Below are 52,992 nucleotides of genomic sequence, written 5' to 3'. Positions count from 1 at the left end.
TCACCGACGTCGTGCCCGGCCTGGAGGTCATCGGCCCGGTCCCGCCGTTCGACGAGCGGATGCGCGCCATCCACGAGCGCGCCGCCGCGCGGCGCCGAGCTTAGAGCGTCAGCACGAGATCGTCGCCTCCGCCACCGGTATCCGCGCCACGATCAGCCATCCGTCGCCCTCGCGCTGCAGGCGGACGCCGATGGGCCCGGTCACGATCTCGAGCGGCGGCTGGGTCTGCTCCTGCACGACGACGCCCCAGGGCCGCTGGTCGACGCAGGCCTCGGCGCTGGCGTCGTCGCCGTCGACGCTGACCTGCACCTCGCCGATCTCCGGCTCGCCGATGCGGCGCTGCTGCTCGTCGATCATGTTCGTCACCCGGGCCAGCTGCGCTTCCACCACGTCACCGGTGGCGATGCCGTCGAACAACGCGGGATCGGGGTCGGGGCCGTTCTCCGAGTCGATCAGCGCGTCCCAGTAGGCGGCGTAGACGTCGCGGATCGCCGCGGCGTCCTGCTCGTCGGCGCTGGGCGGGGTGGTGGTGGCTGTCGTGGCCGTGGTGGCCGGTGGCGGGGTGGTCGCGAGACCGGCGGGCTCGTCGTCACCCGAACAGCCGCACAGACCGACCGCCAAAGCGATAGCCAGCACGACGCCGATCCTCGAATGCGACAACGCACTTGCCTCTCGTATCGCTCGTTGACGGGCCCGTTTCCGGGCCGCAGCCTACGGCGCGGCGTTCGCATCAGCAAACGCCGCCGAAGGACGTACGGACTGCGGCCCGGAAACATGGAACCGCCGGCCGCGCCTCGAGGCAGGCGGCCGGCGGCTCCCGTCAGGGGGTTGCCCTGTGGATCAGATGTCGAAGTACAGCTCGAACTCGTGCGGGTGCGGGCGCAGCCGGATCGGGTCGATCTCGTTGGTGCGCTTCCAGTCGATCCAGGTCTCGACCAGGTCGTCGGTGAAGACACCGCCTTCGAGCAGGTAGTCGTGGTCGGTCTCGAGGGCGTCGAGGGCCTCGCCGAGGGACGACGGGACCGTCGCGATGTTGGCGTGCTCCTCGGGCGGCAGCTCGTACAGGTCCTTGTCGACCGGCTCCGGCGGCTCGACCTTGTTGCGGATGCCGTCGACGCCGGCCATGAGCATGGCGGAGAAGGCCAGGTACGGGTTGCTGGACGGGTCCGGGACGCGGAACTCGATGCGCTTGGCCTTCGGCGACGTGCCGGTGACGGGGATGCGGACGGCCGCCGACCGGTTGCGCTGCGAGTAGACCAGGTTGACCGGCGCCTCGAAGCCGGGCACCAGGCGGTGGTACGAGTTCACCGTCGGGTTCGTCCACGCCAGCAGGGAGTCGGCGTGCTTGATGAGGCCGCCGATGTACCAGCGGGCGGTGTCGGACAGGCCGCCGTAGCCGAGCTCGTCGTAGAACAGCGGGTCGCCGTTCTTCCACAGCGACTGGTGGCAGTGCATGCCCGAGCCGTTGTCGCCGAACAGTGGCTTCGGCATGAAGGTGGCCGTCTTGCCGGCCTCCCAGGCGACGTTCTTGATGATGTACTTGAACAGCATCAGCCGGTCGCCGGCGTGCTTGAGCGTGTCGAACCGGTAGTTGATCTCGGCCTGCCCGGCGGTGCCGACCTCGTGGTGGGCCCGCTCGACCGGGATGCCCACGGCGGTCAGCGCCTGGACCATGGTGTCGCGCAGGTCGGCGTAGTGGTCGACCGGCGGGACGGGGAAGTAGCCACCCTTGTACCGCGTCTTGTAGCCGCGGTTGCCACCCTCCTCGACGCGGCCGGTGTTCCAGGCGCCCTCGATCGAGTCGATGTGGTAGTAGCCCTCGTTCTGCTTGGTCTCGAAGCGGACGTCGTCGAAGACGTAGAACTCCGCCTCGGGGCCGAAGTAGACGGTGTCGGCGATGCCGGAGGAGGCGAGGTACGCCTCGGCCTTGGTCGCGATGTTGCGCGGGTCGCGGCTGTACGGCTCACCGGTGAACGGGTCGACGATGGAGAAGTTCAGCGCGAGGGTCTTCGCCTTGCGGAACGGGTCGACGAACGCCGTCGCGGGGTCCGCGATCAGCTTCATGTCGGACTCGTGGATCGCCTGGAAGCCGCGGATCGAGGAGCCGTCGAACATCAGGCCCTCGGCGATCGCGTCGGCGTCGAACGCCGTTGCCGGCACGTTGAAGTGCTGCATGACGCCTGGCAGGTCGCAGAAGCGGACGTCGATGAACTCGACGCCCTCGTCCTTGACGAACTTCAGCAGTTCGTCCGGGTTGGTGAACATCCGCATCTCCTTCGCGCCTGAGCGGCGCACACTCCGCATCCGACGAACGGTCGGCGTTGACCGTATTACCCTCGTGGCCTGGACGCTAGATTCCCGGGATTTCCCGGCGGTGTCCCAAGTGTTTCACCAGTGTTACGTGCGACGTGAGAGGGTGGGCGGAGCCGATCTCCGGCCACCCCCTAGGCTCACAGGGTGAGCTCCGACCTCCAGCTGCCCGACCACGGACCCGGCTCGGCGGCTGGCTGGGGGCGCCGGTTCCTCGCGCTGCTGCTGGACTGGCTGGCCGGCAACCTCGTCGCGTTCATCGTCACCGGCGGCGACTCCGGCATCTGGGACGCCCAGAGCGACGTGTTCTGGCTGCCGCTGATCTGCTGGTACGTGCTGGTCGTCGCGTCGACGACGCTGGCCGGCGGCAGCCTGGGCCAGCTGATGCTCGGGCTGCGCGTCGCCCACCTGGGCGGACGGCGGCTCGGCCCGGTCATCGCGGCGGTGCGGACGCTGATGATCGCGCTGATCATCCCGCCGCTGGTGTTCACCAGCGAGGGCCGCGGCCTGCACGACCTCGCGTCGAACACCGTCGTCGTCAACGCGCGCTGAGCAGCGTGGGGTCGGTGACCCGCCCGACGAACAGCGGGGTGGCGGTCTCGACGTCGTGCAGCACGAAGACGAAGGGGCGGTCGACGGTCAGCTCGACCGGGCCATCGACCGGCGCGGACCCGGGCCCCATCTCGACGGAGGTCGCGGCCGCCGCCTCGGTGCCCTCCTCGTCGACGGTGATGGTGGCCTCGTGCCGGATCTCGCTCACGGTCAGCGGAACGACATCGGGGTCCGTGCTCATGGGGGCGAAGTCGGTGGTCAGCGGGTCGAAGGGCGCGGTAACTCCGAGGCCGGCCAAGGTCTCGGAGAGGGTCGTCGCGGTGCGCAGGTCGAACATCGGCAGCTGGAGATCGACCTGGGCGGTCTGCGTGGCGCCGAGCACCGTGCCGAGGAGCTCGCCGTCGAGGCGGCCCTCGACGGCCGCGAACGCGCCGGCGTCGGGCACCAGCAGCGTCATCGCCAGCTCGCGACCGGCGTACGGGATGGTCACTGACTGCCACCCGTCGCCGGCCTGGTAGGGGAACGTCGTCGCCAGCCTCATCGCCGGGGCCTGCACCACCTGCCCGCCGGCCGTGGTGAAGTCGCGCTGACCCGCGTCGTGGAATGCGGTGTCCCACGGCGCCTTCGCATAGAGCGCGTTGACGAGCACCAGCTTCGTGGCGTCGCTGAGCGCGTCGGGCGGGATCAGCTCGCCGATCTTGTCCTCGGTGTTGTCGGCCACCCAGCCGTTGATCGAGCCGCGTGCGGCCTCGGGGTCGGCGAAGTCGACCTGGCGCACGCCGGCGTCGTAGTAGCGCGCCAGCGTGTCCAGGAACGGCTCCTCCCACCGCGCGCCGTCCTGCGCCCAGAGCGAGTTGGCCGACGACAGCGCCACCTCGGCGGTCTCGCCGCCGGCGTTCTCGCGTTGGCCCGAGCGGGCGGCCAGGGCCTGCTCGAGCGAGTTCAACGCCTCGTGGAGCTCGTCCGGGCCGGTCGTGCCGAGGAGCGCGTCGAGCTGGTCGGCCGACGCCACGGTCGCGCCCGCGCGCAGCATGCCCAGAGCGACGACGATGCTCGTCGGCGAGTAGACGAGGTTGCCGTCGTCGGCGCCGGCCAGGGGTGTGTACAGGTTCGCGGCCAGGGTGCGGACGACCCCGCCGGCGGCCTGGGCGTCAGCGGCGGTCGCCTCCTCGCGGGCAGCCTCCGAACGGGCTACGTCCAGTTCGTCGCCGCCGCACGCCGAGGCCGCGACGACGACAGCGGCCGCGAGCAGCGCTCGTAGGGGCAGGCCGGTCCGCGATCGTCGACGCATGCTGATGAGACGCGCGGCGCCGCGACCCGGTTCGGACTCAGCGTCCGGGCAGCTGCGTCCCGCGCGGGATCCGGGCGCCCTTCGGCAGCGGACCTTTCGGGATGCCGATCGGCGTCGAGCCCAGCGCGCGCAGCCGCGCGCGCAGCTCCGTCACCTCGCCGGGCCGGAGGTTCTTCGGCAGCTTGTTGAGGTGCCGGGTCAGCCGGGGCAGCGACACCTGGCCCTCTTCGCGGCCGACGATGACCTCGATGATCGGCGTCTCGGGCGAGACGCGGGCGTGCCGCTTGCGCTCGTTCGCGAGCAACTGGGCGACGCGGCCGGCGACGGCGCCCTCGCCGATCAGCACGATGCCGGGCCGGCCGACGGCGCGGTGGACGACGTCCTGGTAGCGGTTGGCGCCCACCATCGGGGTGGTGTCCCAGCCACGGCGCAGCGTGCCGAGCGCGGCCGCGGCGGCGCCCGGCTGGCCCTCGATCTGCGAGTACGCGGCCCGCTCGGCCCGCCGCCCGAACACGATGGCGGCGGCCAGCAGCGCGATCGGCAGGCCGACGATGATCCACAGCCACAGCGGCCCGACGAAGATGCCGACGATGACCGACAGGGCGATGACGCCCAGGATGATGCCGAGCGTGATCCAGCCGACCCAGCGGTCGGACCGGCGGGCCATCTTGTAGGTCTGCCGGATCTGCGCAATCCGCCCGGTCTTCTCGGGCGTTCCCTGGTCGTCGTCGCGTGCCATGGGGAGAAGGTTACTTCTTCCCCGTCAATGCGCCGCGCGGGCCTCCATGGCCTGCCGGTACAGCCGCCCGGCGCGGTAGGACGAGCGCACCAGCGGGCCGGACATGACGCCGGCGAAGCCGAGCTGTTCGGCCTCGGCCTGCAGCTCGATGAACTCCTCGGGCTTGACCCACCGCTCGATCGGGTGGTGGCGCACCGACGGGCGCAGGTACTGGGTGATCGTGATCAGGTCGCAGCCGGCGCCGTGCAGGTCGGCCAGGGCCTGGGAGATCTCCTCGCGGGTCTCGCCCATGCCCAGGATGAGGTTGGACTTGGTGATCATGCCGGCGGCGCGGGCCAGCGAGATCACGTCGAGGGAACGCTCGTACCGGAACGCCGGGCGGATGCGCTTGAAGATGCGCGGCACGGTCTCCACGTTGTGCGCGAACACCTGCGGCGCGGCGTCGAACACCTGCTGCAGCAGGTCGGCCTTGCCGGAGAAGTCCGGCGTGAGGATCTCCACGCCGGTGTTCGGGTTGAACTTGTGGATCTCGCGGATGGTCTGCGCGTAGAGCCAGGCGCCCTCGTCGGGCAGGTCGTCGCGGGTGACGCCGGTGACGGTGGCGTAGCGCAGCCCCATCGCCTGGACGGACTCGGCGACCCGGCGCGGCTCGTCACGGTCGAGGTCCTCGGGCTTGCCGGTGTCGATGAGGCAGAAGTCGCACCGCCGGGTGCAGTGGTCGCCGCCGATGAGGAACGTCGCCTCGCGATCCTCCCAGCACTCGAAGATGTTGGGACAGCCCGCCTCCTGGCACACCGTGTGCAGGCCCTCGCGTTTCACCAGCGACTGCAGCTCGCGGTACTCCGGGCCCATGGTCGCCTTCGTCTTGATCCAGGAAGGCTTCTTCTCGATCGGCGTCTCGGCGTTGCGCACCTCGAGGCGCAGCAGCCGACGTCCCTCCGGCGCGACAGTCACCCCTCCACCCTACGTCTGCGGCTGCAGGGCGAGCAGGTCGTCGAGGTGACGTTCGACATACGGCAGCGCCTCGGCGACGGTGACCCGGCGACCCAGCTCGGCGGACAGCGTCGTCGTGCCGGCGTCGCTGATCCCGCAGGCGATGATGCGGTCGTACCAGCCGAGATCGTTGTCGCAGTTCAGGGCGAAGCCGTGCATGGTGACGCCCTGGGCGACGCGCAGCCCGACGGCGCCCAGCTTGCGGTCCTGCCCGCCGTCGCCGGGCTGGATCCACACGCCGCTGCGGCCGTCGACCCGGACCGCGGGGACGCCGAAGTCGTGGCAGACGTCGAGCATCAGCTGCTCGACCCGGCGGACGTAGCCGATGACGTCGTACGGCTCCGGCAGTTGCAGGATCGGGTAGCCGGTGAGCTGCCCGGGGCCGTGCCAGGTGATCTTGCCGCCGCGGTCGACGTCGATGACCGGCGCGCCGGCATCCAGCAGCGGCCGCTCCTCGGGCGTGGTGCGCTTGCCCGCGGTGTAGACCGCCTCGTGTTCCAGCAGGACGACCGTGTCCTCGATCTCGCCGGCCACCCGCGCGGCGTGCAGCCGCCGCTGCTCGTCCCACGCCTCCTGATACGGCACGAACCCGTCATGCCGGATGATCCGTAGCTCGCCCACGAACGTCGAGCCTACGCCCGCCGGGAAGTCCTGCGGCAACCGCGCGGTTGGCACCTGTCGTGGCGACATTCAACGGCGTACCGCTGTCCGTACTCGACCTGGCCCCCGTCGTGACGGGGTCGACGCCCTCGACGGCGCTGGCGAACACGCTGGAGCTGGCCCGGCTCGCCGACGACCTGGGCTATCGCCGCTACTGGCTGGCCGAGCACCACAACATGCCGGGCATCGCCAGCTCGTCGCCGCCGATCCTCATCGGGGCGGTGGCCGCGGCGACGTCGTCGATCCGGGTCGGGTCCGGCGGGGTGATGCTGCCCAACCACATGCCGCTCGTGGTCGCCGAGCAGTTCGGCACGCTCGAGGCGCTGCACCCGGGCCGGATCGACCTCGGCATCGGCCGGGCGCCGGGCACCGACGGGCTGACGGCGCACGCGCTGCGCGGCAGCAGCGACCCGCGGCTGGTCGAGGAGTTCCCGCAGCACCTGGCCCACGTCCGGGCGTTCCTGTCCGGCGAGTGGCCCGACGACCACCCGTACGCCGCGATCACCGCGACGCCGGGCCGCGGCGCCGACGTGCCGGTCTGGCTGCTCGGGTCCAGCGACTACAGCGCCCGGGCGGCCGCCGCGCTGGGGCTGCCGTTCTCGTTCGCCCACCACTTCAGCTCGGCCAATACCGTCCCGGCCCTGAAGCTCTACCGCGACGGGTACCAGCCGTCGGCCGCGCATCCGGCGCCGTATGCGATGGTCGCGGTCAGCGTCGTGCTGGCCGGCGACGACGAGCGCGCGCGGTGGCTGGCCGGGCCGATGCAGTTGTCGATGCTGCGGCTGCGACGTGGGCAGCCGGGCCCGCTGCCGACGCCGGAGGAGGCCGCGGCGCACGAGTTCGCCCCGGCCGAGCTGGAGCTGCTGGCGCCGTTCCTCAGCGGCCAGATCACCGGCGGCCCGGACACCGTCCGCCGCGAGCTCGAGGCGCTGCTGGAGCGCACCGCGGCCGACGAGCTGATGGTCGTGACGACGGTGACGCCGCACGCCGAGCGGCTGCGCTCGTACGAGCTGCTGGCGCGGCTGCTGCCTTAGGGAGCGGGTTCGGCGTCGAGGACGGTCTCCTTGGCCTCGCCGCCGGCCGCCTCGACGAGATAGCCCTGGGCGCCGTCGCGCTCGGCGTGGACGGTGGGCGGCTCGGCGCCGCGGTACAGCAGGCCGGCGCCGTCGTCGGTGGCGTACGAGGCGGGCAGCGTGCCGTCGGCGACCATCCGGTGCAGCAGCGGGCGGCGCTGGTCCTCGGAGTCGTAGTGCACGCCGTTGCCGTACGGCAGCAGCCCCAGCCCGTTCGAGATGGCGCGCAGCTCCGGGCCGAACGAGTCGGTCGGACCGCCGGTGTGCCAGCAGATCGATCCGGCCGACACGCCGGCAAGGACGACGCCGGCGTCCCACGCCTCGCGCATGACGTCGTCGAGGCCGTGCAGCCGCCACATCGCCAGCAGACCGGCGACCGAGCCGCCGCCGACCCACAGCACGTCCTGTGCCAGCACGTGCTTGCGCAGGTCGTCGACGTTCGGCATGGGAAACAGGCTCAGGTGCGACACGTCGACCGACCAGCCCGCGAACGCCGCGTAGATGAGCTGGACGTAGCTCACGCTGTCGCCGGAGGCGGTCGGGACGAAGCACAGCTTCGGCCGGTCCGCGCCGGTCAGCCGCAGCGCGAGCTTCGCCAGCCCGGCCGGGCGGAGCACGCCGCGCGCGTCGTAGGAGAACCCGCCGCTGGTGGCGAGGATCGTCGGCGTGCGGGTCATCGGGCCTCCTGGTCGTGGAACGCGGCGCGACGCCGACGGTAGCCGACGACCGCCACGCCGGCGGCGACGGCCATGACCACCACCGCCGCGGCCGCCAGCGGGGCCGCCGAGGCCACCGTCACAGCGCCCCACAGCACGCCCAGCCCGCCGACGGTCCAGATGACCGCCCAGAGCGCCGATCCGACGAGCATCGCGGCCAGGTAGCGGCCGAACGGCATGCGGGTGGCGCCGGCGACGGCGTTGACGGCGGTCTGCACGCCGATGGTGAGGAAGGAGAGCGTGACGGCGGCCGGGCCGTAGTGGGCGACGAAGCGCTCGGCGCGGTCCAGCCGCTCGCGGCCGATCCGGTCGCCCCAGCGCGACCGCGCGATGCTCGTCCCCGCGGCCCGGCCCAGCCAGTACGTCGCCTGAGCTCGGGCGACGACGATGCCGAACATGACGGCGATGCCCAGCCAGAGCGGCAGGCCGAACGGGCTGTCGGGGGCTGCGAGCGGCGTGACCCCGTCCATGTCCCTGATCGTAACCAGCCTTGTGACACGGCCGACCGGAGGTGTGACGCAAGGTTGTGACACGGCCGATGCGGCATCTGGGAGGAAGGTTTGCCTGGGTGTAATGGCGCGGATCCGGGGCCGCGGCCTGAGGTGTGACGCAAGGTTGTGACACGGCCGATGCGGCATCTGGGAGGAGGGTTTGCCTGGGTGTAATGGCGCGGATCCGGGGCCACGGCCTGAGGTGCGACGCGAGTTGTGACACGGCCGATGCGGCATCTGGGAGGAAGGTTTGCCTGGGTGTAATGGCGCGGATCCGGGGCCACGGCCTGAGGTGCGACGCGAGTTGTGACACGGCCGATGCGGCATCTGGGAGGAAGGTTTGCAACGATAAGCGGATGCAGGGTCTCGAGACTCCCGCGGGTTACACCATCACCCGACGGCTCGGCTCCGACGCGTCGGCCATGTACCTCGCGCGAGAGGACGCGACCGGTGCGTCAGTCACCCTGCGGTTTCTCGGCCAGATCGGCCCGCAGGTGCGCGACCGGCTGCGCATGGCGGCGCAGGCGCTGCGCGGCATCGACCACCCGCACGTCATCGAGTTCTACGACGTCGTCGATGGGCCGGGCGGGCCGGTCGTGGTGCTGGGCGCGGCCGAGGGCGGCAGCCTGGCCGGGATCATCGGCGCCCGCGGCGTGCTGCCGGCCGGCGAGGTCGTCACCGCGTGCGCGCCGGTCGCGGAGGGGCTCACCGAGCTGCACCGCCGCGGCATCGTGCACGGCGACCTCACGCTCGACGACATCGTCTTCAGCCTCGACGGCCGGCCCATGGTGGCCGGCGCCGGGCTGATCCAGGCCGGCGTCCCGCTGCGGGTCGGCCAGCGCGCCCGCCCGGTGCCGCCGGAGGTCCAGGCCGGATCGCCGCCCGGCCCGCCGGCCGACGTGTACGGGCTGGTCACGGCCGCCGTCGTGGCGCTGACGGGGTACCTGCCGTCGGCCCGGCTGGCGCTGCCCGCCGTCCCGCCGGCCACGCAGGCGTTGCTGGCCAGCGCGCTGGACCCGGTGCCGAACCGGCGTCCGCCGGTCAGCAGCATCGGCAACGTGTTCTTCGCGGTGGCCGACCCGGCGCCCGTCGAGCTGGTCCTCGAGGAGAACCACGCGACCACCGGGACGATGCGCCCGATCGTCGACGCACCCGTCATGGGCGCCGAGGACGACGTGGCCGCGTTCATGCGCCGCTCGACGTCCACCGGCCGCCGGGCCCGCCGTCGCGCCGAGGCAGGCGACGCGCGCGAGACCGCGCCGCCGGCACCCGCGGCCGGCGCCGTGGGCGGCCTGGCCGCGCCCGCGGCCGGCGGCGCCACCGTTCCCGGCGGGGCCGGCGTGAGCCCGACGGCACCGACCGGCCCGATCCGCACCCCGCGGCGGGGCCGTCGTGGCCGCGGCGAGGAGTCGCCCGCCGAGCCGCCGCCCGGCCGCGGGCTCGACGACGGCGTGAACGTGCCGGTGCCCGACGGGGTGCTGCCCGACGAGCGCCGGTCGCGCCGCACGCCGGGTGAGGTGCTCGCCGCCGCGCCGCGCACGCCGTCGGCCAAGGAGTCGCGCCGTGGCCGCGGCGCGCCGCCCGGCGACGACGAGCCCGGCGGCGCCCGTCGCAAGGACCGCATGTGGATCGTCAGCGCGCTGGTGGCCTTGCTGGTGGTCGCGGGCGTGGCGATCGTCGGCTGGCGGATCTTCGGCGACGACACCCCGACGGCGGGACCCGGCAGCGGCGCCAGCCCCGGCGACTCCGAGTCCGCGCCCGACCTGTGCGGCGGGCCGCAGCCGGCGCCCACCGCGCCGCCGCCCACCGTCACCGACTGGACCCAGGAGGTGCAGCGGCTCTACACGCTGCGCGCCCAGGCGTTCGAGGAGGGCGACGCCGAGCTGCTGTGCCAGGTGCACGCGCCGACCAACGCCATCCTCGACGACGACGCCGAGCTGCTCCAGGAGTACGCCGACGCCGGTGTGCACACCGAGGGCCTGTCGTTCGAGGTGGTCAACGCCGAGCTGGTGTCTCAGGAGGGCGGCCGGGCGACGGTGTCGATCACCCAGCGGATCCCCGACTACACGCTCGTCAACGACGACGGCGAGGTCGAGCAGGAGATCGAGGGCACCGAGGAGCAGACCTGGCAGGCCGACCTCGTCGCCGTCGCCAACCCCGACGGCACCAGCTCCTGGCGGTTCGGCTAAAGAGCGGCCCGGATGATCGCCCGCGCGTCCGGGTGGTCGAACTCGAAGCCGGCCTCGGCCAGCCGGGCGGGCACGATCCGCAGGCTGCCGAGCAGCTCCTCCGACGCCTGCCCGACGGCGAGCTGGAGCGCGAACCCCGGCACCGGCAGCAGCCGCGGCCGGTGCAGCTCCGCGGCCAGCACCCGGCTGAACTCGCCGTTGGAGACCGGTTCGGGCGAGGTGACGTTGTAGGGGCCGACGCTGCCGTGCTGCTCGATGAGGAACCGCAGCGCCCGGACCGTGTCGTGCAGCGAGATGACGCTCCAGAACTGCTCACCGTTGCCGAAGTGCCCGCCGAGCCCCAGCCGGAACAGCGGCAGCAGCGGCTTCAGCGCGCCGCCGTCCGGCCCGATCACGAAGCCGAAGCGGGTGTGGCAGACGGCGATGTCGGCGGCCTTCGCGGGGGCGGCGGCCTGTTCCCAGTCCTGGCACAGCCCGGCGAGGAAGCCGTCGCCGGGGCCGGACTCCTCGTCCAGCAGCTCGCGGCCGCGGTCGGGGCCGTAGTAGCCCATCGCCGACGCGCAGACGAACACGCGCGGCCGGGCGGCTAGCCCGGTCAGTGCGGACGCGAGCACCGTCGTCGAGCGGATCCGGCTCTGGTGCAGCTGCCGCTTGAACTTGCGGGTCCAGCGGTGCGCGCCGACGCTGACGCCGCCCAGGTGCACGACGGCCTCGACGCCGGCGAGGCGGGCGAGCGGGACCACGCCCTGCTCGGGGTCCCACTGCGCCTCGTTCGCGGCGGCCGGCCGGTGCCGGACCAGCCGCACGACGTCGTGGCCGGCGGCCGTCAGCCCGGCGACCAGCGCTGTGCCGACGAACCCGCTGGAGCCGGAGACCGCGACCAGCACCGGGTCAGAGACCCAGGTCGGCCTCGAACCGCCCGCCCTCGAGCCGCTTCTTCACCGTGGTGAGGAACCGGGCCGCGTCGGCGCCGTCCACCAGCCGGTGGTCGTAGCTGAGCGCGAAGTACACCATGTGCCGCACGGCGATGGTCTCGCCCAGGTTCGGGTCGTCGATGACCATCGGCCGCTTGACGACCGCGCCGGTGCCCAGGATCGCGACCTGCGGCTGGAAGAAGATCGGCGTGTCGAACAGCGCGCCCCGGCTGCCGGTGTTGGTCAGCGTGAACGTGCCGCCGGTGATCTCGTCCGGCGTCAGCTTGCCGGTGCGCGCCTTCTCGGCCACCTCGGCGATCTTGCGGGCCAGCCCGGCGATGTTGAGGTCGCCGGCGTCCTTGACCACCGGCACCAGCAGCCCGGCCTCGGTGTCGACGGCGATGACGAGGTTCTCGCGGTCGTGGTAGGTGACCTCGCCCTTCTCGACGTCGATCGACGCGTTGATCTTCGGGTGCTGCTTGAGCGCCTCGACCGCGGCCTTGGCGAAGAACGGCAGGAACGACAGCTTCACGCCCTCGCGCTGGGCGAAGTCGGCCTTCACCCGGTCGCGGAGGCGTGCCAGCGTCGTGATGTCGATCTCGACGACGCTGGTGAGCTGGGCGGTCTCCTGCAGCGACTCGTGCACGCGCTTGGCGATGACCTTGCGCATGCGGGTCAGCTTCTCGGTGGTACCCCGCAGCGGCGATGGCTCGGCCGACTCGGGCGCCTCGGCCTTCGCGGCGGCGGCCGGAGCGGGCTGGGCCGACGGGACCGGCTGCGCGGCGGCGGCCTTCGCGGCCTCGGCGGCGGCGAGGACGTCCTGCTTGCGGACCCGGCCGCCGATGCCGGTGCCCTCGACGGAGCTCAGGTCGACGCCGTGCTCGGCGGCGAGCTTGCGGACCAGCGGGGTGACGTACGGCGTCCCGTTGCCCGACGGCGCGGCGGCCGGAGCCTGGGCCGGAGCGGGCGCCGGCGGGGCCTGGGTGGCGGTCGCCTGCGGACCCGCGGTCTGCGGCGCCTGCGGGACGGGGTCAGGGGCGGGCGCCGGCGGCGTCGCGGCCGGGGCCTCCTGCGCGGGCGCCTCCTGGGCCGGCGCCTGCTGCTGCGCCGGCGCGGCGCCCTCGGCGCCGACCAGCGCGAGCACCGCGCCGACCTCGACGGTCTCGTCCTCGGCGACCTTGATCTCCAGCAGCGTGCCGGCGACCGGCGACGGGATCTCGGTGTCGACCTTGTCGGTGGAGATCTCCAGCAGCGGCTCGTCGACGGCGACCGTGTCACCCGGCTGCTTGAGCCAGCGGGTGACCGTGCCCTCGGTGACGCTCTCGCCCAGCGCGGGCAGCGTGACCTCGGTGCTCTCACCGCTCGCGCCGTTGCTCGACGCGGCCGCGGCCGCGGGCGCCGGCTCCGGCTCCTCGGCGGCCGGCGCGGGCTCCTCGGCGGGCGCCGGCTCCTCGGCCGGAGCCTCTTCCGCGGCCGGAGCCTCCGGCTCGGCCGGCGCAGCCTCGTCGGCGGCAGCCTCCTCGGCCGGGGCCGCCTGGCCGCCGTCGCCCGCGGACTCGCCCGCCTCGCCGACGATCGCCAGCTCGGCGCCGACCTCGACGGTCTCGTCCTCGGCGACCTTGATCTCCAGCAGCGTGCCGGCGACCGGCGACGGGATCTCGGTGTCGACCTTGTCGGTGGAGATCTCCAGGAGCGGCTCGTCGACGGCGACCGTGTCACCCGGCTGCTTGAGCCAGCGGGTCACTGTGCCCTCGGTGACGCTCTCGCCGAGTGCGGGCAAGGTGACGGAGGTTGCCATCGTCTGTCCTCTCGAGTGCTACGTACGGTCCGTCGCTACAAGGCCGAGGCAAGCTTATGCCCCGGCAGGTCAGCCGTGGACGTGCAACGGCTTGCCCGCCAGCGCCAGGTGCGCCTCGCCCAGCGCCTCGCTCTGCGTGGGGTGCGGGTGGATGAGCTGGGCCACCTCGTCGGGCAGCGCCTCCCAGTTGTAGATCAGCTGCGCCTCGGCGATCAGCTCGCCGACCCGCGCGCCCACCAGGTGCACGCCGATGACCGGGCCGTCCTTCTCGCGCACGAGCTTGGCGAAGCCCTGCGTCCTGAGGATCTGGCTCTTGCCGTTGCCGGCCAGGTTGTACTCCAGCGACTCGACCTTGTCCTCGCCCAGCCGCTCCTTGGCCTGCGCCTCGGTGAGCCCGACGGAGGCGACCTCGGGGTCGCAGTAGGTGACGCGGGGGATGCCGGCGTCCTCGACGGGGACCGGGTTGAGCCCGGCGATCTGCTCGGCGACGAAGATGCCGTGCGCGAAGCCGCGGTGCGCCAGCTGCAGGCCGGGGACGATGTCGCCGACGGCGTAGACGTTCGGCACCGACGTGCGCAGCCGCTCGTCGGTGGTGACGAAGCCGCGGTCCAGCGTGACGCCGTTCTCCTCGTAGCCCAGGCCCTCGGTGACCGGGCCGCGTCCGACCGCGACCAGCAGCACCTCGGCGTCGATGGTCTCGCCGTTCTCCAGCGACACGGTGACGCCGCCGTCGCGCTTCTCGACGCCGGCGAACCGCACGCCGGTCTTGAAGCCGATGCCGCGCTTGCGGAACGTCCGCTCGACCACCTTCGACGACGCCTCGTCCTCGGCCGGCACCAGCCGGGGCAGCGCCTCGACGATGGTGACGTCGGCGCCGAACGAGCGCCACACGCTGGCGAACTCGACGCCGATGACGCCACCGCCCAGCACGACCGCCGACGCGGGCACGCGGTCCAGCGTCAGCGCCTCGTAGCTGCTGATCACGTGCGTGCCGTCGATCTCCAGGCCCGGCAGCGAGCGGGACCGGGACCCCGTCGCCAGGACGATGTTGCGGCCCTCGTAGCGGGTGCCGCCGACCTCGACGGCGTTCGGCGCGACGAGCTTGCCCTCGCCCTCGATCAGCGTGACCTTGTTGGCCTTGACCAGGCCCTGCAGGCCCTTGTACAGCCGGGCGACGATGCCGTCCTTGTAGGAGTTCACGCCGGCCATGTCGATGCCCTCGAAGGAGGTCTTGACGCCGAACTGCTCGCTCTCGCGCGACTGGTCGGCGACCTCGGCGGCGTGCAGCAGCGCCTTGGTCGGGATGCAGCCGTAGTGCAGGCAGGTGCCGCCGACCTTGTCCTTCTCGATCAGCGCGACGCTCATCCCCAGCTCGGCAGCGCGGAACGCCGCGGCATAGCCGCCACTCCCGCCGCCCAGGATGATGACGTCGAAACCGGCGGTGTCGGCCACGATGGTGCTCCTCGATGTCGTCGTTGTCTCGAGACGTCCAACAGCATCCTTCCATTCGCTGTTCCGACACCATTCACCGGACCGGGACGTTGCACTGTGAGCAGGTAGTGTCAGGTTTCCACCAGGCGAGAACGGACTCGGAGGTCACGACGATGGGGTTGTTCCGGCGACGGCGGAAGAGCGCCGACGGCAGCTTGGACCGCGCTGCCGACTCCGCCGACGTCAAGCACCTCGAGGAGTTCGCCCGGTCCCGCCGCGGCGTCGAGGCGTTCGTCGAGCCGCCGACGACCATGACCGCCACCACCGTCGTCTTCGTCGCCCACGACGGGGAGTGGACCCGGCGCCGGGTCCGCGACGCCGCCGCGGCGCACGCGCTGGCCCGCAAGCTGGGCATCCCGGCCTACGACGCGCAGGTGGTCGGCTATCCGCAGCGCATGCGCGACTGGAACCGCAAGAACGGCGGCCGCGGCGCCTGAGCGCTGCGACCGCCGTCCCGGAGCCGGACCGTCAGATGCGGCCGTCGGCGACATCCTCCACGAGCTGGACCAGCGTGCGGACGGCGGCGCCGGTGCCGCCCTTCGGGGTGTAGCCGAACGCCTTGTCGCTGAACGCCGGCCCGGCGATGTCGAGGTGCGCCCAGCCGATGCCGTCGGCGACGAACTCCTGCAGGAACAGCCCGGCCTGCAGCGCGCCGCCCCAGCGGTCGCCGATGTTGGCGATGTCGGCGACGGGGGAGTCCAGCTTCTCGCGCAGCTCGACCGGCAGCGGCAGCGGCCACATCGCCTCGCCCGTCCGCCCGGCGGCGTCCTGCACGGCCGCGCCCAGTTCCTCGTCGTTGGCCATGACGCCGGAGACCCGCTTGCCCAGGGCGACGATGGCGGCGCCGGTCAGCGTCGCGACGTCGACGATGAGGTCGGGCTCGTCCTCGCCGGCCCGCACGATGCCGTCGGCCAGCACCAGCCGGCCCTCGGCGTCGGTGTTGAGCACCTCGACGGTCTTGCCGCCGTAGATCGTGATGACGTCGGACGGGCGCTGCGCGCTGCCCGACGGCATGTTCTCGGCCATCGCGGCGTAGACGGTGACGGCGACCTTCGTGCCGAGCTGGGCGATCGCGTGCACGGCGGCGACGACGGCCGCGGCGCCGCTCATGTCGCTCTTCATCTCCGGCATGCTGTCGGCCGGCTTGAGCGACAGGCCGCCGGAGTCGAACGTGATGCCCTTGCCGACGAACGCGACGTGCTTCTTCGCCCGCGACGGACGGTAGGCGACGCGGACCAGCCGGGGCGGGTTGGCCGAGCCCTGGCCCACGCCGATCAGGCCGCCGTAGCCGCCCTTGGCCAGCGCCTTCTCGTCCAGCACCTCGACGTCGAGCTTGGCGCTCTTGGCCAGCTTCGTCGCGGCCTCGGCGAACGTCGCGGGGGTGAGGTCGCGCGGCGGCATGTTCACCCAGTCGCGGGCCCGGTTGACGGCGGCGGCGACGGTCTCGGCGCGGGCCACGGCGTCCTTGACGCCCTTGGCCTTCACACCGGGACCGATCAGCGTCACCGAACCGACCGGCGTCGTCGGGTCGCCGCTCTTGTACTGGTCGAACGTGTAGGCGCCGAGCTGCAGGCCCTCGACGACGGCGGCCGCGTCCTGCTCGTCCAGGATCGGCAGCGCGACGGCGGCCGACGGCTGGCCGGCCAGCGCGCGGGCAGCGGCTCCGGCGGCCCGGCGCAGCGACTCGTGTCGAGCAGGCGTGCCGGCCTCGGCCAGCGGCCCCGTCCCGACGGCGACCAGCAGCCCGGCCTTCGCCGCACCCATCGCCGGCAGCTTCGTGACCTCGTCGGCCTTCCCCGTGGCGCCGAGCTGGCCGAGCACCTTGGCCAGCGAGCCCTTGAGCGCCTTGTCGAGGGATTCGCTGCCCGGCAGCAGGACGACGTCGTCGTCGCCCGGGGCCACCCCGACGACGACGGCGTCGACCTTGAGGCCGTTCGGGGCGGCAGAGGACAGGGCGATGCTGGTCACGGTTCTCCTGACGTCGCTCGTTCAGTCGATTCCGCCCGATGCTACCGCCGGGTCACGGCGGGCCCGGCGCTCGCCCGTCCCGCGGCGCGAACACCGTCAGCGCCTCGGCGTCGGAGTGGACGGTGCGCGCATACTCGTCCGCCCAGGCGCCAGCGCCGGGGTAGTCGCTGGCCGCGACGACGGCGTCGGCCAGCGCGTCCGGGTCGGCGGCGGTGCGCCGCAGCGTCACCGCGCCGTCGCGCAGCACCGCCCAGTGCGGGCCGGCCTGCCCGTACGGCATGCCGACGCTGCCCGGGTTCACGACCAGCCGGCGGTCGACGAGGCGGAGGAACGGCATGTGCGTGTGCCCGCACACGATCGTGCGGACGTCCGCCGGGACGGTGGACAGCACCTCGGCCCAGCGCGTCAGCGAGCTGTCCACCAGCACGACCTCGTCGTCGTCGCGCGGCGTGCCGTGGCAGAAGAGCACCGGCCCGAACCCGTCGACGTCGAGCGTGACCGGGTGCGGCAGGCTCGCCAGCAGCTCGACCTGATCCGGCCGCAGCTGCCGCCCGGCCCAGTCCGATACGTCGATGCCCGACGTCCCGCCTCGGGCGACGGCGACCAGCTCGCGGTCGGCGTTCCCGCGCACCCAGACCACGCGTTCGCCGAGCGACACGAGCCGGTCCAGCGTCTGGACCGGCATGGGCCCGGCGGCGATGTCGCCGGTCAGCACGATCCGCTCGGCCGCGCGCACGTCCGGCTCGGCCAGCACCGCGTCGAGCGCGGGCAGCGCCCCGTGCACGTCGGACAGGACGGCGACCGAGGCGACCATGCCCCGAGAATAGGCCGATGGACCCACGGCCCTTCGCCGGCGCGGAGCTCGCCTGGTTGGTGTTGCCCCCGGCGGGGACGAGCAGCTGGCCGAACTGGTCGTCCGCGAGCAGGCGGAGTTCGCCGCCGAGCTGGGCGCGCGGGTGCGGGTGCGCCGCTCCGGCTCCGACGGCGGGCCGCGGCTGTTCCTCGACCCGCCCGGTGCGCCGCATCCGGAACTGGCCGCCTGGCGCCGGCAGACCGAGCGCCGGCCGGGCCCGCCGTCGAGCTGGCCGGCGACGTCGTCGTGGTGACGGCGGGCGATGACCCGGGGACCGCGCTGAGCCTGCTGCGCACGGCCGTCCGCACCGGCGTGGCCGGCGTGCTGACGCCGCGCCCCGCCGCGACGACTGCCGAGGCCGCGGACCGGCTGGCGGCCGAGATCGGATGGACGTATCCGGCGTTCGCGCTGCGCGGCCTGGACTGGCCGGCGATCTCTGCTCGCCACCGTGAGCCGGCGGACCTCGCTGACCTGCAGCGATGGGTGGCGGAGCTGCGCGGCCCGCACACGTCGGTGCGGGCCGCGGGGCCACGGCGGGTGCTCCCGTACACGGCGCTGGCCGGCGCCGACGGCGTCAGGCTCGCGCACGTGCCGCGGTGGAGCGCCGGCTGGGCGGCCGGCGCCGTCCCGGCGATCTCCTGGTCGACGTCGGTGGCGCACCGGTCGACGCGGCGCGGCTGCTGGCCACGACCGGCGCCGAGGCGCGGACCCTGGCGCGGTTCGCCGGCCGCAGGGCGCTCACCGTGCCCGGCGCGACCGCTGCCCACGTCACCGTCCGGCGCGGGAGTGGCGGGGACCTGGCCTGGCTCGACGGCGTCGAGGCGGCGCCGGTGAGCTGGTCGCGGCTGCCGTCCGGCACCGGCTACCTGCGGACCCGTGCCTGGTCCGACCCGGACGCCCTGGACGCCGCACTCGCCGAGCTGGGCGCGTCCGACCGGCTGATCGTCGACGTCCGCGGCAACAGCGGCGGCGGCAGCGGCCGGCCGCGCACCGTCGCCCTCCAGCGTGGCGTCGTGCTCAGCGTGAGCACGGCGCTCACCTACGAGCCGGACGGCCGGTGCGTCGAAGGCGCCGGGCTCGCCGTCGGCCGCGTCCTGCCACCGGACCTCCTGGCCACCGGCGCCGCCGTCGGCGCCGCCGACACCGGCTGGTGAGTCCCGTTAGGGTGTGGCCGTGACCATGGATGACCTCGCCAGGACCTCGCTGTACGACCGCCACGTGGCGCTGGGCGCCAAGTTCGCCGAGTTCGGCGGCTGGTCGATGCCGCTGCAGTACTCCGGCATCGTCGACGAGCACACCGCGGTGCGCGAGCGGGTCGGCCTGTTCGACGTCAGCCACCTGGGCAAGGCGTCGGTCACCGGGCCGGGGGCGCGCGCGTTCGTCGACTCCTGCCTGACGAACGCGCTGGAGAAGATCGCGCCCGGCCAGGCCCAGTACACGCTGTGCTGCGACGAGTCCGGGGGAGTGGTCGACGACCTGATCGTCTACCTGCGTGCCGACGACGACCTGCTGCTGGTGCCGAACGCGGCCAACAACGCCGAGGTGGTGCGCCGGCTCGCCGCGGCCGCGCCGGACGGCGTCGAGGTGCGCGACCGGCACCGCGACTTCGCCGTCCTCGCCGTCCAGGGCCCCAACAGCGACGAGGTGCTGACGGCGCTCGGCCTGCCGACCGACCATCCCTACATGTCCTTCACCGAGACGACGCACGACGGCGTCCCGCTCACCGTCTGCCGCACCGGCTACACCGGCGAGCGCGGCTACGAGCTGCTGGTGCCCTGGGCCGACGCCGGCGCCGTGTGGGACGCGCTGCTCGCGGCCGGCGAGCCGTACGGCATCGCGCCGGCCGGCCTGGGCGCCCGCGACACGCTGCGCACCGAGATGGGATACCCGCTGCACGGCCAGGACCTGTCGCTGGACATCTCGCCGGTGCAGGCGCGGGCGGGCTGGGCGGTCGGCTGGTCGAAGCCGGCGTTCTGGGGCCGCGACGCCCTGCTGGCCGAGAAGGCCGCCGGCCCCGCCCGCCGGCTCGTCGGTCTGAAGGCGTCGGGGCGCGGGATTCCGCGGCCGGGCATGACGGTCACGGCCGGCGGCGCCCCGGTCGGCATGGTGACGTCGGGGACGTTCTCGCCGACCCTGAAGCAGGGCATCGGCCTCGCCCTCCTCCCGCCGGACGTCGCCGAAGGCGCCGAGGTCCACGTCGACGTCCGCGGCCGCTCCGAGGCGTTCGAGGTCGTCAAACCCCCGTTCGTCCAGCCCTCGACGAAAGAGAGCTGAGCGCCAAGAGGGCCCCAGCGGGCCTACTCGGCGACGTCCAGCCGACGCGGCGCGGACCGCAACCGCGGCGACGACCAAGCGACGATCGCCGCGACGACGAGCGAGAGCTGGCAGATCAGGATCACCCGGTCGGTGTCCAGCGCCCCGGCCAGGGCGCCGGCGGCGACGGCGCCGAGGGGGTAGCCGACGCCGAACGTCGCCATGCGGCCGGCCGTCATGACGCGGCTCATCAGCGGCTCGGGGGTGACCTGCTGGCGCAGCGTGACCGAGATCGTGGCGATGACCAGGTACATCAAGGACCAGCCGGCGATCGCCAGCGCGCCGGTCAGCCAGCTCTGGGCCAGCGCGACGGTGATCCCGGCGGCGGCGGCGAACGGCAGCACGATCAACGCGGACCGGGCGCCGCCGAAGCGGTGCATCAGGCGTGGCATGAGGATGCTGCCGACGACGGCGCCGATGCCCCAGGCGCCGAACAGCATGCCCAGGCGCCAGTCGCCCTCCTGGACGCCGAGGGTGCGGTCGGCCCAGACGACGAGGATCGCCATTAGGGAGCCGGCGCTGAACGCGACCAGCACGCCGATGACGATCATGACGCGGATGATCTCGTGCCGGAGGATGAACCGGGTGCCCTCGGCGACGGCGGACAGCCGCAGCGTGCTCTCCCGGTCGCGGTCGCGGACGCCGGTGAGCGGCCGGACGATGCCGCGGATCAGCAGCGCCGACGCGACGAACGTCAGCACGTCGATGGCGATGATCGACGCGGGGGAGATGACGACGATGAGCGCGCCGGCGATCATCGGCACGACCGTCTCGGCGACCGTGCTGCCGCCCGCGACCAGCGCGTTCGCCGCCGGTAGCCGTTCCCGGCCGACGAGGCTGGGCAGCGCGCCCTGGTTGGCGGCGTCGAAGAAGACGTAGATGGTCCGCACGACGAAGGCGGCGATCAGCACGTGCCCGGCGGTGAGAGCGTCGAACCAGAACGCGATCGGGACGGTGGCCAGCGAGAGCGCGGCCAGCAGGTCGGCGCCGACCATCATCCGGCGCCGGTCGACGTGGTCGGCGAGCGCGCCGGCCCACAGGCCGAACACGAGGTAGGGCACCGCCTCGGCGACGATCACCAGCGACGTCCACGTCGCGGACCCGGTGATGCCGTAGATCAGCACCGGCATGGCGATGAACGTCACCGCCGAGCCGGTCAACGAGACGATCCGCGCCGCCACGTACCGGAAGATGTCCGGGTCGTTGAGGAGACGCTGGCGCCGTGCGGGCGCTGAACTACCCACGTCGATGAACTCCCGCCCCCCGCGAACTGAACTTTACGCGGAAGGCAACAGCATGACGGGTGTCTTGTCAAGGCGCCTCGGGGGCGGGTCGCGGTGCCCGTCAGAAAGGTACCGGCGGGTAGAAACCAGGGCGCGTCGTTGCCGTCCCCTGCGCGGCAACGACGCGCCCCTGTACCCGTCAAGACAGAGGAGGCGGCGGGTCATGACGCGCTCCGGCGGAGAAATCTGATGTGACGTGAGTTACACGGTGGGCCGGACGCGGGGGCGGTGGGCCGGCGCCGTACTGTCGGGGCAGTGACCGGTGTGGAGCGGAGGCGCGAGATGAGCTGGACGTGGCGGTTCCTGGCACCGGACGGTGCCCCGGCGCCCGGCGTCGACGACGGTACCGGGCGGCCGGAGGCCGGGTTCCCGACCCAGTCCGACGCCGAGAGCTGGCTGGGCGAGCACTGGCGCGACCTCGTCGAAGCCGGCGTCGACTCGGTCGTGCTGGTCGAGGACGGCCGCGAGGTCTACGGCCCGATGAGCCTGGCCCCGCCGGACTGACCGGCGCCTGGCGGCCGGCCAGTGCCTTGTCGGGAGCGGGCGGCCGGACCGGCCACGGCTGGCTCCCCGGGTCGGGTCGCGCCGAGCGGGTCGCGCGCCGGGTCGGGTCGCGTCGAGCGGGTCCTGCGCCGGGTCGGGTCGCGTCGAGCGGGTCCTGCGCCGGGTCGGGTCGCGTCGAGCGGGTCCTGCGCCGGGTCGGGTCGCGCCGAGCGGGCCCCGGGCCGGGTCGGGTCGCGTCGAGCGGGCCCCGGGCCGGGTCGGGTCGCGCCGAGCGGGCCCCGGGCCAGGTCGCGCCGACGTTGTCGGTGCCCGCCCGTAGGGTGGGCACCCTCCCTAGAGGGGCGGGACATGCCTACCACGCGCGGCGGCGCGCGACGGCACGACCGGCGGCGATGCGAGTGCGGCGACGCGAGTCCGGCGGCGATGCGAGTGCGGCGACGCGAGTCCGGCGGCGATGCGAGTGCGGCGACGCGAGTCCGGCGGCGCGCGACGGCACGACCGGCGAGGGCCCAACGAGCGGCGGCAGGCCCGGTCCACCCGGTCCGGTGTGGTCCGGTCCCGCCGCCCGTCGTCGTCAGTACTTCGGTGAGCGCTTGGCCGTCTCGGCCGGGTCGCGCACGACGACGTCGCCGAGCACGTCGTCGATCGCCTTGAGCAGGTCCGCCTCCAGCGTGACGCCGGCGGCGGCGACGTTCTCGACCACCTGCTCCGGCCGCGACGCGCCGACGATGGCGGCCGCGACGTTGTCGTTCTGCAGCACCCACGCGACCGCCAGCTGGGCCAGCGTCAGCCCGGCCTGATCGGCCAGCGGCCGCAGGTTCTGCACCCGCGTGAGCACGTCGTCGGTCAGCAGCCGCTGGCCGATGTCGGAGCCGCCGCTGGTCATCGCGCCGCGCGAACCCGACGGCGGCGCCTGCCCCGGCTGGTACTTGCCCGTGAGCACACCCTGGGCGATGGGGGAGAAGACGACCTGCGAGACGCCGACGTCCTCCGAGGCCGGGACCACCTCGGACTCGATCACTCGCCACAGCATCGAGTACTCGGGCTGGTTGGAGACGAACGGGATGCGCAGCTCGCGGGCCAGCGCGTGGCCCTGGCGGAGCTGGTCGGCCGTCCACTCCGAGACGCCGATGTAGAGGGCCTTGCCGGCGCGGACGACGTCGGCGAAGGCCTCCATCGTCTCCTCCAGCGGCGTGCTGGCGTCGTAGCGGTGCGCCTGGTAGAGGTCGACGTAGTCGACGCCGAGCCGGCGCAGCGAGGCGTCGATCGCCTCGTGGATGTGCTTGCGGGACAGGCCACGGTCGTTCGGGCCGTTGTGTCCGGCCGGCCAGAAGACCTTGGTGAAGATCTCCAGCGACTCGCGCCGGACGCCGGCCAGTGCGTGGCCGAGCACCTCCTCGGCGCGACCGCCGGCGTAGACGTCGGCGGTGTCGAACGTCGTGATGCCGGCGTCGAGGGCGGCGCGCACGCACGCGATGGCGGTGTCGTCCTGCACCTGGGAGCCGTGGGTGATCCAGTTGCCGTAGGCGATCTCACTGATCTTCAGGCCGGACCGGCCGAGGCTGCGAAATTCCATGCGTGCGAATCTATCGGCTCACGCGCCGGCTGACAGATCCAGGTCCTTGGTGAAGAACCGGCTGAGCTCCTCCTGGCTGTAGTAGCCGTACGGCTCGGTCGGCACGTATCCGCTGGACTGGTACAGCGCCATCGCCTCGGGCTGCTTCAGCCCGGTCTCCAGCACGACCCGGGTGTATCCGGCCCGTACCGCCTGCGCCTCCAGCTCGGCCAGCAGCCGGCGGGCGTGGCCGCCGCCGCGGTGCTCGTGTGCGACGTACATGCGCTTGATCTCGGCGACGCCGTCGTCATGCCGGCGGAAGCCGCCGGTGGCCACGGGCTCGTTGCCGACGAACCCGACGAGGAACAGGCCCTCGGGCGGGGTGAACTGCTCGGGGTGGATCGGACCCTCATCGGGATCGCCGTAGCGCTCGGCGTACTCCAGCTGCAGCTCGCTCTCCAGCGCCCGCACGACGGGGTCGGAGTAGCGCAGCGCGCGGATGAACAGGCCGGTGTCGTCGCGGTCGGCCGTTGGCGCCGTGCTCACACGAGCGCCCCGGGCTTGACCTGAGGCTTGGGGAGACGGAGCCGGCGCAACTGGGTGGCGCGGGTGATGGCGTACAGCACGTGTCCCTTCCCGGGGTCGTCGGGGAAGCGCTTGCGGACCTCACGCTTCACCCGCATGCCGAGGATCGTCAAGTCCACGATGAGCAGGATCATGACGCCGACCCAGATGATCGTCGACGCGAACTGGATGACGGGGACGCCGATCAGGCTGGTCAGCAGGATGATCAGGATGATCGGCAGGAAGAACTCGGCCACCGTGCGCCGGGAGTCGACGTAGTTGCGGACGAACCGCCGCACGTCGCCCTGGTCGCGGGCGAGGTAGTGCTTCTCGTCGCCGGTGTTCATCGCCTGGCGCGTCTTGGCCCGCTCTTCGCGCATCCGCTCGCGGTCGCGGCGCATCGCCTCGCGGCGGTTCAGCGCCGGCCGGACCCGCTGCTTGCGGGCCTTCTCGGCCTCCGAACGCTTCGGCGTGGGGCGGCCCTTGCCGGCCGGCTGGGCGACGTCGTCCGCGGCGGCTTCGACGGGAGCGGCGGCGGGCTCGGGAGAAGTTCGGCGACGGAACACGTCTACCAGGGTAGGACAGTATTCACACCGGCCCTGCCACGCCGCCGCCGTACGCCGTAGGGTTGGGTGGAAACACTGTGTGTCGCAGTGCTCACCAGCTCGAGAAAGGGATACCTGGCCTCATGGGGATCCTCCAGCGAATGTCCATGATCTTCCGGGCGAAGGCCGAGAAGGCGCTCGACCGCGCCGAGGACCCCCGGGAGACGCTCGATTACTCGTACAAGAAGCAGCTCGAACTGCTTCAGAAGGTGCGCCGCGGCGTGGCCGACGTCGCCACCAGCCGCAAGCGCATCGAGGTGCAGATGACGCAGCTGCAGGGGCAGTCCGGCAAGCTGCAGGAGCAGGCGCAGAAGGCGCTGTCGCTCGGCCGTGAGGACCTCGCCCGCGAGGCGCTGACCCGCCGGTCCGGTCTGCAGAACCAGATCACCGACCTGGAGACCCAGCACCAGTCGCTGCAGGGCGAGGAGGAGAAGCTGACGCTCGCCGCCCAGCGGCTGCAGGCGAAGGTCGAGTCCTTCCGCACCAAGAAGGACACGATCAAGGCCAGCTACACCGCGGCCGAGGCGCAGACGCGCATCGGCGAGGCGTTCAGCGGCATCTCCGAGGAGATGAGCGACGTCGGCCTGGCCGTCCAGCGCGCCGAGGACAAGACCGCGAACATGCAGGCGCGCGCGGGCGCCATCGACGAGCTTCTGGCGTCGGGCGCCCTCGACGACCCGACCGGCACGTCGAAGGACGACATCAGTCTCGAGCTGGACCGGCTGGCCTCGACCAGCGACGTCGAGCTCGAGCTGGCCCGCATGAAGGGCGAGCTGACCGGTGGCGCCGAGCCGCCGAAGCAGCTCGAGGGGAACGGCGCGGCGCCGGCGGCCGAGGCGGCGGAGCCGCAGCGGCAGCGCGAGGAGGGCCAGCTGTGATCATCCGGATCATGGGTGAGGGCCAGTTCGAGGTCGACGAGACCCATCTCGACGAGCTCAACCGGCTCGACGACGCGCTCGGCGAGGCCATCGACAGCGGCGACGACGACGCGTTCCGCGCGGCATTGAAGGCGCTGCTCGACGAGGTCCGCCGGGCGGGCACCGCGGTCGCCGACGACGTCCTGGTCGACAGCGACCTGGTGCTCCCGTACGACGAGGCGCACATCGACGAGGTGCGCGAGCTCCTCACCGACGAGGGCCTGGTCCCCTCGGAGCCGCCGGTCAAGTGACCCGGCGCCGCCAGGTGGGTCGGCACGGACCTGCCTCGGCGGCGGCGGGGAACGAACGGGCACCCGTGGCGCGTTCTCCCTAGTGAATGCGGTGCAGGTACTCCCCGCCGCAGGAGGAAAGGAAACACAGCGTTGGCGCGCTCGAGGTTCGCCCCGGACCGTGGACTCTCGGCCCGGATGGGCCTGACCATGGTCGTCCTTGCCCTGCTCTACGTGGTGCTGATCGGCGCCATCTCCTACGGCACCAGCAGCCTCTGGCTGGGTGTCATCATCGGCCTCGGCGTGTTCTGGGGCCAGTGGTACTTCTCCGACAAGCTGGCGCTGGCCGGCATGGGCGCCCGTGAGGTCTCGCCGCAGGAGGCGCCCGAGCTGCACGCCATGATCGACCGGCTGTGCGCGCTGGCGGACATGCCCAAGCCGCGGGTCGCGATCTCCGACACCGACATCCCCAACGCCTTCGCCGCCGGCCGCAGCCCCGAGCGGGCCGTCGTCGCCGTCACCACCGGCCTGCTGCGCCGGCTGGACGAGCGCGAGGTCGAGGCCGTCCTCTCCCACGAGCTGTCGCACGTGGCGCACCGCGACGTGCTGGTCATGACGATCGCCTCGGTGGTCGGCGTGCTGGCCGGCTTCATGACCCGCATGCTGCTGTGGTCCGGGCTGAGCCGGAACAATAACAACAACAACGCCGCGATCATGGTGCTCCTCGTCACGGTCGTCGCGGCTGTGGTCTACGGCGTCAGCTTCCTGCTCACCCGGCTGCTCTCGCGCTACCGCGAGCTGGCCGCCGACCGTGCGGGCGCGATCCTCACCGGCCAGCCGTCGGCCCTGGCCAGCGCGCTGACCAAGATCTCCGGCGACATGGGTCGAATCCCCAAGAAGGACCTGCGCGCGGCCGAGCCGTACAACGCGTTCTTCTTCGTCCCGGCGCTGACCGGCAAGCTCGACATCGCCTCGCTCTTCGCCTCGCACCCGCCGCTGGAGAAGCGGCTCGATCAGCTCAGCCGCATCTCCGTCGAGCTGGGCCGGGAGTGACTTCGTGGGGATCCTCGACGCCATCTTCGGGCGTTCCAAGCAGGTCCAGCCGAATCTCGACGCACTGTTCGCGCTGCCCACGGCGGCGCTGACGCTGGAGGCGTCCGCGCAGATGCACCCCAGCGGGGTGGGCGCGGTGTGCTTCCGGCAGGTCGAGGGCGCGCCGTTCGCCCGGCTCAAGGCCGACGTGACGACGCTGCTCGGCGGCTCGGAGCCGGAGCAGGTGAACGACGACTTCGGCTATACCTGGCTGGTGGTCAAGCGGCAGCCGGAGCAGATGTCGGAGCTGTGCACCGACCTGCACGCGGTCAACTCCACCCTCGAGGAGGCCGGGTTCGGGCCGTCGCTGCTGTGCACCACCATCGGCCTGCGCTCCGACGACGGCCGCGGCCTGGCGCTGGTCTACCTCTACAAGCGCGGCACGTTCTACCCGTTCGCCCCGGTCGACGCGCGCCGGCAGGATCGCGACAACGCACTGGAGCTGCAGGTGCGCGCCCTCGTCGGCGGCGACCTCCCGATCGAGCCCGACGTCGCCCGCTGGTTCCCCGTCTGGGGCGCCCCCGGCGTCTGACCTTGGGGAATCGGTTCTTCTGCTGCTTCCGTGGGTGGCAGTGCTCACCGGCGAACATGAAGGCCGGCGGACGGGGCGGCCGGCGCAGGTACCCGCGACGACCGCCGATGCCCGCGAAACCGCCGGATGCAGACCGGCGCCGGCCCGGAACCGTCGCTGTGGCGTGCATCCGCCGGTTTCGCGGGCTCGACTGGTTCCTTCCCGTGATCATCAACCGCGGGCGACGTCATGGTGTCGTCTGTGTGTTCCGGGGACGTCGCCACCGGTTGATGATCACGGCAGAGCAGAGCCCACAGCAGGAGCGCTGGGAATGATCACGTTGAGCAGGCGTGCTCCCGTTTCCCCAGGCATGCATGCCTCGTGAAGCGGGCGCAGGCCAACTCAACGTGATCAGCCCAGCGGGGTAGGCCCGGCTCAGTGGTGCTGGCCGCTCCGCCCGAGGGTCTGCTCGCGAGTCGCGCCGGGCCGGGTCCACTGCGGCGCGGGCCGGCTGTCCGGACCCCACCCGGCGGCGCCGCTGGCGTCGGTGCGCCAGTACCAGCACGCCTGGTGTCCCTCGGGCCGGCCCGCGGGCTGGTCCTCCCACGCCTCGCCGCGGCCGTAGGGCGTGAGGTCGAGCAGGCCGAACGTCCCGTTCGCCGTCTCGGTGCCGCGATCGGTGGTGGAGTAGGTGAGGAACGTGCGGTCTCCGTCGCGCAGGAAACACGTGAACGATCCCATCGAGTCGCCGACCGGCGCGGCGACGTCGCGCACCGAGTACCAGGGCTGCGTGTAGCCCATGAACTCGACGTAGGCGGCCACCTCGTCCCACCGGCCCGTGGTGAGGATGGCGAACGAGACGCCGCGGGCGTTGAGGTAGACCGCGTCCTTCAGGTTCCAGGCCGCGTAGGTGCAGCCCTCGCACTGCCCCTGGTGCGGCGCGCCGTCCCACCACATGTGCTTGTAGACGACGAGCTCGTCGCGGCCCTGGAACAGGTCCAGGAACGGCACCGGGCCGTCTGGCCCGACGACCTCGGTGGCGCCGTCGAACTCCACCATCGGCAGCCGGCGGCGGGCCGCGGCGATGGCGTCACCCTCGCGGGTGTGCGCCTTCTCCCGCACCAGCAGCTCGTCGCGGGCGGCCTGCCAGGTGGCGAGGTCGGCCACGGGCGGGAGGCCGGGGCGGATGGCGGAGCCGGCGGGCGTGCTCATGGTGTCCTCCGTGGGTCGCGGGCAGTCACCAGTACCGACCCGCGACCCGGCGAGAACTCATCGCCGGCGGAGCGGTCAGTCCTTGACGGCGCCGCTGCCGGGGAGCGCGAGCATGCGGTCCAGCGCGACCCGGGCCCAGTGGGCGGTGTCGGCGTCGACCTCGATGCGGTTGACGACGCGGCCCTCGACCAGGCTCTCCAGCGTCCACACCAGGTGCGGCAGGTCGATCCGGTTCATCGTCGCGCAGAAGCAGACCGTCTTCTCCAGGAACACGACGGTCTTGTCCGGGTGCTCGGCGGCCAGCCGCTTCACCAGGTTGAGCTCGGTGCCGACGGCCCAGGCCGAGCCGGCCGGCGCCTCGGCGATGGCCTTGATGATGTACTCCGTCGACCCGACGTAGTCGGCGCCGGTGACGACCTCGTGCTGGCACTCCGGGTGCACGAGCACGTTGACGCCGGGGATGCGGGCGCGGACGTCGGCGACGGACTCGGCGGTGAACCGGCCGTGGACCGAGCAGTGCCCCTTCCACAGCAGCATGGTCGCCGCGCGCAGCTCCTCGTCGGTGACGCCGAAGCCGGGCTTGTGCGGGTCGATCACCACGCAGTCGTCCAGCGACAGGCCCAGCTGCAGGACCGCGGTGTTGCGGCCCAGGTGCTGGTCGGGGAGGAACAGCACCTTCTCTCCGTGCTCGAACGCCCACTCCAGTGCCTGCTTGGCGTTGCTGGACGTGCAGACGGCGCCGCCGTTGCGGCCGCAGAACGCCTTGATGTCGGCCGACGAGTTCATGTACGTGATCGGGACGGTGGAGGCGGCGACGCCGGCCTCCTCCAGCCGCGCCCAGGCGTCCTCGACCTGCAGCAGCCGGGCCATGTCGGCCATCGAGCAGCCGGCGGCGAGGTCGGGCAGGACGACCTGCTGGTGGTCGCCGGTCAGGATGTCGGCCGACTCGGCCATGAAGTGCACGCCGCAGAAGACGATGAACTCCGCCTCCGGACGGGCGGCGGCGTCACGGGCCAGCTTGAACGAATCGCCGGTGACGTCGGCGAACTGGATGACCTCGTCGCGCTGGTAGTGGTGCCCCAGGACGAACGCGCGGTCGCCCAGCGCCGCGCGGGCGCGCCGGGCGCGCTCGACCAGGTCCGGGTCGCTGGCGGCGGGCAGGTCGCCGGGACACTCGACGCCGCGCTCGCTAGCGGGGTCGGCACCGCGCCCGAGCAGCAGCAGCGGGACGGGGTTCGACGGGGTCTGGGTCACGGTCACGGCTGGTCAGCCCTTTCTCGCGCTCGGCGCTGGTGACAACACGCGCCGTACTCACAATCGTCCCACGCCGTTAACCGAATCCGCTGGACGGAACGTACGGCGCGGGCGGCCGCAGCTGCCGTAACGCCAGGTAGCCGTCCTGGTCGAGGCGCAGACCAGCGGCGAGACCGACGTCGATGGCCCACTCCTGGTCCGATGTGAGATTCCGCACGTCGGCGGACGATCCGGGCGCCGTCCGGGCCAGCGCCGCCCACAGCAGCCGCTGCGCCACCGCCCGGTTCGTCGCCGCCAGCCGCTGCACGCCCCGCTCGGTGGCGAACGCGTACCCGCTGCCGGTCAGCAGGTCGCAGACCAGCAGCGCGCTGTGCCGCATGACGAACGCGTGGTCGGACCGGTGGGTGGCCCCGCGCACGCGGCGGTCCACCGAGTCGACGAGGTCCAGGTCGGCCGCGGTGCCGCCGCGCACCCCGTCGACCGTGGGCAGCGCGGACCGGTCCACCACGCCGCTCAGCCGCATGGTCGGGTGCAGTGTGAACCCGGCCCGCCGGTAGAGCCGCAGCGCCTGCGGGTCCGGCCCTGACGTCAGCAGGCCGCGCAGGCAGCCGGCGCCGTAGCCGACGGCGGCGTCCAGCAGCGCCGCGCCGATGCCGCCGTCCTGGTGATCGGGGCGGACGGCGAAGCTGGACAGCACCCACAGCAGGTCACGGCGCAGCGCGATCGCGACGCCGACCACCGCGCCGGCGTCGTCGGCCACCCAGCAGCCGCCGGGGTCGGTCGTCAGCAGGTGCCCGGCCCGCTCGGCCCAGCCGTCGCCGGCCGCCGCCAGCGGCCGCGCCGCCTCGACGTCCTCGGGACGCATCGGCCGGATCCGCATGCCCCCACATCACCAGGTCCGGCGCCGCGGCGCCAGCTCGTCTACCCGTCGAAGACGACGTCGCCGCGGACGTAGGTGCGGCGAACGCCCAGGTCGGAGTCGAGCACGACGATGTCGGCGACCCGGCCGGGCGTGAGCCGGCCCCGGTCGGTCAGCCCGAGCGACGCGGCCGGCACCGCGGCGGCCATCCGCAGCGCGTCGGCGACCGCGACACCCGCCTGCGCGACGAGGACCCGCAGCGCCTCGCCCAGCCGGCTGACGCTGCCGGCCAGCGCGCCGTCGAGGGTCCGTGACTCGGTCGCGCCGACCTCGACCTCGACGCCGTCCCAGCGCCGGTGCCGCCCCGGCGTCAGCCCGGAGGTGTCGCACCCGTTGCTGACCAGCAGGATCCGCTCCCAGCCGGCGACGTCGAAGGCGAACCGGAGCATCTCCGGCGCGACGTGGACGCCGTCGGCGACCAGCTCGCAGCGCACCCGCGGGTCGGTGAGCAGTGCCGGCACCGCGCCCGGCTCGCGATGGTGCATCGGCGCCAGATACTCGAACAGGTGCGCCGCGCGGTCCAGCCCGCGCCCGATCGCGGCCTTGGCCTGCTGGAACGAGGCGGCGGAGTGGCCGAGCGACGGGTGGACGCCGGCGGCGGCGAAGCGGGCGACCGCGTCCATCCCGCCGGGCAGCTCCGGCGCGAGCGTGACCACCCGGATCGCGCCGTCGCCGGCCGCCAGCAGCGCGTCGACGGCCTGCGCCGACGGCGTTCGCAGGTGCTCGGGGGAGTGCACGCCGTGGTGCGCCGGGTTGAGGAACGGCCCCTCGACGTGGACGCCCAGCAGCTCGACACCCCGGCCGCCGGCCAGCCGGCCGCGCAGCCCGGCCAGCCCCTGCAGCGTCCGCTCCAGTCGCTCCGGCGCCGCGCTGACGGTCGTGGCCAGGCACGACGTGACGCCGCCGGCGGCCAGCCACCCGGAGATGCGGGCGCCCGCGTCGGCGTCGGCGGTCATGAAGTTCGCGCCCAGGCCGCCGTGGACGTGGGTGTCGACGAAGCCCGGCGCGACGATCCGGCCGGTGACGTCGTGCACGACGTCGACCCGGATGGCGTCGGCGGGACCGGTGCCGGCCGGCACCTCGCCGGCCGCGACGGTCTGGACGACGCCGCCGCCGAAGACCACGGTGCCGGGCGCGAGCCGGCCGTCGGACCAGAGCAGCGTCCCGCCGACCAGCGCCGTGCGGATCGGGGGACCGGACACCCGCCCGTGCGGGTGAGGATAGTCGCCTGCGCCGGCCCCGTCCGTCATCACGCACCACCAAGCGGCGCGGTGAACCAGGCAGCGCCGTCGTCGTCCGCCCCTGGCTGCACCAGCGCGATCTGGGAGTCGTAGCCGCTGGTCATATCGCTGCACGGAAGATACCCGACGCGGCGGCCGGTCTAACCGGCCGGGGCCCGGGTATCCGGACCGAATCCCGTGATACGGCACACTCGGGGCATGCGGATCCTGGTGGCACCGGACAAGTTCGCCGGCACTCTCACCGCGGTCGAGGCCGCCGACGCCATCGCCGAGGGCTGGCGTCGCAGCGCGCCCGACGACGAGGTCGTCACCGTGCCGATGGCCGACGGCGGGCCGGGCTTCGTCGACGTCCTGCACTCCAGCCTCGGCGGCGAGCTGCTCGCGGCGACCGTCGCCGGGCCGCTCGGCGAGCCGGTCCCGGCGACGTTGCTGCTGGCCGGCGACGCGGCGTACATCGAGTCGGCGCAGGCCTGCGGGCTGGCGCTGCTGCCGGTGGGCGACGGCCGGCTCCCCGCGACCGGCACGGCCGCGCGGGCGTCCACGTACGGCGTCGGCGAGCTGATCGCGCACGCCGTCGAGGCCGGGGCCCGGCGGATCGTCGTCGGGCTGGGCGGGTCCGGGACGAACGACGGCGGCGCCGGACTGCTCGCGGCGCTCGGCGCGGAGGCGACACCCGGCGACGCGTTGCGCGGCGGACCGGACGGGCTGGCCGCGCTGACGGCGCTCGACCTGGCGCCGGCGCGGAAACGGCTGGCCGGCGTCGAGCTGGTCGCCGCGTCCGACGTCGACAACCCGCTGCTCGGGCTGCGTGGCGCGACCAACGTGTTCGGTCCGCAGAAGGGCCTGGTCAGCGACGCCGACCGGCTGGCGGCCGACGGTGCGCTGACGACGTTCGCCGAGCTGGCCGACCGTCGCGTCGCCGACCACCGCGGTGCGGGTGCGGCGGGTGGGCTGGGCTACGGGTTGCTGCTGCTCGGCGCCGTCCGCGAGCCCGGCTTCGACACCGTCGCCGCCGCCGTCGGGCTGTCCGACCTGGTCGCCGGCGCCGACCTCGTCATCACCGGCGAGGGCAAGCTGGACTGGCAGTCGATGAGCGGCAAGGTCGTGTCCGGACTGGCCGGGCTGGCCGGGCCGGCGCTGCGCCCGTGCGTCGCGTTCGCCGGCGCCGTGCAGGTCGGCAACCGTGAGCTGCGGGCCAACGGCATCGAGGCCGCGTACGCGATGGTCGACATGGTGGGCGCCGAGGAGTCGTTCGGCCGGCCGCGGGAGAGCCTGGCCGCCGTCGCCGAACGGGTGGCGAAGACCTGGAGCCGGTGAAGGAATGTCAATCCGGTGGGTCACGTTGTAGCGTGGAGACGTAGTCCACTCGGAGCGGGAGAACGAGATGACGGTTCAGGAACAGGTCACCGACGGTGTCGTGCTGACGGATGGCGCGGCCTCGAAAGTGAAGGCGCTGCTCGACCAGGAGGGCCGCGACGACCTGGCGCTGCGCATCGCCGTTCAGCCCGGTGGCTGTTCGGGGCTGCGCTACCAGCTGTTCTTCGACGAGCGGTCGCTCGACGGAGACGCTGTGAAGGACTTCGGCGGCGTCAACGTCGTCGTCGACCGGATGAGCGCCCCCTACCTCGGCGGCGCGACGATCGACTTCGTCGACACCATCGAGAAGCAGGGCTTCACCATCGACAACCCGAACGCGGGCGGCTCCTGCGCCTGCGGCGACTCGTTCCACTGATCGACGCCCGATAGCCCCCGCCGGGTACGTCGGCGGGGGCTTTCGCGTGCCTCAGCGCAGCCGGCGGACGGCGTAGGCGTCGCCGTCGGCGCCCAGATACTCGTGGCCGCGCATGCGGCACCACGCCGGGACGTCCGACGCCGCCGCCGGGTCGTCCGCCAGCACCGTCACGGTCTGGCCCACCTCGACGTCGCCGATCCGCTTCGCCAGCTCGATGATCGGCAGCGGGCAGCGCTGACCACGGCAGTCCAGCACGAGCGCACCTTCGCTCACAGCGCCTCCAGCCCGGCCCGCAGCCGGGTGACCACGTCGACGACCGCGGCGAGCAGGCGGTCGACGTCCACACGGGTGGCGTCCCGGGTCAACGAGACCCGGACGTTGCCGTGCGTCAGTGCGCCCATCGCCGCCAGCACGTGGCTCGGACGCAGCGTGCTCGACGTGCACGACGAGCCGCTGGAGATCGCGAACCCGGCCCGGTCCAGCTCGGTGACCAGCGCCTCGCCGTCGACGTAGAGGCACGAGAACGTCACCAGGTGCGGCAGCCGCAGCGTCGGGTGGCCGACGACGTCGACGTCGTCGAGCAGCTCCGGGACGCGGGCGCGGATGTGGTCGACCAGCTCACGCTGACGGGCGGCGACCGCCTCCGCCTCCTCCCAGCGCGCCGACAGCGCCGCGGCCGCGGCCAGCGCGCCGGGCACGTTCTCGAACCCCGGCGCCCGGCCGCCGCCGCGCTCGTCGTCGGGCAGCGGGGAGCGCCAGCGGACGTTCCTGCGCACCGCGAGGACGCCGACGCCGGCGGGGCCGCCCCACTTGTGCGCGCTGGCCGTCAGCACCGACCAGCTTCGGGGGAGCGGCGCCCGCCCGGCCGCCTGCGCGGCGTCGACCAGCAGCGGGACGTCGCCGGTCTCGATCTCGTCGACCGGCTGGACGGTGCCGACCTCGTGGTTGGCGGCCTGCAGGCAGGCCAGCACGGTGTCGTCGTCGATCGCCTTGGTGAACGCCGCCGGATCCACTCGGCCGTCGGGCCCGACGCCCACCTCGCGCGTCGTTGTTCCGTCGTGTCGTTCCAGGTGGGCGGCGGTCTGCAGGACGGCGGAGTGCTCGACGGCGGAGACGGCGACCACCCGCGGGCCGTCACCCTGACGCCGTCGGCCCGCAGCCGTCCCCAGCATGCCGAGCTGGATCGCCTGGGTGCCGCTGCCGGTGAACGTCACCTCGTCCGGCCGGGCGCCGATGACGGCGGCGACGATCTCGCGGGCGTTGTCCAGCAGCATCCGGGCCCGCCGGGCCGCGCCGTAGAGCCGCGCCGGATCGGCCCAGCCCTCGTCGGCGGCGGCCAGCAGAACCTCGCGGGCGGCGGGGTGCAGCGGCTCCGTCGACGCCGTGTCGAAGTACCCCGGCGGGGAGGCCGACACGCCGCGGGTGTTCATCGTGTACCTCCCGGATTCCTGCCGAAGGGCAACCGCTAGGGTTGGGCGCGACAGGAGAAGTTTGCTCTCGCCATGGTGCCGGTTGCCAATCCGCCCGCCCTGGCGAGCGGGTCGAAAGAGAAGGGCGCCACGTGAGTCAGTCTGGCAGGGTCCGCTCGGCGCGACGCCGGGTCACGACCGCCGCCGTTCTCCTCCTCGGCACGGTGTTCGTGCTGGGTGGTTGCTCGGCACAGCAGCGCGACGAGTGGTCGCGGCTGGCGCTCCCCGAGCCGGCCACGGAGGAGACGTCGCTGATCGGCAACCTGTGGATCGGCTCGTGGATCGCCGCGTTCGCCGTCGGCGTCCTGGTCTGGGGCCTGATCATCTGGGCGGTCATCGCCTACCGCCGGCGCGACGACGAGCTGCCGAAGCAGACCCGGTTCAACATCCCGATCGAGTTCCTGTACACGGTCGCGCCGCTGTTCGTGCTGGTCCCGCTGTTCTGGTTCACCGCGGACCACCAGGAGCAGATCACCGACACGTCGGCCGAGCCCGACCTCGTCGTCAACGTCATCGGCCAGCAGTGGTCCTGGACGTTCAACTACATGGACGAGGACGTGCACGACATCGGCACCATCAACGACCGGCCCACGCTGTACCTGCCGATCGGCCAGACCGTCCGCTTCGACCTCGAGTCGCCCGACGTCATCCACTCGTTCTGGATCCCGGCGTTCTACATGAAGATGGACGTCATCCCGGGCCACCCGAACGCGTTCCAGGTGACGCCGGACCGCGAGGGCTCGTACGTGGGCCGCTGCGCCGAGCTGTGCGGCGCCTACCACCAGTCCATGCTGTTCGACGTCGAGGTCGTCTCCGAGCAGGAGTACCAGGACCACATCGCCGACCTGCGCGAGGCCGGCCAGGAGGGGATCATCGAGCCGCCGATCCGTGGCGCCTACGACGACGAGGTGCTCGACGAGGAGAACACGGGGGGTGGCCACGAGTGACGACATATCTGGAGCGCACCGCGGCGGCCAGCGCCATCGCCCGGCCGAAGCGCAAGGGCAACGTGGTCGTCCGGTGGATGACCTCCACCGATCACAAGATCATCGGCTACATGTACCTGATCGCGTCGTTCGGGTTTTTCCTGTTCGGCGGCGTGCTGGCGCTGTTCATCCGGGCCGAGCTGTTCTCGCCCGGCCGCCAGGTGGTCAGCGACGAGATGTACAACCAGCTGTTCACCATGCACGGCACGATCATGCTGCTGCTGTTCGCGACACCGCTGTTCATCGGCTTCGGCAACATCATCGTGCCGTTGCAGATCGGCGCGCCCGACGTCGCGTTCCCGCGGCTGAACATGTTCAGCTTCTACCTGTTCCTGTTCGGCGGGCTGATCGTCTGCGCCGGCTTCATCACGCCGGGCGGCGCCGCCGACTTCGGCTGGTTCGCCTACGCGCCGCTGCACAACACCGTCTACAGTCCGAACGTCGGTGGTGACCTGTGGGTCGCCGGCCTGGCGATGAGCGGTTTCGGCACCATCTTCGGCGCCGTCAACTTCATCACGACGACCGTCTGCATGCGGGCGCCCGGCATCACGATGTTCCGGATGCCGATCTTCACCTGGAACATCCTGATCACCAGCATCCTCGTGCTGATCGCGTTCCCGCTGCTCGCGGCCGCGCTGTTCGCGATGTTCGCCGACCGGAACCTCGGCACCCACATCTACGATCCAACCGCGGGTGGCGCCGTCCTCTGGCAACACCTGTTCTGGTTCTTCGGCCATCCCGAGGTGTACATCATCGCGTTGCCGTTCTTCGGCATCATCACGGAAGTGATACCGGTGTTCAGCCGGAAACCCCTGTTCGGCTACAAGGGGCTGGTGTTCGCGACGCTGTCCATCGCGGGTCTTTCCGTCGCGGTGTGGGCACACCACATGTTCGTCACCGGGGCGGTCAACCTACCGTTCTTCGCGGCGATGACCATGCTGATCGCGATCCCGACGGGTCTGAAGTTCTTCGCCTGGATCGGCACGATGTGGCGTGGCTCGATCACGTTCGAGACACCGATGCTGTTCGCGATCGGCTTCCTCGTGACGTTCCTGTTCGGCGGTCTGACCGGCATCATCCTGGCCTCGCCGCCGCTGGACTTCCAGGTCTCCGACTCCTACTTCGTCGTCGCCCACTTCCACTACGTCGTGTTCGGCACGGTCGTGTTCGCGATGTTCTCCGGCTTCTACTTCTGGTGGCCGAAGTTCACCGGGCGCATGCTGAACGAGAGCCTCGGCAAGCTGCATTTCTGGCTGCTGTTCATCGGCTTCCACGGCACGTTCATGGTGCAGCACTGGCTGGGCGTCGAGGGCTTCCCCCGTCGGTACTCCGACTACGACGCCTCCGACGGGTTCACGTTCCTCAACCAGTTCTCGTCGGTGTTCGCGTTCGTCCTCGCCGCGTCCACGCTGCCGTTCCTGTGGAACGTCTGGCAGACGCGACTGGCCCCCAAGGTCGAGGTCGACGACCCGTGGGGCTTCGGCAACTCGCTGGAGTGGGCGACGTCCTGCCCGCCCCCGCGGCACAACTTCACGTCGCTGCCGCGGGTGCGCAGTGAGCGGCCGGCGTTCGACCTCAAGTACCCCGAGGTGGCAAGCCTCGCGCAGAAGAAGCCGGCGCATGCCGGGCCGCTCACTCAGACACTCGGCCCGCCTGACATCGAGGAGGACACCAAGTGAAGATCGAAGGCCTGATCTTCGCCATCGTGACGGTCTTCTTCGCGGTGGTCACCCCGGTCTACTGGTTCATGTCCGAGGACCCGACCGGCACCACGGCGCTGGTGCTGACGTTCGGCCTCGGCGCGATGGTGGCGTTCTACTTCCTGTTGCTGTCGCGGCGCATCGCACCTCGTCCCGAGGACCGCGACGGCGAGGTCGAGGAGCTGGCCGGCGAGTACGGCTTCTACAGCCCGCACTCGTGGTGGCCGCTGGCCGCCGCGGGCGCTGTCGCGGTGGTGTTCATCGGGCTCGTGTTCGCCTGGTTCATCTTCATCATCGGGGTCGCGCTGGCTGCCATGGCCGCGATCGGCTGGGTGTTCGAGTACTACCGGGGCGAGTACGCCCACTGAGGCTCTTGCTTCGGGCTCCGGCTTCGGGCCCGGCTCCGGCTCCAGTGGGACGGTCCGTCGTCCCGCCGGAGCCGTTGCTGTTTCTCCGGTTGTGAGGTTTGGCCGCGCCCGCTACGGGTTACGTCTGTTGATGTCAGCCGCCTGACCCTCGGAGGAGGCCGCGATGTTGACCCAGCCTCTGACGGCGAAGCTCCGCCGTGTGGACGACGCCCTGCGTGCCCTGATCGAACGCCGCGACAACTGCGACGACCCGGCGGACCTCCTGCAGACCACCGAGTCGATCGACCGCTGTCTCGACGAACGCCTCCTCCTCATGAGAACCCGCGACGACGACTCGCGCCTCGCCGCGGCCGGCGAGCACCGCGGCTGACCCACCGCTGGCGACTCGGCCGGCGTCGGTGTGGGATCGCTGCGGCAGCGCTGTCGTGGGGGCGACAGGGATCTCACACCGTCATCGCGGCGGTCCGCCGTCACCTGGGGCGTCGGCGGCGGCTCAGGGTTCCGGCACGGGCCGGGCGATGTCGTCGCACGTGACGTCGAGCGCATCCCGGTGCGGCGCCGCCCGGCCCGCCGTCGATCCGTTCGCCGATCCCACCGTCCGTCCCGGCGCCGAGGCCGCCTCCCGATCGGTCGCCTCCACCGGCTCGGCGACCTGTCCGGCCGCCGCGATCGCCGGCACCGCGTCCGGCACCTTGTCCCTCGAGGTCGCCAGCACCGAGCCGACGAGGATGAGACCGAATCCGAGCCCGGTGAACACGGTGATCCGCTCGTCCAGCACCGCCACACCGAGCAGCAGCGCGACCGCCGGGTTGACGTAGGTGATGACGGTCGCCCGGCTCGGCCCGACCTCGGCGACAAGCGCGAAGAACACCAGGAACGCCGCCACCGTGCACACGAGGCCGAGGCCGGTGACGCTCAGCCACACCTCGCCGGACAGCGCCTCGCCCGGCCACTGCGCGAGGCCGAGGGGCAGGTACAGGACCGCCGACGCCGTCAGCGACGCCGCCATCACGCCGAGTCCCGGCAGCTGCGACAGCCACCGCGCCAGGATGATCGGGCCGACGGCGTAGCAGACCGCCGTACCCGCGACCGCGAGCACCGGCGTGGGGCTGCTCGCCTCCACGTCGAAGCCGACCAGCGCCGCGACGCCGGCGAACCCGACCAGCAGGCCGGCAAGCCGCCGCCCGCCCGGCCGTTCGGTCCCCATCAGCCACACCAGCACCGCGCCGACCAGCGGGACCGCGGCGACGAGCAGGCCGGTGAGCGAGCTGGACAGCTCCTGCTCGGCGTACCCCAGCAGATACCACGGGATGCAGACCTCGACGAGCGTGAACGCCAGCAGCGGCCGCCAGTGCGGCAGCAGCGGTCGCAGATAGCCCTTCCGCGCCGCCAGCGGCAGCAGCAGCGCCGCACCGATCGCCGTCCGCCCCAGCACGATCGAGGCCGGCGTCAGCTCTTCGACGGCGACCTTGATGAGCATGTAGGGGATTCCCCAGATGATCCCCAGCGCGACGAAGAGCATCCATCCTCGACGGGACACAGCGGCCCTCCTCGACCCTCGCGCGCCCCATCGGAACGCGGTTGTCCACAAGCAATTCTCGCAGCGGCAGTTGTCCACATTTCGGCGATCGGCGGTTGAGCCGAAGGGCCGGGCGGGGGAATGTCGCCGTCATGAAGATACGCGAACACCACAGCCACGCGGCGATCGCAGGTGGCCCGGGCGAACTCCTGGCGGCGATCCCGCACCTCGTCGGCTTCCATCCGTACGCCAGCATGGTGGTCATCCACGTCGACCGGAAGCGGCAGCGCACGGGCACGCTGCTGCGGCTCGATCTGCCCGCCGCCCGGGAGGACCAGCAGCGCTACGCGGCGGAGCTGGCGACGATCGTCGAGCAGGGCCAGCCCGACAGCGTCATCCTCGTCTGTTACGGCAGCGGCGGCGCGCCAGCGGGCGGGGGAGGAGCGCCACCGGGCGCGGGAGGCCTGGGTCCGGGTCCACGTGGAGCGCGGGCTGCCCCGGGTGGCACCCCGGCCGGCGACGGTGGGCCGCCGGGTGAGGAACGCGTGCCGGCGGCGTCCGGCGGTCGCCGGGGCGAGTTGCCGTATGCGGCGATGATCGAGCACATCGCCAGGGAGCTGGCCAGCCGCCACATCGCAGTCGCCGGGACGGCGTACGTCGACCACGGACGATGGTGGACCTACGACTGCGACCACCCGGGTTGTTGTCCCGCTGACGGCGTCCCGGTGCCCGGTTCCGACGCCGGTGCCGCGGCTGAGGTGGCGACACGGGCGGCGCTGCACGGACGGCGGACGCTGGCGTCGCGGCTCGAGCTCGAGGGCGCCGTGCGGGGGCCGGTCGGCAAGGACGCGGCGGTGCTGCGCCGCCTCTTCGAACGGGTCGACCGCGACCTGGCGGCCGAGATGCTGGCCGACGGCGGCGATGCGGTCCGCGGCCGGACGCTGACCCTCGTGCGGCTGCTGCTGGCGCGGTCCGCCGACGGCCGGCTGGAGCTGACCGACGACGAGGTCGCCCGGGTGAGCCTGGGTGCGGCGGACCTGCAGCTGCGCGACCGGTTCATCGCGCTCGAGGGTGCTGATCCGGTGGCCTGGCTGGAACTGCTGACCGCCGCGGCCCGGCGTACGCCTGACGCGCGGTCGGCGGGCATCTGCAGCCTCGTGGCGTGGATCGCCTACCAGCAAGGCGACGGCGCCCTGGCGAACGTCGCGCTGGACCGGGTTCTGGACACCGATCCCGGGCACACGCTGGGCCTCCTGCTGCGCGCCTGCCTCGACGGCCAGGTGAGTCCGGCGCACATCACCGCCATGACCCGCCAGGCCCTCGCGGCGGCAGACCGGGCACGGAAGGAGGTGAGCGCGGCTGGGACGCCTTAGATCAACACGCGGGGCGCACGGGCGGAACCGCGGCGCGGGGCGCACGGCATGGGCGGAACCACGGCGCGAGGCGCACGGCATGGGCGGGCGCACGGCGCGGGTCAGACGGGCGGGCGCACGGCATGGGCGGGCGCACGGCGCGGGGCGCACGGCACGGGCGGGCGCACGGCAGGGTCCTGCTGCGGTGCGTCGCGGACCAGGACACCGATCCGCGCTCGGACACGTACGGGCTGTGGAGCTACTACGCCGAGGAGCCACTCGCCGACATGCGGCCGCCGGACCGGAACCAGGCCGACTTCAACGGCCGGACGCTCGCCATGGTCCTGCTGCGACACCGGAGCGCACTGGACCCGGCCGTCGCCGAGGCCATGGGCGCCGCCCTGCGGCATGCGGCGCGGTCGGTCGCCCGGCGCGACGTCTCGATGGACTACACCAACATCGCGGCCAAGGGCACGTTCGTGACGCTGGCCGCCGGCCGGCTCCTGGGTGACGCGGACCTCGCCGGGTACGCGCGGGACCGGCTGCGGCGCTTCGCCGCGAATCTCGAGGCCACGGGCAGCCTCGTGGAGTACAACAGCCCGACCTACTGGACCATCACCACGCAGGCCATCACCGCGATCGGCCAGTACATCGACGACGACGAGGTCCGCGCGACCGCCGAACGGCTGTGCGACATCGCCTGGCGGCATCTGGCCGCCCGCTGGCACGCGCCGTCCGGCCAGCTGGCCGGGCCGATGTCGCGCACCTACGGCGACGACACCGCGGACAACCCGTGGCTGCTGACGTTCCTGCGCACCGCGCTGGACGACGCCGAGCCGTTCGGCTCGTTCGAGCCGCGCCCCGACGTCGAGCTGGTCTGGCCGGCGGTGCTCGAGCCGTCCGTGCCCGCCCGGTACGTGGCCGGCTTCACCAGCGTCCCGGCCGGGTCGCTGCGTCGCGAGCTGTTCGCCCGCGGCGACACCGCGCACGCCGCCGTCGAGCAGCGGGGCGCCGCTGTCGTGGGCGAGATCGTCGGAACGACGTGGCTGGACCCGGTGCTGGCACTGGGGACGATCAACCAGGCCGACACCTGGCTGCAGCGCCGCAACCTGCTGGGCCAGTGGGTGGCGCCGGGCGACCGGCCCTGGCGCCGGCCGGCGCGGTGCGTGCGGCTCAGGGTGCTGAAGGATGGCGCCGACTTCGCCTCGGGTTCGTTCTCCTCGGTGCAGGACGGCAAGGCCGCGCTGTGGGTCGTCGGGTTCGCCTCGCCCGGCGGCGACCGTCATCTGCATCTGGACATGCTGGCCCGAGGTGCGCCGGTCGCGGCGACGTCGCTCGTGGTCTCGCTGGACTTCGCCGGCGCCGCCGACGCGGTGGTGCGGGTGGGCGAGCGGACGGCCGGCGACGGCGACGAGTTCGGGCTCGACGCGCCGGTCAGCGTGGTCACCGGGGGAGTGGAGTGCACGATCGGCGTGGTGGACGCCGCGTTCGGCCACACGAAACCAAGGGGACGCCTCCGGCGCGACGGCCACCGTGTGGCCGTCGACATCGTCCTGCTGGCCGCCGACCGGCCGGTGGACCTCGACCTCGCGTCGGTGGGTCAGGCGTTCGTGGCAGGCACGTTCGAGCTCGCTCGCGTCGACGAACGGTGGCGGCCACCGTCCTCGGCCGGCGTGCGCCGGTCCACCCACGGCATCGAGCTCAGCTGGTCGGGCCTGTGGCTGCGGGCTCGGACGAGCGTCGGCACCCGAGCCGACCACGCCGCCGCGTTCTCCTCGAGTGCTCCCGCGATCATCCAGGATCCGCCGGTGTGACGGGGTGCAACGCAATGCGCCCGGGCCGTCCGTGTGGACGAGCCCGGGCGCACCGGTGAAGCGCTGACTCCGGCTACTGCTGGCCGCTCGGCAGCTCGTCGCGGTGGGCGGAGTCGGAGCCGTGGCCGTTGTGGTGCGCGGCCTCGAGCTCCTCCACCGTCGGCTTCTGCACGACGTCGCCGAAGTAGAAGCGGGAGAGGCGTGCCTGGACCCGCTTGCTGCGGTAGTTCGGGTTCGGGATGCCGTTGGCGTCGGTGGCCGGGCCCGGGTCGGACGGCAGCTGCCGCTCGTGCCAGGTCAGCTCGTAGGCCTGCGACTGCGTCAGCGGGGCGTGCAGCTCGGAGAACTCGCCGTCCGGGCTGACCATGACGATGCCGGTCTCGCGGCCGTGCATGACCTTGTCGCGATCGCGCCGCTGCAGACCCAGGCAGATCCGCTTCGTCGCGATGAACGCCAGTGGTGGTAGTACGAAGATCCCGATGCGGATGAACCAGGTGATCCAGTTGACCGGGATCTCCAGGATCGTCGCGAAGAAGTCGTTGCCGCCGGCGATCCACAGCAGGACGTAGAAGACGATGAACGCGACACCGATGCCGGTGCGCACCGGCACGTTCCGCGGCCGGTCCAGCAGGTGGTGCTCCCGGGTGTCGCCGGTCGCCTTCTGCTCCAGCCACGGGTAGAGCGCGAGCGGCGTCAGGATGATGCCGGGCAGGAGGATCGCCGGGATCAGCACGCTCAGCGAGACCGGGTGATCGAAGACGTAGAACTCCCACGCAGGCATGACGCGCAGGGCGCCGTCGAGGAAGCCGACGTACCAGTCGGGCTGGGTGCCGGCCGACACGACGGATGGATCGTAGGGACCCCACAGCCAGACGGGGTTGATCTGGATCGTCGCGGCCAGCAGGACGATGACGCCCATGACGATGAACTGGAAACCGCCGGCCTTGGCGACGTAGATCGGGTAGAACGGCGCCCCGGCGACGTTGTGATTGGTCTTGCCCGGGCCGCCCCAGTGCGTGTGCTTCTGGTACCAGAGGATCATCAGGTGCGCGGTGACCAGCGCCAGGATGAGGCCCGGGATCAGCAGGATGTGCATGGGATAGAGCCGCGCGATGATGTCGTCGCCCGGATACTCGCCGCCGAACAGGAACGACGATGCGTAGGTGCCGATGATCGGGATGGCGAGCATGCCGCCCTCGATGATCCGCAGGCCCGTGCCCGACAGCAGGTCGTCGGGGAGCGAGTAGCCGGTGAAGCCGGCCGCCACGCCCAGGACCAGCAGGGTCACGCCGATGAGCCAGTTGATCTCACGCGGCTTGCGGAACGCGCCGGTGAAGAACACCCGCAGCATGTGCGCCGACATCGCGGCCAGGAAGATCAGCGCGCCCCAGTGGTGGACCTGACGCATCAGCAGGCCGCCGCGTACCTCGAACGACAGCTCCAGCGTCGTCGCGTACGCCTCGGACATGCCGACATCGCGCATCGGGAGGTAGGCGCCCTCGTAGGCGATGTGCGCCATGCTCGGCTTGAACCAGAGCGTCAGGAACACGCCGGACAGCAGGATCATGATGAAGCTGAACAGCGCGATCTCCCCGAGCAGGAACGACCAGTGGTCGGGGAAGACCTTGCGGATGTTGCGCTTCAGCCAGTTCGACGCGGTGATCCGCTGGTCGACGAAGTCGACGACCTTGCCGGCACCGTTCACGATGCTGCTCATCGCGTGCGCTCCCAGTAGCTCGGCCCGACGGGCTCGGTGAAGTCGCTCTGCGCGACCAGGTAGCCCTCCGAGTCTACGGCGATCGGCAGCTGCGGGAGGCTCCGCGCCGCCGGGCCGAAGATCACCTTGCCGTTGTCCGACAGGTCGAACGTGGACTGGTGGCACGGGCAGAGCATGTGGTGCGTGGTCTGCTCGTAGAGGCTGATCGGGCAGCCGACGTGCGTGCAGATCTTGGAGTAGGCCAGGATGCCGTCGACGCCCCAGTTCTCGCGGCCCTCGGCGATGTGGAGGTCCTCGGGCAGCATGCGGACGAGCATGACCGGCGACTTGGCGCGCTCGTTGATGCGCTCCGGGCCGTGCTCGGGCAGCTCCTCGAACGTCGCCGGCATGGCGTTGACCAGCTGGCCGATCTCGAGGTCGGCGGCGCGGATGGGCATGAACGTCACGTCGGTGAGGACGCGCACGCCCTCGGCCCAGATCGTGTGCTCCTTGCGCTGCGCGGGCGTCCCGCCGGTGTTCGGGCCGAGGTCGCGCAGCAGGATCACCGCGGGCAGCGGCAGCAGCGCCAGCGCGCCGAGCAGCGAGTTGCGGATCAGCTTGCGCCGGCCGAAGCCGGTCTCCTCGGTGCCGGTCTCGAAGTCGTTCAGCGTGGCCGCGCGGGTCTCGTCGTCGCTGCGCAGCTCGTGGCGCTCGTGCACGACCTCCGGCGACGTCATCAGCGACCGGGCCCACTGGACGGCGCCGGCGCCGACGAGGAACAGCGCCAGGCCGAGGGTCAGGCCGAGCGTCAGGTTCGACACCTGCACGTCGCCGACGTCCACGCCGTCGTGCGGGTCGTCGGGATGGATCCCGACGACCACGTAGAAGACGATGAACGCGACGGTGAGCAGCGAGGCCAGCGCGAACATGCCGGCCACCTGGCGCTCGGCGCGTCGCTCGGCCTTCGGTTCGACGTCGGTCAGACGCGGCTCGTCGTGGTGCAGCCCGGGGTCGGCGATCGGGTCCGCCGGCGCCAGGGAGTGGTCACCGTGGGGGACGATCGCGTGCTCGTCTCCGCTGGGGTTCTCGTTGTGCGTGCTCATGCCTTGGACGACCTCGTCACGATCCAGGTGGCCATGCCGATCAGCAGGCCGATACCGACCAGCCACGCCCAGAGGCCCTCGGCGACCGGGCCGGCCCGCCCGATGGCGAGACCGCCCGGGTCGGGCTCGTTCTGCACGCTCTCGAGGAACGCGATGATGTCGCGCTTGTCCTCGGGGGTGACCGTGTTGTCGTTGAACACCGGCATCGCCTGCGGGCCGGTGATCATGGCTTCGTAGATGTGCTTGGGCTCGACGCCGGTGAGGTTCGGCGCGAACTGGCCCATCGTCAGCGCGCCGCCCTGGCCGGTGGTGTTGTGGCACTGCGAGCAGTTGGTGCGGAACAGCTCGCCACCGCGCGCGACGTTGCCCTGCGAGGTGTCCAGCCACTCCTCGTCCGGCTCGGCCGGCCCGGGCGCCAGCGACGCGACGAACGCCGACAGCGAGTCGATCTGACGCTGGTTGTACGAGGGGGGCTTCCGCTCGGCCTGCGCCGACGGGGCCGCCAGCGGCATCCGGCCGGTGCCGACCTGGAAGTCGACGGAGGCGGCGCCGACGCCGATCAGCGACGGGCCGAGGACCTCGCCGTCCTCCTGGACCTGGCCCTCGCCGTTGAGCCCGTGGCAGGACGAGCAGCCGACCGCGAACAGCTGCCGGCCCTCTTCGATCTGCGTGGACGAGGCGGCCTGGACGTTCTGCGTGGTCGACGGCGCCAGCGCGGCGTACGCGCCGCCGGCGGTGAACAGCACGGCGACCAGAACGGCGATGGCGGCGAGCGGGTGCCGTCGCCGGCTGGACAGCAGCCGCCCGATCCACGAGCCGCGGGATCGGCCGGGCAACGATCTGGGCACGTCTCTCCTCGTCACTTGACCACGTAGATGGTGAGGAACAGGGCGATCCACACGACGTCGACGAAGTGCCAGTAGTAGGACACGACGATCGTGCTGGTCGCCTGCTCGTGGGTGAACCGGCGCGTCATGTAGGTGCGGCCCAGGAGGAACAGGAACGCGATGAGGCCGAGCGTGACGTGCAGGCCGTGGAACCCGGTGGCGAGGTAGAAGATCGAGCCGTACGGGTCGCTGGACAGCGTCAGGCCCTCGTGCATCGCCAGCTCGGCGTACTCGAACACCTGGCCGCCGATGAAGAACGCGCCCATGAGGAACGTCAGCACGAACCACTCGCGCATGCCCCACTTGCCGACCTGCAGCAGGCTGCCCAGCCGGCCGACCTGCCCCCGCTCGGCCCGCAGCACGCCCAACTGGCAGGTGACGGACGACAGCACCAGAACGGTGGTGTTCAGCAGCGAGAATGGGACGTTGAGCAGCTCGGACTGCTGGTCCCAGAGGGCGGGGGCGTTGGACCGGAGCGTGAAGTAGATCGCGAAGAGGGCCGCGAAGAACATCAGCTCACTGGACAGCCACACGATCACCCCGACGGCGACGAGATTCGGTCGCTCGGGTTGCCGCGTGTGGGCAGCGTCGACGGCGGTTGCAGAAGCCACGCCCGTCATTATGTCGGTCGCTCTTCGCGAGCACGACAGGACCCCGGGGTGAGACGCCCCGGCGTGTCCCTGTGGATACTCGCCGCAGCGCCAGAGGTAAAGCAAGCCTTACCTCACTATGCGGACGCGGCAGCGCCCTCGCCGGTGACAACGCGCGCACCGGTACCATCGTTCCGACCGCCAGCCACCACGACTGATTCCAGCGAGGGCCCGCAGGATGAGCAGCACCGAGCCGACCATGACGATCCTCGTCTACAGCGACGACCGCACGACGCGCGAGCAGGTGCGGCTGGCCGTCGGCCGGCGCCCGGCGGCGGACCTGCCGAAGGTCGAGTTCGTCGAGGTCGCCACCCCAGCCGTCGCGATCCGGACGCTCGACGCCGGCGGCATCGACGTCGCCGTCCTCGACGGCGAGGCGGTCCCGGCCGGCGGCATGGGCCTGGCCCGCACCATCAAGGAGGAGATCTACAACGCTCCGCCGGTGCTGGTGCTGATCGGCCGGCCGCAGGACGCGTGGCTGGCGACCTGGTCGCGCGCGGAGTCCGTCGTGTCGCACCCGCTGGACCCCATCGCCGTCGCGAATGCCGTGGCCGACCTCATGCGGCGCCGCTCCGCCGGCGTCCCCGCCACATCATGAGCGAGACGCAGCAGACCTGGCCCGCCGTCCTGACGGCGCTCGTCCACCGCGAGGACCTCTCCACCGAGGCGGCCGCCTGGGCGATGGGCGAGATCATGCGCGGCGAGGCGACGCCGGTGCAGATCGCCGGCTTCGCGGTCGCGCTGCGTGCCAAGGGTGAGACGGTCACCGAGCTCGAGGGCCTGGTCCAGGCCATGTACGAGGTCGCGACGCCGTTCCCCGACCCCGGGCCCGCGCTGGACATCGTCGGCACCGGCGGAGACCGCGCGCACACCGTCAACATCTCCACCATGGCCGCGATCGCCGCGGCCGGGGCAGGCGCGCGCGTCGTCAAGCACGGCAACCGCGCGGCGTCGTCGCTGTGCGGCTCGGCCGACCTGCTCGAAGGGCTCGGCATCCGGCTGGACCTGCCGCCCGCGCGGGTCGCGGAGATCGCCGTCGAGGCCGGCATCACGTTCTGCTTCGCGCCGGCGTTCCACCCGTCGCTGCGGCACGCGTCGACGGCCCGCAGCGAGCTGGGCATCCAGACGACGTTCAACATGCTCGGCCCGATGGCCAACCCGGCCCGGCCCAGCGCCCAGGCCGTCGGGGTGGCCGACGCGCGGGTGGCGGCGCTGATCGCCGGCGTGCTGGCCGGACGGGGGACGTCCGCCCTGGTCTTCCGCGGCGACGACGGCCTCGACGAGCTCACCACCACGACGACGTCGCGGGTGTGGGTGGTGCGCGACGGCGAGGTGACCGAGGAGCGGTTCGACCCGGCGTCGCTGGGCATCGAGCCGGTGCCGGCCGAGGCGCTGCGCGGCGGTGACGTCGCCTACAACGTCGGCGTGGCCCGCCGGTTCGTCGGCGGTGAGAAGGGCCCGGTGCGCGACGCGGTGCTGCTCAACGCGGCGGCCGGGCTGGCGGCGTTCGAGGGGCTGGACGCGCCGCTGACCGACCGGCTGGCGGCGGGGCTGGAGAAGGCCGCGGCCGCCGTCGACTCCGGTGCGGCCGAGCGGCTGCTGGACCGCTGGATCGCCGCCGCGTCGGCCTGACGGCGTCAGTCCTCGGCGCCGAGGGCGAAGGCGGCCTCGAGGTCGTGCTTGGAGTAGGTCCGGAACGCGATGTGCGTCTCGGTGTTGAGCACACCCTCGACCTTGTTCAGCTGGTCGGCGACGACCTCGGCGATCGCCTCGTGGGTCCGGACCCGGACCAGCGCGACGAGGTCGATCTCGCCGGTGACGGAGTACACCTCGCTGACGCCGTCGAGGGCGGCGATCTCCGCCGCGACCTCGGGGATGCGCGCGACGTCGGCCTGGATGAACACGATGGCGGTGATCACGTGATGTCTCCTCGGGGTGTACCGGTTCGGCGCCGACATTACCCGGCTCAGCGCAGCGGCCGCAGGGGACGGCGGTCGGCGAACGGACGGGCCGCGCGCTGGTCGTCGTCGCGGGCGTCGGCGACGGCGGAGTAGCCGGCCGCGCCGGGCCACGGCAGCGTCCAGACGCCGTCGACACGGACCAGCCGGGTGCCTGGCGTCTCCAGCCAGCGCAGCACGCACTCGGTCTCCTCGGCGGTCGCCGCGGGCAGCGGCGACGGAGCCGGGCGCACCGTCTCGGCCGTCGCGACGAGCGCCTCGACGGCCGGGCGCGGGTCGACGCCGGCCGGGGTGACCTCGGCGCCGGCCAGCCGGCCGTACCGGACGACGTGCAGCTCCCACCCACCCACCTCACGGCGTCGCGCCGCCACCAGCTGTGGCACCGACGCCAGCGACGCCATCCGCTGCGAGCGCACCAGCGACCGGACCAGCGTCGCCAGCCGGTCGCGCCGGACCGCGGCCTCCTCGTAGCGTTCCTGGCCGGCCAGCACCGTGATGCGCTCCAGCAGCCGGCGCACCAGCGGGCCCGGATCGCCGGTGAACGCCTCGCGCACCTGGTCGACGTGGACCGCGTACTCCGTCGCCGACTCCCGGCCCGTGCACGGCGCGCCGCAGCGGCCCATGTCGGCCAGGATGCAGGCCGCCGACGACGGCGACGCGGACAGCCGCTGCGTGCACTGGCGGATCGGGACCGCCTCGTGGATCGCCGTCATCGCGGCCTCGGCGATGCGCCGGGACCCGAACGGGCCGAGGTAGGCCGAGCCGTCGTCGCGGACCTGCCGGACCAGCGAGAGCCGCGGGAACGCCTCGACGGTGAGCTTGAGCCAGCTGCCGCGTTCGGGGAAGCGCGAGCGCCGGTTGTACCGAGGCTTGCGCTCGGCGATCAGCCGCAGCTCGCGAACCTCGGCCTCCAGCGGCGTGGCGCACTGGATGCCGGTGACGCCGGTGGCGATGGAGACCATCTCGGTCATCCGCGGCCGGGTCTCCGACGCGGTGAAATAGGTGCGCACGCGGGTGCGCATGTCCTTGCTCTTGCCGACGTAGAGCGTCTCGCCGTCGGGCGCAGTGAACAGGTAGACGCCGGGGGCGTGCGGCAGCTGCTCGGACAGGTGCCGCTTCTGCCGCTGCGCCGCGGTGACCTTGCTCTGCCAGAGCGCCAGCTCCTCGACGGTGTGCACGCCGACGTTGCCGAGCCGCTCCAGCAGCCCGTGCAGCACGTCGACGGTCGCCCGGGCGTCGGCCAGCGCCCGGTGGTTGGGCGTCGTCGAGGCGCGGAAGAGCCGGGCCAGCGTGGACAGCTTGCAGTCGCGGGCCTCGTCGCGGGAGAGCACCCGGCGGGCCAGCCGCGCGGTGTCGAGCACCTGGAACGCAGGCCACGCCCGGCCGGTCAGGTCGCACGCGGCCCGCAGGAACCCGACGTCGAACGGCGCGTTGTGGGCGACGATGACGCTGCCTCGGGCGAACTCCAGGAACGCCGGCAGCACCGAGCCGATGCGCGGCGCGCTGGCCACCATGTGGTCGGTGATGCCCGTCAGCACCGCGATGAACGGCGGGATCGCCGAGGCCGGGCGCACCAGCGTGTCGAACTCGCCGACGACCTCGCCGCCGCGGACCTTCACCGCGCCGATCTCGGTGATCTCGTTGCCGTCCGGCGCGCCGCCCGTCGTCTCCAGGTCGACGACGACGAACGTGGTGGAGACCAGCGGCATGCCGATCTCGTCGAGCGTGCCCTGGATGGCCACGGCCGTCATCGCCCACCCCTTCCGGTTCGTCGGCCACCTGATCGCACAGTAGGCAGCGGCACTGACAATCTCCGGGCGCGACCCGCCGGGGTACGGCCTACGCTGGGCGGGAACACGTCCGGAGAACCGACGTCGAGGAGCAGCCCATGCCCGTTCCCCAGCCGACCGAGACCACTCGGTGGCGCTGCGCGCAGTGCGGCAACCTGACCCGGTTCGACGTCGTGCGGTCCAGCCGCGTGCGCGAGTACGTCCACGTCGACCTCGCCGGCGAGCCGAAGGTCGAGGAGACCGACGTCCTGGCCGAGTCCGTCGAGCGCGTGGTCTGCCGGTGGTGCGGCGGCGAGGGAACGGTGGAGCTGGTCGCGCGGCCAGACTCCGCGTGAGCACACTGCCCGACGCGGTACGGGCGCGGCTGGTCGCGCTCGGGTCTGACGTGCTCGGCGCCCTGCCCGCGGCGGACGTGCCCGGTGTGCTGCGGCCGGTCGCGAAGTTCGCGGCGGCCAAGCGGGCCCGGCTCGGCGGCGCCGCGATCGCGGCGGCCCTGGACACCGAGCCGGGCTTTCGTCGGCGCGTGCTCGACGCGGCTTCTGCTGCCGATCCGGCGCTCGCGCAGGCACTGGAGGCCGGCACGGCGCCGCCCGCCGCCGACCCCGTCGACGTCGCCGTCCTCGCCTATCTCCTGAGGCCGGACGGCTGGGAGGCGATGGTCGAGACCGCCGCCGCGACCGTCCGCGAGGGCGACGACGCTGCCCGGCTGACGCGCGAGGCGGCGGCGGCCGAGCGGCTGCGCGAGCAGCTCGACGCGGCGCGCGCCACCACCCGCGAGATGCGCACGACGATGCGCGCGGAGATCGACCGGCTCAAGAACGAGAACACCACGCTGCGGCGGCGGGTGCAGGAAACGCGGGAGCGGCTGAGCGAGGCGCGGCAGCAGGAGCACGACGAGCAGGAGCAGGCCGGCCGCGAGCTGGCGGAGACGCGGGCGGCGCTGCGCAGCGCCGAGACCGAGGCGCGCCGCCTGCGGGCCCGCCTGGCCGACGCCGAGGCGGCCCTGGAGGCGGCCCGGCGTACCGGCCGGGCCGAGCGCGGGCTCGGCACCGCGCGGCTGGCGCTGCTGCTCGACACCCTGGGCGACGCGGCTGCCGGGCTCCGGCGCGAGCTCGCGCTGCCGGCGTCCACCCTTGCGCCGGCGGACACCGTCGAGGCCGCGGTACCGGGCGGACCCCTCGACGGCGGCGCCGTCGGCCGGGCCAGGGCCGCTGACGAACCCGGCTATCTGGACGAGCTGCTGTCGCTGCCCCGGGTGCACCTGATCGTCGACGGCTACAACGTCACGAAGACTGCGTGGCCGGCCATGCCGCTGGACGCGCAACGGTCGCGGCTCGCGCAAGGCCTGGCGGCGGTGGCCGCCCGGACGGGCGCCGAGGTGACGCTCGTCTTCGACGGTGCGGATGTGACGGTCCCGCCGCCCGTGCCGGGGACGGGCATCCGGGTGCGGTTCAGCCCGACGGGACAGACGGCGGACGAGCTGATCCGGCGGTTGGTCCGGGCCGAGCCCCAGGGCCGGCCCGTTGTCGTGGTGTCGTCCGACCGCGAGGTGGCTGACGGGGTGCGGCGGCCGGGGGTTCGCAGTGTTGAAGCCGTGGCGTTGGTGGGGTTGCTCAGTCGGTGAGTTCGCCGCTTGGCGACAGTGGTGGGCGGCCCCTGCTGTTTCGATTGTCGGGGGCGCGGTGACGCGCCTCAAGTCCAAGCGCGGTGGGGTGCTGGGGGATTGTGGT

Annotated in this window: 55 protein-coding genes; 25 read left to right on the top strand and 30 right to left on the bottom strand. The window is 72.6% G+C overall.

Annotated features, from left to right (window positions below; translation table 11 throughout):
• Positions 1-108 precede the first annotated feature (108 nt).
• Positions 109-636 (bottom strand): hypothetical protein, encoded by a 528-nt coding sequence (locus C1I92_RS17495; RefSeq protein WP_146605182.1) that lies wholly within the window; start codon positions 634-636, stop codon positions 109-111.
• Between the two features lie 204 nt (positions 637-840).
• Positions 841-2,265: a type I glutamate--ammonia ligase gene (glnA, locus tag C1I92_RS17490; RefSeq protein ID WP_111255933.1), complete on the bottom strand. Its 1,425-nt coding sequence runs from the start codon at positions 2,263-2,265 to the stop codon at positions 841-843.
• Positions 2,266-2,457: 192 nt separating this feature from the next.
• On the opposite strand from glnA, the gene C1I92_RS17485 reads away from it, so the two are divergent.
• The gene (locus tag C1I92_RS17485; RefSeq protein ID WP_111255932.1) at positions 2,458-2,862 is read left to right on the top strand and encodes an RDD family protein; all 405 of its coding nucleotides are present in this window, start codon (positions 2,458-2,460) and stop codon (positions 2,860-2,862) included.
• Here C1I92_RS17485 and C1I92_RS17480 read toward each other — a convergent pair.
• Genes C1I92_RS17480 through lipB form a run of 4 tightly spaced genes read right to left on the bottom strand, consistent with a single transcriptional unit; the run spans position 2,849 to position 6,575 of the window.
• Positions 2,849-4,153, bottom strand: coding sequence for a serpin family protein (locus tag C1I92_RS17480; protein ID WP_111255931.1), 1,305 nt, complete (start codon positions 4,151-4,153; stop codon positions 2,849-2,851). The two genes, C1I92_RS17485 and C1I92_RS17480, sit on opposite strands and share 14 nt — an antisense overlap.
• Positions 4,154-4,190: 37 nt before the next feature.
• Positions 4,191-4,892, bottom strand: coding sequence for a DUF4191 domain-containing protein (locus C1I92_RS17475; protein WP_111255930.1), 702 nt, complete (start codon positions 4,890-4,892; stop codon positions 4,191-4,193).
• 24 nt (positions 4,893-4,916) lie between these two features.
• Positions 4,917-5,846 (bottom strand): lipoyl synthase, encoded by a 930-nt coding sequence (lipA, locus tag C1I92_RS17470; RefSeq protein ID WP_111255929.1) that lies wholly within the window; start codon positions 5,844-5,846, stop codon positions 4,917-4,919.
• A gap of 9 nt (positions 5,847-5,855) precedes the next feature.
• Complete coding sequence (gene lipB, locus C1I92_RS17465; RefSeq protein WP_111255940.1) at positions 5,856-6,575, bottom strand: lipoyl(octanoyl) transferase LipB; 720 nt, start codon at positions 6,573-6,575, stop codon at positions 5,856-5,858.
• Between lipB and C1I92_RS17460 the strand changes: the two genes are divergently transcribed.
• Complete coding sequence (locus C1I92_RS17460; RefSeq protein ID WP_111255928.1) at positions 6,566-7,579, top strand: LLM class flavin-dependent oxidoreductase; 1,014 nt, start codon at positions 6,566-6,568, stop codon at positions 7,577-7,579. The two genes, lipB and C1I92_RS17460, sit on opposite strands and share 10 nt — an antisense overlap.
• Here the strand turns inward: C1I92_RS17460 and C1I92_RS17455 are convergent.
• On the bottom strand, positions 7,576-8,295 hold the full coding sequence (locus tag C1I92_RS17455) for a Type 1 glutamine amidotransferase-like domain-containing protein (protein WP_111255927.1): 720 nt from the start codon (positions 8,293-8,295) through the stop codon (positions 7,576-7,578). The genes C1I92_RS17460 and C1I92_RS17455 overlap by 4 nt on opposite strands.
• Entirely contained in the window at positions 8,292-8,804 is a 513-nt protein-coding gene (locus C1I92_RS17450) for a DedA family protein (RefSeq protein ID WP_111255926.1), read from the bottom strand. The genes C1I92_RS17455 and C1I92_RS17450 overlap by 4 nt, the downstream gene beginning before the upstream one ends.
• Before the next feature lie 377 nt (positions 8,805-9,181).
• Here C1I92_RS17450 and C1I92_RS17445 point away from each other — a divergent pair, with 377 nt between their 5' ends.
• A complete protein-coding gene (locus tag C1I92_RS17445; RefSeq protein ID WP_158564186.1) occupies positions 9,182-11,014 on the top strand; it encodes a serine/threonine protein kinase in 1,833 nt (610 codons plus the stop codon).
• Here the strand turns inward: C1I92_RS17445 and C1I92_RS17440 are convergent.
• From C1I92_RS17440 to lpdA, 3 genes are all read right to left on the bottom strand, one after another.
• On the bottom strand, positions 11,011-11,901 hold the full coding sequence (locus C1I92_RS17440; protein WP_111255924.1) for a TIGR01777 family oxidoreductase: 891 nt from the start codon (positions 11,899-11,901) through the stop codon (positions 11,011-11,013). The two genes, C1I92_RS17445 and C1I92_RS17440, sit on opposite strands and share 4 nt — an antisense overlap.
• A gap of 4 nt (positions 11,902-11,905) precedes the next feature.
• Complete coding sequence (sucB, locus tag C1I92_RS17435; RefSeq protein ID WP_111255923.1) at positions 11,906-13,726, bottom strand: 2-oxoglutarate dehydrogenase, E2 component, dihydrolipoamide succinyltransferase; 1,821 nt, start codon at positions 13,724-13,726, stop codon at positions 11,906-11,908.
• Between the two features lie 69 nt (positions 13,727-13,795).
• Positions 13,796-15,178 carry a dihydrolipoyl dehydrogenase gene (gene lpdA, locus C1I92_RS17430; RefSeq protein WP_199521319.1) on the bottom strand — a complete coding sequence of 461 codons (1,383 nt, stop codon included), beginning with the start codon at positions 15,176-15,178 and terminating at the stop codon, positions 13,796-13,798.
• 152 nt (positions 15,179-15,330) lie between these two features.
• On the opposite strand from lpdA, the gene C1I92_RS17425 reads away from it, so the two are divergent.
• Complete coding sequence (locus tag C1I92_RS17425) at positions 15,331-15,654, top strand: hypothetical protein (RefSeq protein WP_111255921.1); 324 nt, start codon at positions 15,331-15,333, stop codon at positions 15,652-15,654.
• A 31-nt stretch (positions 15,655-15,685) separates the two neighbouring features.
• On the opposite strand, the gene C1I92_RS17420 is transcribed toward C1I92_RS17425, so the two are convergent.
• Positions 15,686-17,185, bottom strand: a complete 1,500-nt coding sequence (locus C1I92_RS17420; protein WP_111255920.1) for a leucyl aminopeptidase — start codon at positions 17,183-17,185, stop codon at positions 15,686-15,688.
• Positions 17,186-17,237: 52 nt separating this feature from the next.
• Positions 17,238-17,999 carry a metallophosphoesterase family protein gene (locus C1I92_RS17415; protein WP_111255919.1) on the bottom strand — a complete coding sequence of 254 codons (762 nt, stop codon included), beginning with the start codon at positions 17,997-17,999 and terminating at the stop codon, positions 17,238-17,240.
• A 142-nt stretch (positions 18,000-18,141) separates the two neighbouring features.
• Between C1I92_RS17415 and C1I92_RS33870 the strand changes: the two genes are divergently transcribed.
• From C1I92_RS33870 to gcvT, 4 genes are read left to right on the top strand one after another with little or no spacing between them, the layout of a single operon-like run.
• Positions 18,142-18,291, top strand: coding sequence for a hypothetical protein (locus tag C1I92_RS33870; RefSeq protein WP_158564185.1), 150 nt, complete (start codon positions 18,142-18,144; stop codon positions 18,289-18,291).
• Positions 18,288-18,872 (top strand): hypothetical protein, encoded by a 585-nt coding sequence (locus tag C1I92_RS33400; RefSeq protein ID WP_146605181.1) that lies wholly within the window; start codon positions 18,288-18,290, stop codon positions 18,870-18,872. The genes C1I92_RS33870 and C1I92_RS33400 overlap by 4 nt, the downstream gene beginning before the upstream one ends.
• Positions 18,869-19,192, top strand: a complete 324-nt coding sequence (locus C1I92_RS17410; protein ID WP_158564184.1) for a hypothetical protein — start codon at positions 18,869-18,871, stop codon at positions 19,190-19,192. The genes C1I92_RS33400 and C1I92_RS17410 overlap by 4 nt, the downstream gene beginning before the upstream one ends.
• A 25-nt stretch (positions 19,193-19,217) precedes the next feature.
• Complete coding sequence (gene gcvT / locus C1I92_RS17405) at positions 19,218-20,312, top strand: glycine cleavage system aminomethyltransferase GcvT (RefSeq protein WP_111255939.1); 1,095 nt, start codon at positions 19,218-19,220, stop codon at positions 20,310-20,312.
• Between the two features lie 23 nt (positions 20,313-20,335).
• Here gcvT and C1I92_RS17400 read toward each other — a convergent pair whose 3' ends face one another.
• Positions 20,336-21,595, bottom strand: a complete 1,260-nt coding sequence (locus C1I92_RS17400; RefSeq protein WP_158564183.1) for an MFS transporter — start codon at positions 21,593-21,595, stop codon at positions 20,336-20,338.
• A gap of 321 nt (positions 21,596-21,916) precedes the next feature.
• Between C1I92_RS17400 and C1I92_RS17395 the strand changes: the two genes are divergently transcribed.
• On the top strand, positions 21,917-22,138 hold the full coding sequence (locus C1I92_RS17395) for a hypothetical protein (protein ID WP_111255916.1): 222 nt from the start codon (positions 21,917-21,919) through the stop codon (positions 22,136-22,138).
• A gap of 574 nt (positions 22,139-22,712) precedes the next feature.
• On the opposite strand, the gene C1I92_RS17390 is transcribed toward C1I92_RS17395, so the two are convergent.
• Genes C1I92_RS17390 through C1I92_RS17380 form a run of 3 tightly spaced genes read right to left on the bottom strand, consistent with a single transcriptional unit; the run spans position 22,713 to position 24,823 of the window.
• On the bottom strand, positions 22,713-23,714 hold the full coding sequence (locus tag C1I92_RS17390; RefSeq protein ID WP_111255915.1) for an aldo/keto reductase family protein: 1,002 nt from the start codon (positions 23,712-23,714) through the stop codon (positions 22,713-22,715).
• An 18-nt stretch (positions 23,715-23,732) separates the two neighbouring features.
• On the bottom strand, positions 23,733-24,239 hold the full coding sequence (locus tag C1I92_RS17385) for a GNAT family N-acetyltransferase (protein ID WP_233507054.1): 507 nt from the start codon (positions 24,237-24,239) through the stop codon (positions 23,733-23,735).
• Positions 24,236-24,823: a DUF3043 domain-containing protein gene (locus C1I92_RS17380; protein ID WP_111255914.1), complete on the bottom strand. Its 588-nt coding sequence runs from the start codon at positions 24,821-24,823 to the stop codon at positions 24,236-24,238. Before C1I92_RS17380 ends, C1I92_RS17385 begins: the two co-directional genes overlap by 4 nt.
• 122 nt (positions 24,824-24,945) lie before the next feature.
• On the opposite strand from C1I92_RS17380, the gene C1I92_RS17375 reads away from it, so the two are divergent.
• From C1I92_RS17375 to pspAB, 4 genes are all read left to right on the top strand, one after another.
• On the top strand, positions 24,946-25,740 hold the full coding sequence (locus C1I92_RS17375) for a PspA/IM30 family protein (protein WP_111255913.1): 795 nt from the start codon (positions 24,946-24,948) through the stop codon (positions 25,738-25,740).
• On the top strand, positions 25,737-26,030 hold the full coding sequence (pspAA, locus tag C1I92_RS17370; RefSeq protein WP_111255912.1) for a PspA-associated protein PspAA: 294 nt from the start codon (positions 25,737-25,739) through the stop codon (positions 26,028-26,030). The genes C1I92_RS17375 and pspAA overlap by 4 nt, the downstream gene beginning before the upstream one ends.
• Before the next feature lie 177 nt (positions 26,031-26,207).
• Positions 26,208-27,062, top strand: a complete 855-nt coding sequence (gene htpX / locus C1I92_RS17365; protein ID WP_199521317.1) for a zinc metalloprotease HtpX — start codon at positions 26,208-26,210, stop codon at positions 27,060-27,062.
• Between the two features lie 4 nt (positions 27,063-27,066).
• The gene (pspAB, locus tag C1I92_RS17360) at positions 27,067-27,633 is read left to right on the top strand and encodes a PspA-associated protein PspAB (protein ID WP_111255910.1); all 567 of its coding nucleotides are present in this window, start codon (positions 27,067-27,069) and stop codon (positions 27,631-27,633) included.
• A gap of 414 nt (positions 27,634-28,047) precedes the next feature.
• Here the strand turns inward: pspAB and C1I92_RS17355 are convergent, their stop codons facing one another.
• The 4 genes from C1I92_RS17355 to nagA all read right to left on the bottom strand — a co-directional run bounded on the left by C1I92_RS17355 (position 28,048) and on the right by nagA (position 32,247).
• Complete coding sequence (locus tag C1I92_RS17355; RefSeq protein ID WP_111255909.1) at positions 28,048-28,824, bottom strand: DUF899 family protein; 777 nt, start codon at positions 28,822-28,824, stop codon at positions 28,048-28,050.
• Between the two features lie 75 nt (positions 28,825-28,899).
• Entirely contained in the window at positions 28,900-30,084 is a 1,185-nt protein-coding gene (gene nadA / locus C1I92_RS17350) for a quinolinate synthase NadA (RefSeq protein ID WP_111255908.1), read from the bottom strand.
• A gap of 70 nt (positions 30,085-30,154) precedes the next feature.
• On the bottom strand, positions 30,155-30,958 hold the full coding sequence (locus C1I92_RS17345; RefSeq protein ID WP_111255907.1) for a GNAT family N-acetyltransferase: 804 nt from the start codon (positions 30,956-30,958) through the stop codon (positions 30,155-30,157).
• A gap of 41 nt (positions 30,959-30,999) precedes the next feature.
• Positions 31,000-32,247 carry an N-acetylglucosamine-6-phosphate deacetylase gene (gene nagA / locus C1I92_RS17340; RefSeq protein ID WP_111255906.1) on the bottom strand — a complete coding sequence of 416 codons (1,248 nt, stop codon included), beginning with the start codon at positions 32,245-32,247 and terminating at the stop codon, positions 31,000-31,002.
• Between the two features lie 189 nt (positions 32,248-32,436).
• On the opposite strand from nagA, the gene C1I92_RS17335 reads away from it, so the two are divergent.
• Together C1I92_RS17335 and C1I92_RS17330 are read left to right on the top strand one after the other, a co-directional pair.
• Entirely contained in the window at positions 32,437-33,555 is a 1,119-nt protein-coding gene (locus tag C1I92_RS17335; RefSeq protein WP_111255905.1) for a glycerate kinase family protein, read from the top strand.
• A 67-nt stretch (positions 33,556-33,622) separates the two neighbouring features.
• Positions 33,623-33,970, top strand: coding sequence for a HesB/IscA family protein (locus tag C1I92_RS17330; protein ID WP_111255904.1), 348 nt, complete (start codon positions 33,623-33,625; stop codon positions 33,968-33,970).
• A 51-nt stretch (positions 33,971-34,021) separates the two neighbouring features.
• Here C1I92_RS17330 and C1I92_RS34500 read toward each other — a convergent pair whose 3' ends face one another.
• Positions 34,022-34,243 carry a sulfurtransferase TusA family protein gene (locus tag C1I92_RS34500; protein WP_199521316.1) on the bottom strand — a complete coding sequence of 74 codons (222 nt, stop codon included), beginning with the start codon at positions 34,241-34,243 and terminating at the stop codon, positions 34,022-34,024.
• A complete protein-coding gene (locus tag C1I92_RS17325; protein WP_199521315.1) occupies positions 34,240-35,400 on the bottom strand; it encodes a cysteine desulfurase family protein in 1,161 nt (386 codons plus the stop codon). Before C1I92_RS17325 ends, C1I92_RS34500 begins: the two co-directional genes overlap by 4 nt.
• Before the next feature lie 131 nt (positions 35,401-35,531).
• On the opposite strand from C1I92_RS17325, the gene ctaC reads away from it, so the two are divergent.
• From ctaC to C1I92_RS17305, 4 genes are all read left to right on the top strand, one after another.
• Positions 35,532-36,386, top strand: a complete 855-nt coding sequence (gene ctaC, locus C1I92_RS17320) for an aa3-type cytochrome oxidase subunit II (protein WP_111255903.1) — start codon at positions 35,532-35,534, stop codon at positions 36,384-36,386.
• On the top strand, positions 36,383-38,104 hold the full coding sequence (gene ctaD / locus C1I92_RS17315) for an aa3-type cytochrome oxidase subunit I (protein WP_233507053.1): 1,722 nt from the start codon (positions 36,383-36,385) through the stop codon (positions 38,102-38,104). The genes ctaC and ctaD overlap by 4 nt, the downstream gene beginning before the upstream one ends.
• Positions 38,101-38,493 carry a cytochrome c oxidase subunit 4 gene (locus C1I92_RS17310; protein ID WP_111255902.1) on the top strand — a complete coding sequence of 131 codons (393 nt, stop codon included), beginning with the start codon at positions 38,101-38,103 and terminating at the stop codon, positions 38,491-38,493. Before ctaD ends, C1I92_RS17310 begins: the two co-directional genes overlap by 4 nt.
• A gap of 163 nt (positions 38,494-38,656) precedes the next feature.
• Entirely contained in the window at positions 38,657-38,863 is a 207-nt protein-coding gene (locus tag C1I92_RS17305) for a hypothetical protein (protein ID WP_111255901.1), read from the top strand.
• 123 nt (positions 38,864-38,986) lie between these two features.
• Here C1I92_RS17305 and C1I92_RS17300 read toward each other — a convergent pair whose 3' ends face one another.
• Positions 38,987-40,033, bottom strand: coding sequence for a DMT family transporter (locus C1I92_RS17300; RefSeq protein WP_199521314.1), 1,047 nt, complete (start codon positions 40,031-40,033; stop codon positions 38,987-38,989).
• Positions 40,034-40,164: 131 nt separating this feature from the next.
• Between C1I92_RS17300 and C1I92_RS17295 the strand changes: the two genes are divergently transcribed.
• Together C1I92_RS17295 and C1I92_RS17290 are read left to right on the top strand one after the other, a co-directional pair.
• On the top strand, positions 40,165-41,385 hold the full coding sequence (locus C1I92_RS17295) for a DUF4192 domain-containing protein (protein WP_111255899.1): 1,221 nt from the start codon (positions 40,165-40,167) through the stop codon (positions 41,383-41,385).
• A 122-nt stretch (positions 41,386-41,507) separates the two neighbouring features.
• Positions 41,508-43,178: a DUF8769 domain-containing protein gene (locus C1I92_RS17290; protein WP_111255898.1), complete on the top strand. Its 1,671-nt coding sequence runs from the start codon at positions 41,508-41,510 to the stop codon at positions 43,176-43,178.
• A 73-nt stretch (positions 43,179-43,251) separates the two neighbouring features.
• Here the strand turns inward: C1I92_RS17290 and qcrB are convergent, their stop codons facing one another.
• The 4 genes from qcrB to ctaE are packed head-to-tail and all read right to left on the bottom strand — an operon-like array spanning position 43,252 to position 47,484.
• Positions 43,252-44,895, bottom strand: coding sequence for a cytochrome bc1 complex cytochrome b subunit (gene qcrB / locus C1I92_RS17285; protein ID WP_111255897.1), 1,644 nt, complete (start codon positions 44,893-44,895; stop codon positions 43,252-43,254).
• Entirely contained in the window at positions 44,892-45,977 is a 1,086-nt protein-coding gene (gene qcrA / locus C1I92_RS17280) for a cytochrome bc1 complex Rieske iron-sulfur subunit (RefSeq protein ID WP_111255896.1), read from the bottom strand. The genes qcrB and qcrA overlap by 4 nt, the downstream gene beginning before the upstream one ends.
• On the bottom strand, positions 45,974-46,825 hold the full coding sequence (gene qcrC, locus C1I92_RS17275; RefSeq protein ID WP_233507052.1) for a cytochrome bc1 complex diheme cytochrome c subunit: 852 nt from the start codon (positions 46,823-46,825) through the stop codon (positions 45,974-45,976). The genes qcrA and qcrC overlap by 4 nt, the downstream gene beginning before the upstream one ends.
• An 11-nt stretch (positions 46,826-46,836) precedes the next feature.
• Positions 46,837-47,484, bottom strand: a complete 648-nt coding sequence (gene ctaE / locus C1I92_RS17270; protein ID WP_111255895.1) for an aa3-type cytochrome oxidase subunit III — start codon at positions 47,482-47,484, stop codon at positions 46,837-46,839.
• A 208-nt stretch (positions 47,485-47,692) separates the two neighbouring features.
• Here ctaE and C1I92_RS17265 point away from each other — a divergent pair, with 208 nt between their 5' ends.
• Both C1I92_RS17265 and trpD read left to right on the top strand, forming a co-directional pair.
• Positions 47,693-48,112, top strand: coding sequence for a response regulator (locus C1I92_RS17265; protein ID WP_111255894.1), 420 nt, complete (start codon positions 47,693-47,695; stop codon positions 48,110-48,112).
• On the top strand, positions 48,109-49,146 hold the full coding sequence (trpD, locus tag C1I92_RS17260) for an anthranilate phosphoribosyltransferase (protein WP_111255893.1): 1,038 nt from the start codon (positions 48,109-48,111) through the stop codon (positions 49,144-49,146). Before C1I92_RS17265 ends, trpD begins: the two co-directional genes overlap by 4 nt.
• A 5-nt stretch (positions 49,147-49,151) precedes the next feature.
• On the opposite strand, the gene C1I92_RS17255 is transcribed toward trpD, so the two are convergent.
• On the bottom strand, positions 49,152-49,433 hold the full coding sequence (locus C1I92_RS17255; protein WP_111255892.1) for an Lrp/AsnC family transcriptional regulator: 282 nt from the start codon (positions 49,431-49,433) through the stop codon (positions 49,152-49,154).
• A gap of 47 nt (positions 49,434-49,480) precedes the next feature.
• Positions 49,481-51,223 (bottom strand): DEDD exonuclease domain-containing protein, encoded by a 1,743-nt coding sequence (locus C1I92_RS17250; protein ID WP_111255891.1) that lies wholly within the window; start codon positions 51,221-51,223, stop codon positions 49,481-49,483.
• A gap of 137 nt (positions 51,224-51,360) precedes the next feature.
• On the opposite strand from C1I92_RS17250, the gene C1I92_RS17245 reads away from it, so the two are divergent.
• Positions 51,361-51,597 (top strand): hypothetical protein, encoded by a 237-nt coding sequence (locus tag C1I92_RS17245; protein WP_111255890.1) that lies wholly within the window; start codon positions 51,361-51,363, stop codon positions 51,595-51,597.
• Positions 51,594-52,886, top strand: a complete 1,293-nt coding sequence (locus C1I92_RS17240; protein ID WP_199521313.1) for an NYN domain-containing protein — start codon at positions 51,594-51,596, stop codon at positions 52,884-52,886. Before C1I92_RS17245 ends, C1I92_RS17240 begins: the two co-directional genes overlap by 4 nt.
• Positions 52,887-52,992: the final 106 nt, after the last annotated feature.

Origin of the sequence: Jiangella anatolica (assembly GCF_003236295.1) — a bacterium.
GTDB lineage: Bacteria > Actinomycetota > Actinomycetes > Jiangellales > Jiangellaceae > Jiangella > Jiangella anatolica.
This window is presented reverse-complemented; position numbering and strand designations above follow the sequence as displayed.

Bases quoted from the DNA above. Each gene is read 5' to 3' on its own strand.
- ctaE (WP_111255895.1), bottom strand. From the start codon at position 47,484: ATGACGGGCGTGGCTTCTGCAACCGCCGTCGACGCTGCCCACACGCGG.
- sucB (WP_111255923.1), bottom strand. From the start codon at position 13,726: ATGGCAACCTCCGTCACCTTGCCCGCACTCGGCGAGAGCGTCACCGAG.
- C1I92_RS17375 (WP_111255913.1), top strand. From the start codon at position 24,946: ATGGGGATCCTCCAGCGAATGTCCATGATCTTCCGGGCGAAGGCCGAG.
- C1I92_RS17305 (WP_111255901.1), top strand. From the start codon at position 38,657: ATGTTGACCCAGCCTCTGACGGCGAAGCTCCGCCGTGTGGACGACGCC.
- C1I92_RS17295 (WP_111255899.1), top strand. From the start codon at position 40,165: ATGAAGATACGCGAACACCACAGCCACGCGGCGATCGCAGGTGGCCCG.
- qcrA (WP_111255896.1), bottom strand. From the start codon at position 45,977: ATGAGCACGCACAACGAGAACCCCAGCGGAGACGAGCACGCGATCGTC.
- lipB (WP_111255940.1), bottom strand. From the start codon at position 6,575: ATGTCGCCACGACAGGTGCCAACCGCGCGGTTGCCGCAGGACTTCCCG.
- C1I92_RS17450 (WP_111255926.1), bottom strand. From the start codon at position 8,804: ATGGACGGGGTCACGCCGCTCGCAGCCCCCGACAGCCCGTTCGGCCTG.
- C1I92_RS17290 (WP_111255898.1), top strand. From the start codon at position 41,508: ATGGGCGGGCGCACGGCGCGGGGCGCACGGCACGGGCGGGCGCACGGC.
- qcrB (WP_111255897.1), bottom strand. From the start codon at position 44,895: ATGAGCAGCATCGTGAACGGTGCCGGCAAGGTCGTCGACTTCGTCGAC.
- C1I92_RS17345 (WP_111255907.1), bottom strand. From the start codon at position 30,958: ATGCGGATCCGGCCGATGCGTCCCGAGGACGTCGAGGCGGCGCGGCCG.
- C1I92_RS17480 (WP_111255931.1), bottom strand. From the start codon at position 4,153: ATGCGTCGACGATCGCGGACCGGCCTGCCCCTACGAGCGCTGCTCGCG.
- C1I92_RS17335 (WP_111255905.1), top strand. From the start codon at position 32,437: ATGCGGATCCTGGTGGCACCGGACAAGTTCGCCGGCACTCTCACCGCG.
- C1I92_RS17445 (WP_158564186.1), top strand. From the start codon at position 9,182: ATGCAGGGTCTCGAGACTCCCGCGGGTTACACCATCACCCGACGGCTC.
- C1I92_RS17245 (WP_111255890.1), top strand. From the start codon at position 51,361: ATGCCCGTTCCCCAGCCGACCGAGACCACTCGGTGGCGCTGCGCGCAG.
- C1I92_RS17395 (WP_111255916.1), top strand. From the start codon at position 21,917: ATGAGCTGGACGTGGCGGTTCCTGGCACCGGACGGTGCCCCGGCGCCC.
- C1I92_RS17325 (WP_199521315.1), bottom strand. From the start codon at position 35,400: ATGAACACCCGCGGCGTGTCGGCCTCCCCGCCGGGGTACTTCGACACG.
- C1I92_RS17355 (WP_111255909.1), bottom strand. From the start codon at position 28,824: ATGAGCACGCCCGCCGGCTCCGCCATCCGCCCCGGCCTCCCGCCCGTG.
- C1I92_RS17330 (WP_111255904.1), top strand. From the start codon at position 33,623: ATGACGGTTCAGGAACAGGTCACCGACGGTGTCGTGCTGACGGATGGC.
- gcvT (WP_111255939.1), top strand. From the start codon at position 19,218: ATGGATGACCTCGCCAGGACCTCGCTGTACGACCGCCACGTGGCGCTG.
- htpX (WP_199521317.1), top strand. From the start codon at position 26,208: ATGGGCCTGACCATGGTCGTCCTTGCCCTGCTCTACGTGGTGCTGATC.
- C1I92_RS17425 (WP_111255921.1), top strand. From the start codon at position 15,331: ATGGGGTTGTTCCGGCGACGGCGGAAGAGCGCCGACGGCAGCTTGGAC.
- C1I92_RS17415 (WP_111255919.1), bottom strand. From the start codon at position 17,999: ATGGTCGCCTCGGTCGCCGTCCTGTCCGACGTGCACGGGGCGCTGCCC.
- C1I92_RS17250 (WP_111255891.1), bottom strand. From the start codon at position 51,223: ATGACGGCCGTGGCCATCCAGGGCACGCTCGACGAGATCGGCATGCCG.
- nagA (WP_111255906.1), bottom strand. From the start codon at position 32,247: ATGACGGACGGGGCCGGCGCAGGCGACTATCCTCACCCGCACGGGCGG.
- glnA (WP_111255933.1), bottom strand. From the start codon at position 2,265: ATGTTCACCAACCCGGACGAACTGCTGAAGTTCGTCAAGGACGAGGGC.
- C1I92_RS17265 (WP_111255894.1), top strand. From the start codon at position 47,693: ATGAGCAGCACCGAGCCGACCATGACGATCCTCGTCTACAGCGACGAC.
- C1I92_RS17390 (WP_111255915.1), bottom strand. From the start codon at position 23,714: ATGGAATTTCGCAGCCTCGGCCGGTCCGGCCTGAAGATCAGTGAGATC.
- C1I92_RS17475 (WP_111255930.1), bottom strand. From the start codon at position 4,892: ATGGCACGCGACGACGACCAGGGAACGCCCGAGAAGACCGGGCGGATT.
- trpD (WP_111255893.1), top strand. From the start codon at position 48,109: ATGAGCGAGACGCAGCAGACCTGGCCCGCCGTCCTGACGGCGCTCGTC.
- C1I92_RS17455 (WP_111255927.1), bottom strand. From the start codon at position 8,295: ATGACCCGCACGCCGACGATCCTCGCCACCAGCGGCGGGTTCTCCTAC.